At 40.7% G+C, this 56489-nt stretch carries 57 protein-coding genes and 1 rRNA gene; 35 read left to right on the top strand and 23 right to left on the bottom strand.

Annotated elements, in window-relative coordinates; translation table 11 throughout:
• The first annotated feature begins 33 nt into the window (after positions 1 to 33).
• A 5S ribosomal RNA gene (gene rrf, locus E0H82_RS12220) occupies positions 34 to 148 on the top strand.
• A 730-nt stretch (positions 149 to 878) separates the two neighbouring features.
• Here rrf and E0H82_RS12210 read toward each other — a convergent pair.
• Positions 879 to 2261 carry a dihydrolipoyl dehydrogenase gene (locus E0H82_RS12210; RefSeq protein ID WP_131265043.1) on the bottom strand — a complete coding sequence of 461 codons (1383 nt, stop codon included), beginning with the start codon at positions 2259 to 2261 and terminating at the stop codon, positions 879 to 881.
• A 151-nt stretch (positions 2262 to 2412) separates the two neighbouring features.
• Between E0H82_RS12210 and E0H82_RS12205 the strand changes: the two genes are divergently transcribed.
• Positions 2413 to 4443 (top strand): Ig-like domain-containing protein, encoded by a 2031-nt coding sequence (locus E0H82_RS12205; protein ID WP_131265042.1) that lies wholly within the window; start codon positions 2413 to 2415, stop codon positions 4441 to 4443.
• 154 nt (positions 4444 to 4597) lie between these two features.
• Here the strand turns inward: E0H82_RS12205 and E0H82_RS12200 are convergent, their stop codons facing one another.
• Both E0H82_RS12200 and E0H82_RS12195 read right to left on the bottom strand, forming a co-directional pair.
• Entirely contained in the window at positions 4598 to 5023 is a 426-nt protein-coding gene (locus tag E0H82_RS12200; RefSeq protein ID WP_131265041.1) for a beta-lactamase hydrolase domain-containing protein, read from the bottom strand.
• Positions 5016 to 5351 (bottom strand): TIGR01244 family sulfur transferase, encoded by a 336-nt coding sequence (locus E0H82_RS12195; protein WP_131265040.1) that lies wholly within the window; start codon positions 5349 to 5351, stop codon positions 5016 to 5018. Before E0H82_RS12195 ends, E0H82_RS12200 begins: the two co-directional genes overlap by 8 nt.
• Before the next feature lie 124 nt (positions 5352 to 5475).
• On the opposite strand from E0H82_RS12195, the gene E0H82_RS12190 reads away from it, so the two are divergent.
• From E0H82_RS12190 to E0H82_RS12180, 3 genes are all read left to right on the top strand, one after another.
• Positions 5476 to 6375 (top strand): alpha/beta hydrolase, encoded by a 900-nt coding sequence (locus E0H82_RS12190; protein WP_131265039.1) that lies wholly within the window; start codon positions 5476 to 5478, stop codon positions 6373 to 6375.
• The gene (gene trxC, locus E0H82_RS12185; RefSeq protein WP_131265038.1) at positions 6372 to 6797 is read left to right on the top strand and encodes a thioredoxin TrxC; all 426 of its coding nucleotides are present in this window, start codon (positions 6372 to 6374) and stop codon (positions 6795 to 6797) included. Before E0H82_RS12190 ends, trxC begins: the two co-directional genes overlap by 4 nt.
• Positions 6798 to 6885: 88 nt before the next feature.
• Positions 6886 to 7254 (top strand): acyl-CoA thioesterase, encoded by a 369-nt coding sequence (locus E0H82_RS12180; protein WP_413773110.1) that lies wholly within the window; start codon positions 6886 to 6888, stop codon positions 7252 to 7254.
• 48 nt (positions 7255 to 7302) lie between these two features.
• Here the strand turns inward: E0H82_RS12180 and E0H82_RS12175 are convergent, their stop codons facing one another.
• Both E0H82_RS12175 and E0H82_RS12170 read right to left on the bottom strand, forming a co-directional pair.
• Complete coding sequence (locus tag E0H82_RS12175) at positions 7303 to 7800, bottom strand: DUF4442 domain-containing protein (RefSeq protein ID WP_131265036.1); 498 nt, start codon at positions 7798 to 7800, stop codon at positions 7303 to 7305.
• A gap of 34 nt (positions 7801 to 7834) precedes the next feature.
• The gene (locus tag E0H82_RS12170; RefSeq protein WP_116760531.1) at positions 7835 to 8323 is read right to left on the bottom strand and encodes a YajQ family cyclic di-GMP-binding protein; all 489 of its coding nucleotides are present in this window, start codon (positions 8321 to 8323) and stop codon (positions 7835 to 7837) included.
• Positions 8324 to 8414: 91 nt separating this feature from the next.
• Here E0H82_RS12170 and E0H82_RS12165 point away from each other — a divergent pair, with 91 nt between their 5' ends.
• A complete protein-coding gene (locus E0H82_RS12165; protein ID WP_131265035.1) occupies positions 8415 to 8729 on the top strand; it encodes a rhodanese-like domain-containing protein in 315 nt (104 codons plus the stop codon).
• Between the two features lie 66 nt (positions 8730 to 8795).
• Here E0H82_RS12165 and mnmC read toward each other — a convergent pair whose 3' ends face one another.
• Genes mnmC through E0H82_RS12145 form a run of 4 tightly spaced genes read right to left on the bottom strand, consistent with a single transcriptional unit; the run spans position 8796 to position 12208 of the window.
• Positions 8796 to 10712 (bottom strand): FAD-dependent 5-carboxymethylaminomethyl-2-thiouridine(34) oxidoreductase MnmC, encoded by a 1917-nt coding sequence (gene mnmC, locus E0H82_RS12160; RefSeq protein ID WP_131265034.1) that lies wholly within the window; start codon positions 10710 to 10712, stop codon positions 8796 to 8798.
• Positions 10713 to 10745: 33 nt separating this feature from the next.
• Complete coding sequence (locus E0H82_RS12155; protein ID WP_131265033.1) at positions 10746 to 11258, bottom strand: hypothetical protein; 513 nt, start codon at positions 11256 to 11258, stop codon at positions 10746 to 10748.
• 5 nt (positions 11259 to 11263) lie between these two features.
• Complete coding sequence (locus E0H82_RS12150) at positions 11264 to 11566, bottom strand: YciI family protein (RefSeq protein ID WP_116760523.1); 303 nt, start codon at positions 11564 to 11566, stop codon at positions 11264 to 11266.
• Positions 11567 to 11593: 27 nt separating this feature from the next.
• Entirely contained in the window at positions 11594 to 12208 is a 615-nt protein-coding gene (locus E0H82_RS12145) for a septation protein IspZ (protein WP_131265032.1), read from the bottom strand.
• A gap of 45 nt (positions 12209 to 12253) precedes the next feature.
• On the opposite strand from E0H82_RS12145, the gene E0H82_RS12140 reads away from it, so the two are divergent.
• Positions 12254 to 13105, top strand: a complete 852-nt coding sequence (locus E0H82_RS12140) for a PHP domain-containing protein (RefSeq protein WP_131265031.1) — start codon at positions 12254 to 12256, stop codon at positions 13103 to 13105.
• A gap of 35 nt (positions 13106 to 13140) precedes the next feature.
• Here the strand turns inward: E0H82_RS12140 and E0H82_RS12135 are convergent, their stop codons facing one another.
• The 3 genes from E0H82_RS12135 to radC all read right to left on the bottom strand — a co-directional run bounded on the left by E0H82_RS12135 (position 13141) and on the right by radC (position 15523).
• Positions 13141 to 13764 (bottom strand): glutathione S-transferase family protein, encoded by a 624-nt coding sequence (locus tag E0H82_RS12135; protein ID WP_131265030.1) that lies wholly within the window; start codon positions 13762 to 13764, stop codon positions 13141 to 13143.
• A 79-nt stretch (positions 13765 to 13843) separates the two neighbouring features.
• Entirely contained in the window at positions 13844 to 14755 is a 912-nt protein-coding gene (locus E0H82_RS12130) for a bestrophin family protein (protein ID WP_016166241.1), read from the bottom strand.
• Positions 14756 to 14830: 75 nt separating this feature from the next.
• Positions 14831 to 15523: a RadC family protein gene (radC, locus tag E0H82_RS12125; RefSeq protein WP_131265029.1), complete on the bottom strand. Its 693-nt coding sequence runs from the start codon at positions 15521 to 15523 to the stop codon at positions 14831 to 14833.
• Between the two features lie 112 nt (positions 15524 to 15635).
• On the opposite strand from radC, the gene coaBC reads away from it, so the two are divergent.
• The 4 genes from coaBC (at position 15636) to E0H82_RS12105 (ending at position 19068) form a co-directional block, all read left to right on the top strand.
• Positions 15636 to 16898 carry a bifunctional phosphopantothenoylcysteine decarboxylase/phosphopantothenate--cysteine ligase CoaBC gene (gene coaBC / locus E0H82_RS12120; protein WP_131265028.1) on the top strand — a complete coding sequence of 421 codons (1263 nt, stop codon included), beginning with the start codon at positions 15636 to 15638 and terminating at the stop codon, positions 16896 to 16898.
• Between the two features lie 150 nt (positions 16899 to 17048).
• Positions 17049 to 17429, top strand: coding sequence for a cytochrome b562 (locus E0H82_RS12115; protein ID WP_131265027.1), 381 nt, complete (start codon positions 17049 to 17051; stop codon positions 17427 to 17429).
• A 169-nt stretch (positions 17430 to 17598) separates the two neighbouring features.
• A complete protein-coding gene (locus E0H82_RS12110; protein ID WP_131265026.1) occupies positions 17599 to 18453 on the top strand; it encodes a bifunctional transcriptional activator/DNA repair enzyme AdaA in 855 nt (284 codons plus the stop codon).
• Positions 18454 to 19068: an alpha-ketoglutarate-dependent dioxygenase AlkB family protein gene (locus tag E0H82_RS12105; RefSeq protein ID WP_131265025.1), complete on the top strand. Its 615-nt coding sequence runs from the start codon at positions 18454 to 18456 to the stop codon at positions 19066 to 19068.
• 66 nt (positions 19069 to 19134) lie between these two features.
• On the opposite strand, the gene secB is transcribed toward E0H82_RS12105, so the two are convergent.
• From secB to rsgA, 4 genes are all read right to left on the bottom strand, one after another.
• Positions 19135 to 19593 carry a protein-export chaperone SecB gene (gene secB / locus E0H82_RS12100; protein ID WP_116760505.1) on the bottom strand — a complete coding sequence of 153 codons (459 nt, stop codon included), beginning with the start codon at positions 19591 to 19593 and terminating at the stop codon, positions 19135 to 19137.
• A gap of 39 nt (positions 19594 to 19632) precedes the next feature.
• Complete coding sequence (grxC, locus tag E0H82_RS12095) at positions 19633 to 19887, bottom strand: glutaredoxin 3 (protein WP_016166234.1); 255 nt, start codon at positions 19885 to 19887, stop codon at positions 19633 to 19635.
• Between the two features lie 18 nt (positions 19888 to 19905).
• Positions 19906 to 20313 carry a rhodanese-like domain-containing protein gene (locus tag E0H82_RS12090; RefSeq protein ID WP_131265024.1) on the bottom strand — a complete coding sequence of 136 codons (408 nt, stop codon included), beginning with the start codon at positions 20311 to 20313 and terminating at the stop codon, positions 19906 to 19908.
• A 93-nt stretch (positions 20314 to 20406) separates the two neighbouring features.
• The gene (gene rsgA, locus E0H82_RS12085; RefSeq protein WP_131265023.1) at positions 20407 to 21465 is read right to left on the bottom strand and encodes a ribosome small subunit-dependent GTPase A; all 1059 of its coding nucleotides are present in this window, start codon (positions 21463 to 21465) and stop codon (positions 20407 to 20409) included.
• A gap of 124 nt (positions 21466 to 21589) precedes the next feature.
• On the opposite strand from rsgA, the gene orn reads away from it, so the two are divergent.
• The 3 genes from orn (at position 21590) to E0H82_RS12070 (ending at position 24021) form a co-directional block, all read left to right on the top strand.
• Positions 21590 to 22147: an oligoribonuclease gene (orn, locus tag E0H82_RS12080; RefSeq protein ID WP_116760500.1), complete on the top strand. Its 558-nt coding sequence runs from the start codon at positions 21590 to 21592 to the stop codon at positions 22145 to 22147.
• A 170-nt stretch (positions 22148 to 22317) separates the two neighbouring features.
• Positions 22318 to 23052, top strand: coding sequence for a Bax inhibitor-1/YccA family membrane protein (locus E0H82_RS12075; protein ID WP_131265022.1), 735 nt, complete (start codon positions 22318 to 22320; stop codon positions 23050 to 23052).
• 165 nt (positions 23053 to 23217) lie between these two features.
• Complete coding sequence (locus E0H82_RS12070; RefSeq protein WP_116760496.1) at positions 23218 to 24021, top strand: enoyl-ACP reductase FabI; 804 nt, start codon at positions 23218 to 23220, stop codon at positions 24019 to 24021.
• 66 nt (positions 24022 to 24087) lie between these two features.
• Here the strand turns inward: E0H82_RS12070 and E0H82_RS12065 are convergent, their stop codons facing one another.
• From E0H82_RS12065 to E0H82_RS16555, 7 genes are all read right to left on the bottom strand, one after another.
• Positions 24088 to 25494: an efflux transporter outer membrane subunit gene (locus E0H82_RS12065; RefSeq protein WP_131265021.1), complete on the bottom strand. Its 1407-nt coding sequence runs from the start codon at positions 25492 to 25494 to the stop codon at positions 24088 to 24090.
• A gap of 9 nt (positions 25495 to 25503) precedes the next feature.
• Entirely contained in the window at positions 25504 to 27495 is a 1992-nt protein-coding gene (locus E0H82_RS12060) for a MacB family efflux pump subunit (RefSeq protein ID WP_131265020.1), read from the bottom strand.
• Between the two features lie 2 nt (positions 27496 to 27497).
• Positions 27498 to 28838, bottom strand: a complete 1341-nt coding sequence (locus E0H82_RS12055) for a MacA family efflux pump subunit (protein ID WP_131265019.1) — start codon at positions 28836 to 28838, stop codon at positions 27498 to 27500.
• Positions 28839 to 29040: 202 nt separating this feature from the next.
• Positions 29041 to 30027: a DNA polymerase III subunit delta gene (gene holA, locus E0H82_RS12050; RefSeq protein WP_131265018.1), complete on the bottom strand. Its 987-nt coding sequence runs from the start codon at positions 30025 to 30027 to the stop codon at positions 29041 to 29043.
• 5 nt (positions 30028 to 30032) lie between these two features.
• Positions 30033 to 30557, bottom strand: a complete 525-nt coding sequence (gene lptE, locus E0H82_RS12045; protein ID WP_116760486.1) for an LPS assembly lipoprotein LptE — start codon at positions 30555 to 30557, stop codon at positions 30033 to 30035.
• Positions 30558 to 30795: 238 nt separating this feature from the next.
• Entirely contained in the window at positions 30796 to 33417 is a 2622-nt protein-coding gene (gene leuS / locus E0H82_RS12040) for a leucine--tRNA ligase (RefSeq protein ID WP_131265017.1), read from the bottom strand.
• 380 nt (positions 33418 to 33797) lie between these two features.
• A complete protein-coding gene (locus E0H82_RS16555) occupies positions 33798 to 34181 on the bottom strand; it encodes a DUF4124 domain-containing protein (protein WP_165492950.1) in 384 nt (127 codons plus the stop codon).
• Between the two features lie 626 nt (positions 34182 to 34807).
• On the opposite strand from E0H82_RS16555, the gene E0H82_RS12030 reads away from it, so the two are divergent.
• From E0H82_RS12030 to E0H82_RS11930, 21 genes are all read left to right on the top strand, one after another.
• Complete coding sequence (locus tag E0H82_RS12030; protein ID WP_131265016.1) at positions 34808 to 36535, top strand: acetolactate synthase 3 large subunit; 1728 nt, start codon at positions 34808 to 34810, stop codon at positions 36533 to 36535.
• Positions 36532 to 37023 (top strand): acetolactate synthase small subunit, encoded by a 492-nt coding sequence (gene ilvN / locus E0H82_RS12025; protein ID WP_116760478.1) that lies wholly within the window; start codon positions 36532 to 36534, stop codon positions 37021 to 37023. The genes E0H82_RS12030 and ilvN overlap by 4 nt, the downstream gene beginning before the upstream one ends.
• Positions 37024 to 37128: 105 nt before the next feature.
• Positions 37129 to 38145 (top strand): ketol-acid reductoisomerase, encoded by a 1017-nt coding sequence (ilvC, locus tag E0H82_RS12020; protein WP_004983494.1) that lies wholly within the window; start codon positions 37129 to 37131, stop codon positions 38143 to 38145.
• Between the two features lie 147 nt (positions 38146 to 38292).
• Complete coding sequence (locus E0H82_RS12015; RefSeq protein ID WP_228258656.1) at positions 38293 to 39126, top strand: DUF2971 domain-containing protein; 834 nt, start codon at positions 38293 to 38295, stop codon at positions 39124 to 39126.
• Positions 39127 to 39933: 807 nt separating this feature from the next.
• Positions 39934 to 40452 (top strand): hypothetical protein, encoded by a 519-nt coding sequence (locus E0H82_RS12010; protein ID WP_131265015.1) that lies wholly within the window; start codon positions 39934 to 39936, stop codon positions 40450 to 40452.
• Positions 40453 to 40521: 69 nt separating this feature from the next.
• The gene (locus tag E0H82_RS12005) at positions 40522 to 41223 is read left to right on the top strand and encodes a molecular chaperone (RefSeq protein ID WP_171458290.1); all 702 of its coding nucleotides are present in this window, start codon (positions 40522 to 40524) and stop codon (positions 41221 to 41223) included.
• Between the two features lie 18 nt (positions 41224 to 41241).
• The gene (locus E0H82_RS12000) at positions 41242 to 43554 is read left to right on the top strand and encodes a fimbria/pilus outer membrane usher protein (protein WP_131265013.1); all 2313 of its coding nucleotides are present in this window, start codon (positions 41242 to 41244) and stop codon (positions 43552 to 43554) included.
• A 12-nt stretch (positions 43555 to 43566) separates the two neighbouring features.
• A complete protein-coding gene (locus tag E0H82_RS11995) occupies positions 43567 to 43977 on the top strand; it encodes a hypothetical protein (RefSeq protein WP_131265012.1) in 411 nt (136 codons plus the stop codon).
• A gap of 152 nt (positions 43978 to 44129) precedes the next feature.
• On the top strand, positions 44130 to 45413 hold the full coding sequence (locus tag E0H82_RS11990; RefSeq protein ID WP_131265011.1) for a glycosyltransferase family 4 protein: 1284 nt from the start codon (positions 44130 to 44132) through the stop codon (positions 45411 to 45413).
• Between the two features lie 28 nt (positions 45414 to 45441).
• Complete coding sequence (locus tag E0H82_RS11985; protein ID WP_131265010.1) at positions 45442 to 45993, top strand: phosphatase PAP2 family protein; 552 nt, start codon at positions 45442 to 45444, stop codon at positions 45991 to 45993.
• A gap of 80 nt (positions 45994 to 46073) precedes the next feature.
• Complete coding sequence (gene iscX, locus E0H82_RS11980; protein ID WP_116760462.1) at positions 46074 to 46274, top strand: Fe-S cluster assembly protein IscX; 201 nt, start codon at positions 46074 to 46076, stop codon at positions 46272 to 46274.
• A gap of 126 nt (positions 46275 to 46400) precedes the next feature.
• On the top strand, positions 46401 to 46832 hold the full coding sequence (gene ndk, locus E0H82_RS11975) for a nucleoside-diphosphate kinase (protein WP_004983508.1): 432 nt from the start codon (positions 46401 to 46403) through the stop codon (positions 46830 to 46832).
• Between the two features lie 123 nt (positions 46833 to 46955).
• Positions 46956 to 48191, top strand: a complete 1236-nt coding sequence (gene rlmN, locus E0H82_RS11970) for a 23S rRNA (adenine(2503)-C(2))-methyltransferase RlmN (protein WP_131265009.1) — start codon at positions 46956 to 46958, stop codon at positions 48189 to 48191.
• A gap of 15 nt (positions 48192 to 48206) precedes the next feature.
• The gene (gene pilW, locus E0H82_RS11965) at positions 48207 to 49022 is read left to right on the top strand and encodes a type IV pilus biogenesis/stability protein PilW (protein ID WP_131265008.1); all 816 of its coding nucleotides are present in this window, start codon (positions 48207 to 48209) and stop codon (positions 49020 to 49022) included.
• Complete coding sequence (locus tag E0H82_RS11960) at positions 49013 to 49807, top strand: helix-turn-helix domain-containing protein (RefSeq protein ID WP_131265007.1); 795 nt, start codon at positions 49013 to 49015, stop codon at positions 49805 to 49807. Before pilW ends, E0H82_RS11960 begins: the two co-directional genes overlap by 10 nt.
• A gap of 20 nt (positions 49808 to 49827) precedes the next feature.
• Positions 49828 to 50943 (top strand): flavodoxin-dependent (E)-4-hydroxy-3-methylbut-2-enyl-diphosphate synthase, encoded by a 1116-nt coding sequence (ispG, locus tag E0H82_RS11955; protein ID WP_116760454.1) that lies wholly within the window; start codon positions 49828 to 49830, stop codon positions 50941 to 50943.
• A complete protein-coding gene (gene hisS / locus E0H82_RS11950) occupies positions 50940 to 52235 on the top strand; it encodes a histidine--tRNA ligase (protein WP_131265006.1) in 1296 nt (431 codons plus the stop codon). The genes ispG and hisS overlap by 4 nt, the downstream gene beginning before the upstream one ends.
• 33 nt (positions 52236 to 52268) lie before the next feature.
• Entirely contained in the window at positions 52269 to 52973 is a 705-nt protein-coding gene (locus tag E0H82_RS11945) for a YfgM family protein (protein ID WP_131265005.1), read from the top strand.
• Entirely contained in the window at positions 52973 to 54121 is a 1149-nt protein-coding gene (gene bamB, locus E0H82_RS11940; protein WP_131265004.1) for an outer membrane protein assembly factor BamB, read from the top strand. The genes E0H82_RS11945 and bamB overlap by 1 nt, the downstream gene beginning before the upstream one ends.
• A 165-nt stretch (positions 54122 to 54286) precedes the next feature.
• Positions 54287 to 55696 (top strand): ribosome biogenesis GTPase Der, encoded by a 1410-nt coding sequence (gene der, locus E0H82_RS11935; RefSeq protein ID WP_131265003.1) that lies wholly within the window; start codon positions 54287 to 54289, stop codon positions 55694 to 55696.
• Positions 55697 to 55801: 105 nt separating this feature from the next.
• Positions 55802 to 56446 (top strand): 4'-phosphopantetheinyl transferase family protein, encoded by a 645-nt coding sequence (locus E0H82_RS11930; RefSeq protein ID WP_228258655.1) that lies wholly within the window; start codon positions 55802 to 55804, stop codon positions 56444 to 56446.
• Positions 56447 to 56489 lie beyond the last annotated feature (43 nt).

Raw genomic sequence — 56489 nt, 5'->3', positions numbered from 1 at the left:
ATAAGACCATAACGAATAGTCATAAACAGTTGTGCTGGCGACAATAGCAAGAGTGAACCACCTGATCCCTTCCCGAACTCAGAAGTGAAACCTCTTAGCGCTGATGGTAGTGTGGGGTTACCCATGTGAGAGTAAGTCATCGCCAGCTCATTATTCAAACACCCCCTAACCAACGTTAGGGGGTGTTTCTTTATTACACATTATAAAATAAGAGTAAATTTATTTGCCCATTCTATAATAAAACTCTCCAATGATAAGAAATATAAGTTGAGGTCGATCCTGCTGAAGGCCTTATTGCATTAGTTTACTTAGAATTTTAATTTTTATACCTTTTATTGGTAAATTTGAGCAACTATTGCTTATGTATTAAGTTTATTCGTGGAAAAATTATTACACCAGTTATTAATATCAATGAGCTGGGTGCAATTATAAGAAAAGTGGAATCTTACTTAGAGTATATGGATGGTCCCACAATCGCTACTATCAACAATGGTTAATTCTCTTATTAAGGATTGGTGGTTTACATCCGAGTTTTACGAAATGATTTACAAGAAATCGCACAAGTTGAATTACTGAAAAGCAGAGAATAATACAAGAATTACCTTTAGCACGGGTTACACATTTGGGAAGACAAATTGAATATTTACAAACAACGCCATTTCCAAAATTTTCGATAGATTTTATGAATGATTTAATTCAGTTAGACCAAGCGAGCAATGAGTAAAAAGAGTTTCTTCGTCAGAAAATTATGTATGCATCACTAAATCATCAACTTACGGCTTCTCAGACCTTGGATTTATTGGCTGCACAACGGTGGATTGTTCATCTCATCGTACATACACAAAGAGTTGCAGTATTGTTACAATAAGATCAAGAGGCTATTGAATAGTATTTAATTGACGCCTAGCATGTTTAAGGGCAGTGCGTAATCCTTCTTCTAAGGTTGGATGATAAAATGGTTTGGCGAGGAGATGATCAAGTGTTAAATCTTCAGCAATCATCCAACAGAGTAAGTGCGCTAAATGTTCAGCGGAAGTCATGAGTAATTCTGCACCTAAAATTTTGCGACTTTCTGTATGAATATAGACTTCCAACGCACCATAATTTTTTCCTAAAACTTGTGCACGTCCTTGTTGGGCATAAGAAACATAGCCTGTTACAAAAGGAATTTTATTACTTTCCAGTTGCTTAAAACTTTGCCCGACAATTGCCATTTCTGGTTCACAGAATACAATACCGATTGGTGTTAGATTTCGGATATTTTTTATTTGTTTTAAATTCAAGCAATTTAAAATGGCACGGTGACCTTCATGTGCTGCTTCGTGCTGAATAGGGGTGTTGGTATGAGCATCACCAATGATAAAAATAGGATAGTGTGCAAGTTGTTTGGTTTCTGGATGGACAGGTAAGTTTTTAAGATCTATAAATTGAGCATCTATATTTTCTAATCTTAAGGTATTTAATAAAGTACGACGCCCTGTTGCGACCAATAAATAATCCGCTACTAAATTGTGTTCTTGCCCATGCTCCTGGTAGACAACCTGTACACCATCTTTTGAATTTCGAACTTGTGTGGGTAAAACTTCGAACTTAATGTCAATTTCTTGACTTAAAAGTTCCTGCGCCATTTTTTGTAGTAAAGGGCTGGTTAATGTTCCGACCTTCCGACTACGTGCAAATATCGTGGTTTTAACACCTAAGCGTTGTAATGCTTGAGCAATTTCAATCGCAATCACACCACTTCCAATCACAGCGATAGATTTTGGCAGTTGCTCCAGTTCAAAGATTTCATCAGAAGTGATGAGTTTAGATCCTAATTCTTTTTTCCATTCAAGATCAAAACTTGGCGTTGATCCTACAGCGAGAATAAAACTCCGAGCTTGATAGTGCTTTTGATTAATTTCAATTGTCGCAGCATCAATAAAGTGAGCTTGACCTGATATTTTATGGGCCGAATCCCAACGAGCGACATCTTTTAAAGCAGCTTGTGTAAATTGGTTTCTTAATTTTTGTACGTGTAACATGATTTTTTTAGAATCAAGGTTTAGATGAGTTGTTATGCCAACTTTATTTAATGATTGGGCATCGTGCAGTTGATTTGCTACAGAAATAAGCACTTTACTTGGCATACAACCAACGCGTGCACAGGTGGTATCCCACGGACCATGATTCACAATTAAAATATTTGATGTGTGTTTGATTGCTTCTTTGTAAGCAGCTTGTCCAGCTGTTCCCGCACCAATAATAATGATGTCGTACATAGTTTATGTTATTTGAATATTTACTTTTTCAGCTTAACATAGTTAAACATTTGGTCTGACTTTATTTACATAAAGCTACTTATATGTTTACATACGACAAATTAAAAATTTAATTACCACTTTATGAAGAAAGGTTATTCGGGGAATTTTGATGAATAATAAACAGATTGGTCTAAAACTGTCGACAGTTGCACTGGCAGTATTGTTGGCAAGTTGTGGTGGAGGGGGGAGTGATGGATATTTCCCAGATAACAGCTCGGGAGGAAATTCGAATGGTGGAATCGTAACTTCTACAACAGCAGAGTTATTATCAATTGGACAAAGTAAAAGTAGTCTAAATGCAGGTGGTGAGGATAAATTAACTTTAACTATTCGTACTTTAGATAAAAGCGGTGGTGTCATTGCAAATGCGAATGTTAAAGTTGAAATTAAAGATGCACAAACTTCTGGTGCAAGCCTAAGTAAATCTAGTAATCTCGTTAGTAATGAAGGTGGTATAACAACAATAGATGTAAGCTTAATTAATTCTACATTAAGCCAACGAATTAATAGAACAATTACGGTTATTGTTACTTCTGGGTCTGCAAAACAAGAAATTGAAATTCCAGTGACAGGTACGACTGTTTCGATTACTTCTGATGTTAATTTACTTGAAGTAGGAAATAGTGCCAATGTAACTCTCACAGCAGTAGATGCCGTAGGTAATCCTTTAGTTGGTGCAACAGCTAGTCTAATTGATAGTGTAGGTAATACGGTTGGATCGACCTTAGTTACTAATTCAGCTGGTAAAGCTGTATTCCAAGTACCATATAATATGGTATTAGCATTAGCCAATCATAAGTTAGAATTGACAGGTAAGATTACTGTTTCAGGCAGTAATCAGTCAATTAGTAATCTTTTAACTACAGATTCAGTCACTTTAATTGCGAATGTTTCTAATAATGTAATTCAACCTATTTCTAATACAGACCCTGTAGGTGTCGGTGAAAGTAAAACAATAACAGTACAAGTAAATGCTTCATCACAAGCGGAATTACTTGGTAAAACGGTGAATTTTGATACCACAAATGGAACAGTTACTCCAACTAAAGCTACTATTACAAATGTGCATCAAGAAAATGGCAAATGGGTGGGTAATGCGAGTACAAACTTAATTGGTACGATTTCATCTGTTGCAACAGTTTCAGCGCAATTCGGGTCTAATGTCGTTTATATTGCTCAGAAAATTAGTGCGGGTGCTCCAGCAATTATCACACTTCAATCTGAAGCGAGTGTTCTAGCCCCAAGAGCTAATACTAAGGTGATTGCACTAGTCAAAGATAAAAATGGTTCACCTGTGCCAGGAGTCGTTGTTAAATTTACTACAATTAAAGATACATCTTCTGATGGTAGTCTGTCACAACCAACTGCAGTAACGGATAGTACAGGTCGAGCAACTGTAATTTATACGGCGGGTTCAGCACAAACATTAGGCGGTGGAGTTGAAATTCAAGCCTCAAGTGCAAGTGCAACATCTCCTCAGCCTGTATATTCACCAAATTTATTATTAACTGTTTCAACTCAGTCCGCTTTCATTACTGTGGCGCAAAATCATAATGTCATTAAAGAGGCGAATGACAATACCAATTATTATAAAGAATTCACAGCATCTGTAGTAGATACGGCAGGAAATCCAATTGCTAATCAAGAAATTAGTATTTCTCTAGATTTGGTAAGTTTTTATAAAGGGCGTTTTAACTGGGTGCGTGATTATTCTTATGCACAAGGCAGTGATGGAATGTGGTCATGGTTGTCTTATTGGCGTTGGTCGCGCGATTACACTGTTTATGAAAATAGTGTAGCGAAAAGAGTAACGACATATATTGAATGTCCTTCAAATGAATTCCCAAATCCAATTGCGATTTTAGGTTCGGATAATAAAATTCTTGGGACTAATGCAACATTTAGAACGAATTCGGAAGGGAAATTTGATTTTAAAGTACGTTATGGACGTAATTATTCAAATTGGCTACGAGTTAATATTAATGCTTCCACAACGGTTTCTACTAAGGATAATTTAACAGCATTATCCTTCATGCCGCCTGTTGCTGATATTGATGTGGATGATGTTGATGGTAAATGGCGTCCAGATGACGTGAGTCCTTATGGTACAGACTATTCGACATGTACTAACTACAAATAAAATAGTTTTAAATAAAAAACAGCGCTTCAGCGCTGTTTTTTTTATTTGGGCGAAAATTTAAATTGATGTTCCAACACTCACCCCAACGGTAGGACGCACATTCATAGAACTACAAGCGGGTAGGGCTAAAGCACAGAGTACAACGATCAATAATTTATTCATGTAATAAGCCTTGCTTACGTGCTTCATTAAATAATTCGCTAGAGCGATAGCCACTCTTACAAATCATTAAAATAGGTTTAGGAAGTTCGTTATAGTACTTTGAAAATTCAATGATATCTGTTTGTGTAATTTTACCGTTTTCAATAGGTTGGTAAATGACACTTACATGAGATTGCTCCGCAATATTCCGTAACTGACTGACGGAAATATTGTTTCCCATTTCCTGATCAGGTCGATTTACAATTACAGACTTAAATCCCTGTTTTAACAGTAATTGAAACGTTTTGCCATCAAGTTGACCAGAGACAGTAAGATTTTCGCTCAGTGCTTGAGGTGTTTGAGTTTTCTGAGCGAAAAGAGATGTACTATTCATTAAACCGCTACACAAAATGCATGTAGCAAAGAGTTGCTTAATCATCCAGCAAATCCATTTGTTTTGCCAATTGATACAAGTTATTTGAACGATTGCCAGTACGGCAAAACATTAAAACTGGTTTTGGGAGTTCATTAAAATGATTGGCAAAAGTACGTACATCAAGCTCGGTAATTTGACCTGCTACTACGGGTTGATAGACGTAGTCGAGTCCTGCAGCACGCGCTGCTTCTTCAATTTGAGCACTGGTGGGTTGCTCTGGTCCGCCTTCCATGTCTGGGCGGTTGTTGATAATAGACTTAAATTCTTTTTCAACAACTTGTTCTATATGCTCAGGGCCAATTTGACCTGCGAAGCCTACATTTTCGCTCATTGTGTCACTCCATCATCCAATTAAACAATATATGCTTTATGATAGCATTAAGCAGATTCGACAGTTGAATCTGTTGAAATTTTTATAAATGATTACAACCATAAAATAACGTACTGGAGCGCGTATGCACGCTTATACGGTCGAGCCTTTATATGTCAAAAGTGGTCAGGAAGTCCTTGCAGCAGATTTTTATCGGCCCAAAACGGAACACAGACCTGCTGTTATATTGATGGCACATGGCTTGGCAGGCTTACGCCAGTTTAAACTGGTGCAATATGCAAAACAATTTGCACAAGCAGGCTATGCGGTGGTGTTGTTTGATTATCGCTATTGGGGTGGCAGTACGGGCCGACCGCGTGAATTGGTCTCCATCAGTTCTCAGTTAGAAGACTGGCGAACGATGATTGCACATCTTCAGGAACGAAAGTCGATTGATTCACGACGGATTATTTTGTGGGGAACGGCACTTAGTGGAGGCTATGTTTTGAGTTTGGCCAGCGAATTGAAAAATATTCAAGCGGTGATGGTTCAAGTTCCGATGGTTGATGGCAGTGAACTTGCCAAACTTTATCCTCTTCCTCAATTATCCAAAGCATTAAAAATGTCCAGTCAGGATTATATGGGGGCGAAGGTAGGGATGAGTGCTAAAACCTTGCCTGTCGTGAGCCCTGCTGATCTCAGCTTTATGCCGACAGAAGATAGTTATTTAGGTTATTTGTCTATCATTCATCCTGACTACTTCTGGAGTGGTGAAATTCCAGCTCGAGTCTTTTTTAAGTTGATCCGTTATCGACCAATTCAGGAAGTCCGTAAAATCAATATTCCTGTGTTATTTATTGCGGCTAAAGAAGACAGTTTATTTCCAATCGCTTCCAGTCGTGAAGCAGCCACTAATATTGCCCCATTTGTGCAATATTATGAATGGGAGATGAAACATTTCGATATTTATCACCATCCATGGTTTGAAAAAGCCATTTCGACCCAATTAGAATTCTTACATCAACATATTGGAGTCAGCTCATGATTATTGTATGCCCATCCTGTTTGGCGAAGAATCGCGTGCCTGAAGAAAAAATTGAAGCACAGCCTAGCTGTGGCCAGTGTCACCAACCTTTGATTCCACTAGCTCCCATTGATTTAAATGAACAAAATTTTAGTCAGTTCATCACGCACAGTGATTTACCTATTTTGATTGATTTATGGGCAGAGTGGTGCGGACCATGTAAAATGATGGCTCCTCATTTCGCAGCCGTGGCAAAACAGAACCCTCGCGTGATTTTTGCCAAGATTAATACTGAAGAATCCCCTCGTTTAAGTAGCGCTTTTCATGTACGGAGTATTCCAACCCTCGTGTTGATGAATAAAACCAATGAAATTGCTAGAATAAGCGGTGCACTTAGATCGAGTGAACTACAACAGTGGCTGGATCAATATTCAAATGTCTAATGCCTAGTCAAAGCACAATAGGCTTGGAGAGAACGTGTCAGATATTCATGTGAAACCAGAAGGGACTTTATCCCTTCAAACCATTGCGATGCCAGCAGATACCAACTGGAGTGGCGATGTATTTGGTGGTTGGATTGTGTCACAAATGGACTTGGCGGGAGCAATCCACGCAGAACGTTTTAGTAAAGGGCGCTGTGCGACCATTTCAATTAATCAAATGACTTTTCTGGTGCCAGTAAAAGTTGGCGATGTGATTAGTTGTTATACCAAAATTTTAAAAGTCGGCAATACTTCAATTCAAATGCAAATTGAAGTCTGGGACAGCCATGACAGTTCTCGTGAAGCGAAACGTGTTACAGAAGGTGTATTCACTTTTGTGGCTGTGGATGTAAAAGGCAATAAACGTCAAATTCCTGAAGAAGTGAAGCAGAAATTTATGGAAGCCCAATCGGCTTAAGCTTGAATAAAAAAACCAGCACATTGCTGGTTTTTTTATGCCTCTATTTTAAGCCGACTTGCGCTTAGGTAACCAAGCCCACAGCATTTGGCATTGAATGGGTTCATTGCCTGCATCATCAATGACCGTTACTGGAATCAGTAATTCACCTTTTTCCTGTTCAGCAATCAACTTCTGCTGTTCTGGGCTTAAGCTTGCGGTGGCAGTAAGCCCGCCTTGAGCGACTTTTAAATAATCGACATGTAGGGTTTTAATCAGCAAAATTCGATGATCTGGCACATGCAGGCCTGTTAAAAAACCTGTGGCAGTTTCTGCCAACAACGCCATGGCTGCTGCATGTACGCCTTTAATGTGGTTTTGCATATTGCGTTGATTTTCTATACGCACCACCACATGGTGTTGATCGACTTCCAGATAACGAATATTGGCTGTGCCCACCATCGGCACAATACGACCAAAAGCTTTGCTCCAAAGGGTACTTCGAATCCCTTGCGGGAATTTCGACGTAGCTTTGACCAGTTTGGATAAACGATTACTTTGTGTCATATCATACCTTTAGAGCTTAGGGGATGGCCTCACATTAGTCTTTAAAATTATTAAATTGCAATGGAAGTCCAAATTGTTGTTCACGCAAGAAATTCATGACTTGCTGTAAAGTGTCGCGCTTTTTATCAGTCACGCGAATTTTGTCGCCTTGAATTGAAGATTGCGCTTTAATACCGCTTTCTTTAATGGCTTTATTAATTTTTTTTGCAGTATCAGAGTCAAGGCCATCTTTCAGTTTGATCACTTGAATCACATTTTTACCCGAAGCGGTGGCCTTTTGTGGATCTAGAGCCTGTACATCGACTTTGCGTTTATAAAAATGGTTTTCCAGCATGTTATAAACTTGCTCACATTGGAAATCACTTTCGGTACTAATTTTAATTTCTTTAGACTTTTCATTCAGTTCAATAGAAACATCTTGTCCGCGGAAGTCAAAACGCGTCGCAATTTCTTTTTGCGTGTTCTGAACTGCATGATTTACTTCAAAAATCTCTAATTCTGAAACAATATCGAAAGATGGCATGGAATAGACCTTTACAAAGGGAAAGAATATCTGAGATGCTAGGGATGTTTTCTTCATTTGCCAAGTGTTGTTTACATCAAAGGAGTGCACAATGATCCGTAAACAAGAAATTACAACATTTGAGTTCCCAGACGATGCCATCATCTGGGATGTCCGTGATGCAAGTGCTTATGCTGAAGCCCACGTTAAAGGTGCGGTAAATCAGCCAATTACAGGCTTGTCAGCAGATTGTTTGACTCAGGTGTCTGCGGATCAGACCATTTACATTTTATGTGGTGGCGGAAGTAAGGCGCCACGTGCGGCTGAACTTCTTGATGGTTTAGATGATTCACGTGAGTATGTTGTGCTAATGGGAGGTACCCGAGCGGCACGTGATGCGGGCTTACCTTTAGAACAAGGAACCTGATGCAAAAAAGCGCCTTATGGCGCTTTTTTATGGCATAAAGAAAACAACAGAGCATCATGCATCGGCTTACTGAGCTTGAGATGGCACTGCATTCGTAGCTTGATAATAAGCTTTCTTCACTTTCTGCTTTTTTACAAAACGTTTGATATCTAATTTGCGGATCAGGCTACTAGGAACTGGACTGGTTTCAGATAAAATCTGCGCGACCAGTAATTCACTACAGAATGGTGCAAATAAAAAGCCTTTAGAACCGAATCCCGCCAAGCTATAAATTTCTTTGGTTTGATCCAAGCGACCCAGTACAGGGAAATAGTCATTGGTCTGTGCGCGGACCGAAGCGCGACCTTGCCAAGTTGAGGTTGGAGGCAAGGAGTGTGCATAATTTGGAAACACACTGTGGATAAGATTGAAGTTATGCACATGGTCTTCTGCGAGAACTTCACAATCATCCCGATTAGGATAAAAGGATGCCCCCAGAATTAAATGCTCAGCATCAAGCTGCATACAATAGCCACCATAGCTATAGGCTTGATCGCTAGCAAGGACTTGAGTTTGATTTTTAACCCAACTGACTTGACCACGAATTGGTTTGAGGAGGGGGAAATTTTCAAAAAAAGCTTGGCTATCGCGCGCGCAGCACACAATGACATGATCAAAATCACCCAAACACTGATCTTGAGTATTCATGATTTCTACAGTTTGTTTTGAAATAAAGCTCTTGATCGTGGCTTGCTGAAACTGAATGAAGGGGTGCTGTAAAATTTGATCGCGTAGTGCATGTGGAGAAACTACTCCTGCTTGCAGCAGATTTAAACTCGAAAACTCTGTTGCAATGGCACTGTCCTGTGCTGCTGAGGTGTTCAGCACTTGTTCTGGATATTCAGCGGCTAAGCTCAATAAATCTTCCGCATTTTTTAATGCCATCTGATTGACTTGAATAGGGCGATATGCCTGAAATTGGGCATAGTGGCGCAGTGCGTGTTGCCATGCCAAGGTCATCAAGTGTTCATGGCTTTGCTCAATCGGGCACAATTTAGGATTGAGTAAAGCTAAGGGATTCCCAGAACCGCCAGCCAGTGGTTCACTTTGATCATACAGGGTGACTTGATGTCCACGTTGAGCAAAGGCCCAAGCACAGCTTAAACCTGCAATGCCAGCACCGATAATGGCGATATGACGTTGCTTTGGGTACATCACGTCAACAGGATTGTGCGCTGTTGCATGAACTATGTCATTTTCTGATGTAGATTCTGGTTTTAACCAACAGGCTTTGAGCATTTCCCGTTTATGGCCAAAACCGCGTGGACGACTAATTTGGATACCATGCTGTTTTAGTCCACGTTTTAATACACCTGCAACGCTGAATGAGGCAAAAGTTGTTCCGAAGTCGGATAGTCGAACAATATGATTCAACACCTGTTCCTGCCACATATCTGGATTACAGGATGGAGCGAAACCATCAAGGAACCACGCGTTGACGGGATGAAGTTTTTCCATTTGTGGGAAAACATCATGTGCATCGCCAAGCCAGAGATCAAGGCTAAAGCGTTCTTCAGGAAAACTCAGGCGATGACAACCGGCAATCGGTAAAGGATATTGTTGAATCAATTGATCGGCCAACGGCTTGAGTTCGGGCCAAGCATTTAAGGCTCGAATCAAATCGGCTTTGGTCAGTGGAAATTTTTCCACACTAATCGCATGTAAATGGCTATGGTTGTTGGGGCGACATTGTTGCCACATTTGCCACAGCGCCAAAATATTTAATCCCGTGCCAAAGCCTGTTTCCCCAACAGAAAAATATTGGTAGTCGCTTAGGTTTGCCAAACGGAGATTGAGATCGTTACCATGTAAAAACACATGACGTGTTTCCAATAAACCGTTGTCTTTAGAAAAATAAACATCGCCAAATTGTTTAGAAACAGGCACCTCGATGCCATCGACGAGATGCCAATCGAGATCGGCCGTTTGTATTGCATGTGACAAAAGCAGCAACCTATATGATTTAAGCGTAGAAAATTACCATTGGCGGCGACGTTTAGATTGTGCATAACTGGCAATTAAGAAACCCAATAGTACGCCAACTGCTAGTGTGACAGCGCCATAAATAAACATTTGGGCACTACGTTCACTTTGTAGCACTTGAACTTGCACACCTAAACTATCATTTTTTAATTGTAATTCTTGGTTTTGTGCCAACGCTTCTAAATTGGCTTTTTCCAATTGTTGTAGGCGTACGGATTGGTCTTTGACCAAAGCTTTGATTTTTAAATCTTGTAAGGCTTTATTTTTGGCAAGTTGTTCCGCCGTAAGGGGTTGAACCTCTTGCGGTTGTCCATTTGGATTCACCGTTGCTACTGCCGGAATCACGCGTGGTTTATCCGCAGAAAGGGTATGTGGCGCTGTCGGTGCTGTTGCAGTAGGGGCAGCAGGGGCTACAGCTGGAGCTGGAGATGTTGTTGCAGGTTCTACCGCCCAAGCCGTAGAACACAATAAAGAAAGACCCAGTAAACTAGGAACAACAGCGCGCATGAACTTTATCCTTTAGGAAACGCTTTGTTAAAAGGTTTAACTTCAATTTGAGCATAGACGCCTTCTTTCAAGAAAGGCTCATCTTGTAGCCAAACATCGAGTGCTTCACGGCTGTCAAAATCAACAATGATGGTACTGCCATAAAAACCTGCTTGTGGATTACTCGGGTCTTTAGGCATCGCACCTGCGACGATTAAACGACCTTCAGCATCTAATTGCTCTAAACGTGCGAGGTGCTGAGGGCGTACCGCAAGGCGTTTTTCTACTGTACCGTCTTGATCGGTACAAGTCACAACAAATAATGGCATGATGATTCTCTGCGCGCGAAACGAATATTAATCTTCGGAAGACTTAAAATGTTTACGTAATACAATAAACTGAATAATGATAAAGGAAAACATCACCAGCATGTCACCAAAAGCGGTAAATTCGCCCCAATATTTTCCATTCATAAATAAGAAAGCAAAAAAGACATGTAAGCCAGACATGACCGCAAACATGACCGCCCAAGCATAATTGAGTCTTTTCCAGCCCAATTCACCCAAATTAAAAATGGGTGCAAATAAGCGTTTGATGAGCGGACTACGGTCTTTACTAAAATACGGGGACAACAGGAAAGCACCTGCGAAGACCATATTTAACAGGGCTGCCTTGAGACGAATATAGAAGTCATCGCTGAGCATGAGGGTAATGCCACCAAAAATGACCGTCATAAACAACACAATCCACTGTTGTTTGTCTAAACGGAATTTTTGCATGATGAACAATGCACCATAAACCACCAGCATGGAAAGAATTAAGCCAGTTGTTGCCACTAAGATATTATTATTGTCTACACCGCCGGCAGAACCGATCAATTGCAATAAAGGATGCTCGGTATCTTTCGGATCTACAGTCTTATATAAATAAAAGAAAATAATGAGTGGCACAAAGTCTAAAAGTGCTTTCATGTTAGAGTATCTGAATCTGTTTAAATAAATGGCATAGTATAAGTGATGCTTGGCGTAGATTTACATACACATAGTAATATTTCTGATGGAACTTTGTCACCAGAGCAACTGATCCATGCCGCACATGAAAAAGGCATTCATACGCTGGCTTTGACCGATCACGATACGATGGATGGTTTGGCATTGGCAGAACCAACTGCACATGCTTATGGTATGAAGTTAATCTCTGGGGTAGAAATTTCCAGTCAATGGTCACGTCCAGCCACCCAGAAAAGTTATAGCGTACATATTGTTGCACTGAATATGCAGCATCCTGAGCCTTTATTGGCAGTCTTAGAACAACAGAAACAGATTCGAGCTGAACGTGGTGTGCAGATTTGTAGTTTGCTGACGCCTTTAATTGGTCAGGATATTTATGCAGATGTACTGGCCAAAGTCGAGGGTGAAGCAGATCGCGTCACGCGTAGCCACATTGCGAAAACCTTGGTGGAAAAGGGAATTGTAAGCCGTGTGCAGCAAGCTTTTGATAAATATATCAAGGAAGGCAAAAAGGCCTATGTGAAATTTGATGGCTTGGGTTTGCAACAAACGATTCAGGCAATTCATGCCAGCCGTGGCTTTGCGGTTTTGGCTCATCCCACCCGATATGATTTGTCTGCGACCAATGTCCGTTATTTAATTGAGTTGTTTGCACAGTCCGGTGGGGATGCCGTGGAATTACCACCACAAATTGACCCACCTGCGACCCGTCACATGGTGGATCGTATAATTGCGGAACAGGGTTTAAAAGTATCCGTAGGCAGTGATTTTCATGGTGAAAATATGCCATGGGTTAAACTGGGGAATATTCCTGTGATGAAAGCAGAACAAGTCGGAATTTGGGAACAGTTTCAGTAACCCCGATGTTTTAATTCACAAGCAAACATGCTGAATTAGTTTTGACCGTTATTGCCCCATTTTAGATAAGCTTCTCGTTGACTTAAACGGTCATAGTAGTTTTTGATATGTGGAGTATCTGGTTTATCAAAAGGTGTTAAATACCAGCGCTGTACAGAAAGTCCAATCGGAATGTCTGCCAATGAAAAATGCTCACCTGCTACATAAGCCTGCGTGTTTGCGAGTTGGTTTTCTAAAATCAGCATCATGCTGTTCCATGCTTGAATACTTTTTTCAACTTCCTTCAAGTCTTGGTGCTCGGGGGAGTTCCGAATAATGTGCATCAGGGCATAGACCCAACTGTTATTGAGCTCAATCCCTTGCCAGTCAATCCATTGATCAATAAGCGCACGTGTTTTCGGCTGTATCGGATAAAGTGCTGTGCCAGCATAAGCATTGGCTAAATAACGAATAATAGAATTAGACTGCCAAAGAATTAGCTCTTCATCAATCAGTACAGGAATAGTGGCGTTCGGGTTTAATTGTAAAAATTCTTGTTCTTTCGGGGAGCGAAAGCCACGACCCCAATCTTCACGCTGATAAGCTACATCTAGCTCATCACATAACCAGAGTACTTTTCTGACATTGATAGAATCTGTTCGCCCTAAAAGTTTAATCACAGCCTGACTCCTTATCCTGATTTTTAAATATTTGTTTAATCTAATCTTTCTTGTTCTACAACGTTTTGAATTGTTAGCTTTATAAGAGATTATTATCCTGTGCTTGAATGGGTGGTGGAGTTGGCTTACCCAAGGTACCGAGTAATTCAATTTCAATGGTACGTACCATTGCATCTAAGGGTAAATCATTACTTTGAGTACCAAATGGTTCTTCAATTTCTGAACTTAAGGCATCTAAACCCAAAAAGGTATAAGCCAAGATCCCGACCAATAAAGGGGTAGCCAGTCCTAAAGTTGCACCCAAACTAAATGGCAGCATGAAACAGAAGAAGTACACGGTACGGTTTAGCAATACAGAATAAGCAAAAGGTAATGGCGTGGTAGCAATCCGATCACAGCCTGTTTGTACCAAACTCATTTCCGCCACATGTTCATTCATTTGTGCATAAATAATGTCGGAGATTTCACCTTCTTTTAAGGCTTGCATCAGTTCCCATTGAATTAGACTGAGGGTGTATTGCGGAGCATTGACCTGTTGATACAGTTGTGCCAATGCTTGCGGGCTTAAACCTGTAGTTTCAGTAAGCTCGGTTGGGTTTTCGGTTTGATGACGTAGTCGGTCACGCAATACATTGGCAAAGACAATCACATGTTGAATGACTCGCTCACGCCGTGCCTGCGTAAGAATACGACAGTTACGGTCAAAGTGGCGTGCATTGGCAATCAACATGCCCCAAAGTTTACGCGCTTCCCACCAACGATCATAACAAGCGGTATTTTTAAACCCAAGGAAAATAGACAGTACAACGCCAATTAAGGTGAAGCCAACCAAGGGTAGTTCAGGAAAGTGAAAATATCCCATGTGGGATACACCACCCACGATGGTAGAAATGAGCATAACCACGCCTAAGGGTGGTAAAACTTTCGGAAGGATTGTACCGCGCCATGAAAATAATAGTTTAAAGACGTCGGGTTGTTCTCGCACAATCATGTGGTGGTTTTCATCATTTATTTTGGGTTGATCTTCATCTGTCGTTTAGGTTTTGTCAATATTGCTTGAAAAGCTTTAAGTGGACTTGATCAAGCCCTGCTCAGCAAACGAAAAACTGCCTGTCGCAGCGATGACACAATGATCCAACAATTGTATTTCAAGCAGTTTACAGGCCTGTGTAATTTGTTGGGTTAAGGCAATATCTGCCGCCGAAGGCAGGGCATATCCCAAAGGGTGATTATGTGCGATCACAATGGAGCTGGCTTGTTGTTGCAGGGCATAACGCAGTAATTGATTCAAAGAGACGGTACAACTATTCAGTGAGCCAAAGAAGAGTTTTTTAAAATGCAGTTTACGTAGCTGACTGTCTAGGCACAGAACGGCAAATACTTCCTGTGTTTCTCCCAAGAGTTCGAAGCGTAGATAGTCCAGTAATTGCGAAGAGTTTTCAATTTCTAAACGATGTTGTTGTAATTGTTGAGCCACATAACGTCGTCCCAGTTCTTTCACAGCCATCAGTTGTGAATATTTAGTGGCACCAATCCCATGAAATTGACTGAGTTGGGGGAGTTCAGCATTCAAAATAGGCGCTAGCCCACCAAAGTGACGAATCAGCAGTCGGGCTAATTCAACGGCTGAATGTTGTTTGGAGCCAGAGCGCAGAAAAATGGCCAATAATTCGGCATCTGAAAGGCTACTCGCCCCTTGTTGTAATAAGCGTTCACGTGGACGCTCTTGTTCGGGCCAATGTTTGATCGATAGATTCATTTTTGTTGAGCTTTTTCATGTTTATTATCAAGTTTTACCCCAGTCAATCACTTGGGTATGCGGATATTTAATGCTATTGTGAGCGCCACTGCAACAGAAAGGTATACTGTTTGTGAGCTTTGATTTAAGTGTAATTCCAAATAAAAACATCATTTTGGCTGTTACAGGCGGAATTGCAGCCTATAAAAGCGCCATCCTCGTTCGTCGACTTAAAGATCAGGGATTTAATGTCCGTGTGGTGATGACACATGGTGCACAGGCCTTTATTACGCCACTGACCTTTCAGGCATTGTCTGGCAATCCCGTGCATACTGAATTACTCGATCCAGAAGCCGAAGCAGGTATGGGACATATCGAATTAGCGCGTTGGGCAGACTTATTGTTGGTGGCACCAGCCAGCTGCGACACCTTAGCTAAGTTTGCCGCAGGTTTGGCAGATGATTTACTCAGTACTTTATATCTTGCGACCAAAGCACCAGTCTGGGTTGCGCCTGCTATGAATCAACAAATGTGGGCAGCCAAAGCCACGCAGCGTAATTTAAATACGCTGATTGAAGATGGCGTGCATGTCATTATGCCAGAAGCGGGTTCACAAGCATGTGGTGATGTGGGTTTGGGTCGTATGCCTGAGCCAGAAGATTTGGCTTATCAAGTCACGCAATACTTCCATAAAGCACAACGTGCAATTGCCGAAAAATTTGGTCTATTGGCGAGTAAACATGTAGTGATTACTGCGGGTCCAACCCGTGAAGCAATAGACCCTGTGCGTTATATTTCTAATCACAGTACTGGCAAAATGGGCTTTTCGTTGGCAGCTGCCTGTTATGCGGCTGGGGCGAAAGTGACTTTAATTGCAGGCCCTGTCAGTTTAGATACTCCAAATGGGGTACGCCGTGTGAACGTATCCTCTGCAATTCAAATGTTGAATACCAGCATGCAAATGTTGGAAGAAGGCTGTGATATTTTCATTGCCACAGCAGCAGTCGCTGATTATCGCGTTGCTGAAGTCGCTGAACATAAAATTAAAAAATCGGGTGATGAGCTGAATGTCGCTTTAGTCAAGAACCCAGATATTGTGGCAACTATTGCACAGCAACAAAAGCGCCCGTTTATGGTGGGTTTTGCCGCAGAAACACGTAATGTGGAAGAATATGCAGCAGGCAAGTTAGTTGCAAAAAAACTGGATATGATTGCTTGTAATGATGTGTCACGTACAGATATTGGTTTTGCATCGGATGAAAATGCCATGACGGTATTTTTTGCCAATCAATACCGTATGGATAAACGTGATTTAGAAAAAGCCTCAAAACAAGAGATTGCACAACAGTTGGTAGAAGCCATGCACGATGCTTTACAGCATCATAAAGCCAAATAGACCTGTGAAATTTTTATCAAAATGCAACGAATCCGTTGCATTTTTTATGTATGCTACATCAGTAGAATAAAGCAGAGTGTTTAAATAAACATTTTGTATATTTGACCCTGATAAATAAACCATAGCCACAGTTTTTGATAGGACATCATCATGATTAAAAAAACTTTAGCCACCGTTGTAATGTTGTCATCTTTGTTATTAAGCAATACCGTAATGGCGGCAGGTTTAGACGATGATATGAAAACCCTTGGGAAAAATTATAAAGCCTTCAACCAAGCCTCAACCCCACAAGCGGCAACCAGTGCCTTGAACAATATGCGTGGTGCCGCAGTACATGCCAAGCAATATAAATTGACTGCACATATGGCTGAAAAAGCACCAAGTTCGACGGCTTTGTTTGACCAGATTATTGTAGAAATTGACAAAACCAAAGCACTGGCACAAGCAGGCAAATTAGACGAAGCGAAAAAGCAAGGTAAAAAAATTGGTGAGTTACGTGATCAAGGGCATAAGACTTATATGCACCACTGATGTTGATTTAGAATCAGCACGTCTATTCGCTGCTAAAACTGTACCTTCATCGGTACAGTTTTTTTATGTCTGATACATTAAGGTCGTTATTAGAATTGAGCATGATTCGGATTTTCAGCTACAGCAAGAATTGCTAAAGTGAAAAAGAAATCTGCAAGGATGAATAAGTATGTCCTCACAACAGCACTATCAGCGTGTGGCACAAGCCATTGAATATATTCAGCGACATTTTCAGCACCAGCCGACGCTGGAGGATGTGGCGGCACATGTACATTTAAGTCCTGCATATTTTCAGCGCCTATTCAGCGAATGGGCTGGCACCAGTCCTAAGAAATTTCTGCAATATATCAGTGTGGAACATGCCAAGTCGATTTTAACCTCAACAGCATCGCATTCACTTTTAGATGCGACCTATGACACAGGATTATCCAGTGGCAGTCGCTTGCATGATTTATTTATTCAAATTGAAGGGATGACCCCCGCTGAATATAAACAGGGTGGAGCTGGGTTAAAGATTTTTTATAGCTTCGCTGAAACATTATTTGGCCGTGTTTTGGTGGCTTCCACAGATAAAGGGATTTGTGCGCTGTCTTTTGTTGAACAGGAAGAGCAAGCCCTCAATGAATTAAAAACCAAGTTTCCTCATGCTGAATATATTGAGCAGAGGGATGAAATGCAGCAACGCGCTATGGCTGTGTTGACGGTGCAACCCAACTCAATACAGCACATAAAACTGCATTTAAAAGGTTCAGCATTTCAATTAAAAGTCTGGGAAAGTTTGCTCAAAATTTCTGTAGGTCAACTGGCGAGTTACCGTGATGTGGCATTACAGATAGATCAACCTAAAGCTGCACGTGCAGTAGGGAGTGCGGTGGCGCATAATCCTGTAGCTTTCTTAATTCCGTGCCATCGGGTTATTCAAGCGTCAGGCGTGCTCGGCAATTATCATTGGGGAGCAACCCGCAAGACAGCGATGATCGGTTGGGAAAGTGCCCAAATTCATGCCCATTCAGAAGAGCTTTAAATGTCACTATTTCCCGTCGAGTTTGATTCTGAACAGAATTTATTGCCTTATCAGGGCTGTGTGTATTACTACGGTCAAATTATGGATAGTGTTTTGGCAGATCATTATTTTCAGCGACTATTAGAAAGCATTGCTTGGCAAAATGATCTAGCGGTGATTTTTGGCAAGATGCTTGTGACCAAGCGTAAAGTGGCTTGGTATGCCGATCAGGCTTTTTCTTATACCTACTCCAAAACCACCAAACAAGCATTGCCGTGGACGCCTGAACTATTGACATTAAAAGCGTTGGTCGAAGCTAAAACGGGTGAGAAATTTAATGCCTGTTTACTGAATTTATATCATTCAGGGGAAGAAGGGATGGCGTGGCATAGTGATGCCGAACGAGAACTGAAACAGTATGCTGCAATTGCTTCTTTAAGTTTGGGGGCAGAGCGAAAATTTGCTTTTAAGCATAAGCAGACCCAAGAAAAAGTGGAGTTGGTACTGGCACATGGCAGTTTACTGGTCATGAAAGATGAAACCCAAAGCTACTGGCTACATCGGTTGCCCCCAAGCAAAAAAGTGTATGGAATGAGAGTGAATTTGACCTTCAGATACATGAATGCAGCGCAATAAAAAAGGCTGAATAGATTATATTCAGCCTTTTTTGAATTCATGATTTTGCAATGCAAAGATCAGGAATTATGCTTGACCTTCAGCCATAGCTGTTTGAGCGCGTTGCATATTTGCTTCGAACTCAGCATCAAAGTTAATTGGCGTTAACAGCAATTGAGGGAAGCTGCCTTTGGTAACCATATCGTTCACGGCTTCACGCAAGAATGGGAACAAAATGTTCGGGCAGTATGCACCTAAAATATATGGAAGACGCTCTTCTTCAACTGCATCAATCAGGAAGATCCCTGCTTGAGTCACATCAACGATAAATGCCGTCTCACCTGCATTATTTGCTTGAACAACAACTTTTAAAGACACTTCGAAATGAGTTGGATCAATCTTTTCTGCAGAAGAAGAAAGGTTGATATTGAGTTCTGGCTGCCATTCTTTTGTGAAAACTTGTGCGCCAGGAACTTCGAAAGAAATGTCTTTAGTATAAATACGTTCGAGTGCCAATTGTGGTTGAACTTGTTGTTCTTCGCTCATTATTAAATCCTTAATATAAATTTGAACTATGCTTTATGGTTAAGCCAATAATCCGTCAAGTTTACCATCACGCTCTAAAGCATAAAGCTGGTCAAACCCGCCAATAAATTGGTCACCAATAAAAATTTGTGGAACAGTACGGTGGTTCGTGCGTTGCATGAGTTCTACACGTACTTCAGGCGCTTCATTGGATAAATTAATTTCTTTATATTCAACGCCTTTACGCTCAAGAAGTTGTTTCGCACGAACGCAGTAAGGACATACAGTTGTAGAATAAATCGTTACTTCAGCCATTAGAGTCTCCTTAAGCCATTATTTTGCTTTTACCAAAGGTAAGCCTTGCGCTTTCCAGTTGCTAATACCACCGTCTAAACGATAGCTATCCACATGACCAACTTGTTGCAAAGCTGTACCTGCGACTTGACCAAGGTTGCAAATAAACACCAATGGACGTTCCGCAGATTTTAACTCTTCGACATGGCTTGCAATTTGGCTGTAGGGAATGTTACGGCTGCCACTGATGTGACCTTCACGGAAGTCTTTTGCATCACGTAAATCAATCAACATGGCATTTTTTGCTTTCACTAAAATACCTAAAGACTGTGGAGAGATTTTGCGACCGTTGCGCTGACCTTCTAAAACGAAGAACAACACCACTAATGCCCCAAGTGTTCCAAATAAAAAGGGGTGATTCCCCATAAATTCCAACCAACGTTCCACAAATCACCTAATTACAATTCGAAATTGCCTAGAGTATAGCTCATAAATATGGTGATCAAAATCACCGCTTCAAGGGGAAGACAAACAGAAAGTCTAATTTTTTTGCTGTGCTTCAGCAATTTCATCCATTAAACGTAAAAAACTGTCTAAACGACGGGGTAAAATTTCACCATTACTGGCAGCTACACGCAGTGCACACTGTTTTTCATGTTTATGGGTACAGTTGCGGAACTGACAGTAGCCCAACTGATTTTGAATTTCAGGGAAGCCTTGTTGCACTTTTTCAGTGGTCAGATGCCATAAACCAAATTCACGAATGCCTGGCGAGTCGATCAGTGATGCACTTTGTCCAAAAGGAATTAAACGCGTTGAGGTGGTGGTGTGCTGACCTAAAGCCGAGTTTTCAGAAATAATATTGGTCTTTTGCGCGGCATTTGGAACCATGGTATTAATTAATGAACTTTTACCCACCCCAGACTGTCCAACAAAAGCCACCGTTTCACCTTCAAGGCGCTGTGCTAAAGCACTGAGATCACCTGTAGATTGGCATTGCATCACTTCATAACCCAAAGCTTCATATTCCTTGAGCATATCTAGAATAGGATCATTTTCTTTGAGTAAGTCGGTTTTATTCAGGACTAATAAGGCTGGAATGTCGGCATCGGCACATGCCACCAAATAACGATCAATTAATGTGGGTGCAGGTTCTGGTAAAGGTGAAAACACAATCACAATCAAACTGATATTGGCCGCGACAGGCTTCACTTTATGATAACGGTCAGGACGGGTCAGTAAGGAACGACGCGGATGGATGGCGGTAATAATACCTAAACCCGTATTCGGATCGGCTTGCCATTTAACTCGATCGCCCGTCACCAGTAATTCAAGATTGGTCCGTGTATGACAACGCCAAATACTGCCCAATTCAATCGGTTTCCAAAACGGTTCAGGTTCACCATCTTGTACATGTGGTTTTTCAGGATGCATGTCTGGCACCGACAGGGCTTGCACCTCAAGCTGACGTCCGTAGTGTTGAACCACTAACCCTTCCAGATCATTTGACGTGTCAATTTCTTCTTGACGTGTTTGCTGCTGTTTCTGAATACGACGCTGCTGCTGTTCAGTTAAGCGACGTTTACGAATTAAAGCCATTCATATCCTAAAAAACCATGAATTCAAGATGGCAAAAATAGCATGAAGCGGGGGATGAATTACAGCATTCAGGGTATTAATTTGCTACTATAAATGTTTTTACAGCCAATAAGATTGCACATTTATGAGCAGCACGCCTGATACTCGCCTCATCTGGATTGACCTTGAAATGACAGGTCTAGATACCGATAACGACCAAATTATTGAAGTTGCAACGATTGTGACCGATGATCATTTGAATATTTTGGCGGAAGGTCCAGTATTGGCTGTGCATCAATCGGATTTAATCCTGAATGCCATGGATGAGTGGAATACCCGTCAACATGGTCAATCAGGTCTGATTGAGCGCGTGCGTCGTAGTAAATTGACAGCACGAGATGCTGAGCAGCAAACCATTGAGTTCTTAAAAAAATGGGTCAATCCAAAGAGCTCGCCAATGTGTGGTAACTCGATTTGTCAGGATCGCCGTTTTTTACATCGTTTAATGCCTGAAATGGAACAATACTTCCATTACCGTAACTTGGATGTATCTTCAGTGAAAGAATTGGCGAAACGCTGGCGTCCAGAAATTATGAGCGGGTTGAAGAAAAATGCCTCGCATTTGGCCATGGATGATATTCGTGATTCGATTGCAGAATTGAAATATTACCGTGAATACTTCTTTATCATGAATAAAGACTAAATCGATATTGGCTGAAAATGGGGTGTTAAACCCCATTTTTATTTTAGTCTGTCATATTTTTAGGTTATATTTTCTACATCAAGCTAGAGGGTGTACGGCTTTAAGTTGATCTAAAGCAAAGTACAAATTTTTGTTTTTATTCATTTTAAATTATAAAAAAGAGTTTAAATATGCAAAGTAATAATCCAATACTTAATCGCGTCGAAGTTTACGCGGATTACAGCCAGCCGATGACCGTTCAAGGTGCGATTCAAAAGTCTGTATTGTTGACTTTAATTGCCGCGGTACTGGGTTTAGGTATTTTCTTCTACAGTTTTATGACCTTAAATATTTCTATTGCCTATAGCGCCGCAATTGTAGGTGCGATTGGTGGATTTATTTTGGCACTTATCACTACTTTTAAACCAGATACCGCGAAAATTCTCGCCATTCCTTATGCGTTTTTTGAAGGTGCCTTTTTAGGGGGGATTTCGGTTATTTTCCAATTGAAATTCCCAGGCGTACCGTTGCAGGCATTATTGGCAACTTTTGTGACGACCTTGGTGATGTTTACTTTGTATCGTTTACAAATTGTGCGTGCCACAGAAAAATTTAAATCGGTTGTACTTTCTGCCAGCATTGCCATTGCAATTGTGTTTGTGGTGCAACTCATCATGCGTTTAGCCTTTGGTTCAAGTGTGCCGTATATCTTTGAAAGTAACTGGTTAGGCATTGGTTTTGCTGCTTTTGTGGCGGTGATTGCATCTTTAAATCTCATTCTCGATTTTGATTTGATTGAAAGCAGTGCAGCACAACATGCACCAAAGTCTATGGAATGGTTATCTGCGATTGCATTATTGGCGACTTTAGTCTGGATGTATTACTCATTCATGCGCTTATTGAGCTTGATCCAAGGGGATGATTGATTGATGTTTTTTAACATTTCTTCAGCGTAATCCATATTCACCCTGCTTTTTGCAGGGTGAATTGTTATGAATCTGTGATTTGCTGAAAAAAAGGCGCATTTTGCAATTTTGTTCTGATGCCAGACTTGGCATTATTCATCCTAAATTATTTTAAGTGAGATTCACATGTCACAAGGACTACTAGCAGGAAAACGCTTTCTGATTGCAGGTATTGCAAGTAAGTTGTCGATCGCATTTGGTATTGCTCAAGCATTGCATCGTGAAGGTGCAGAATTGGCATTTACTTATCCGAATGAGAAACTTAAAAAGCGTGTTGATGAATTTGCGGCGCAATTTGGCTCAACATTGGTGTTTCCTTGTGATGTTGCTGTGGATGCAGAAATTGACCAAGCGTTCGTTGAATTGGCGAAACACTGGGATGGTCTAGATGGCGTAGTTCACTCTATCGGTTTTGCACCTGCACATACTTTAGATGGCGACTTTACCGATGTTACGGACCGTGAAGGTTTCCGTGTTGCACATGACATCAGTGCATATAGCTTTATTGCAATGGCGCGAGCAGCAAAACCATTGCTATTGGCACGTCAAGGTTGTTTATTGACTCTGACTTACCAAGGTTCTGAGCGTGTTATGCCGAACTACAACGTGATGGGTATGGCAAAAGCATCTTTAGAAGCGGGCGTACGCTACTTGGCGTCTAGCTTGGGTGCTGAAGGTATTCGCGTTAACGCAATTTCAGCGGGTCCAATCCGTACTTTAGCGGCTTCAGGCATTAAATCATTCCGTAAGATGTTAGATGCGAATGAAAAAATTTCACCACTTAAACGCAATGTAACCATTGAAGATGTGGGTAATGCAGCGTTATTCCTTTGCTCACCTTGGGCAAACGGGATTACTGGTGAAATCATGTATGTTGATGCAGGTTTCAACACTGTGGGAATGAGCCCTGATTTGATGGGCGATGACTGATCATTCGCTTGATCTCAAAAAACGGCACTTGAAGTGCCGTTTTTTAATGTCTTTTGTTTTTAATCCTTAATCAGGCAATTGCTGAATGGGGCTACCCCCCAAGGCTTGCATCAACGTGACGTAGGCGTTGTATTGACTTTGTTTGGTGTTAACCAAAGTCAAACGAGCACTACGCGTGGTTTCTTGTTGATCCAGTAAATTCTTTAAGGCCACCGCACCATAACGATAACGCACATCGGTTAAGCGTTCGGCTTTTTCTGCCAGTTCTAAATTACGCTGTTGTAGCTTGACCTGCTGATCTAACTCACTGCGTGCAGACAAGGCATTTTCAACATCGCCAAAAGCCTGATATAAGCTCTGACGATATTGCACAATGGCTTTTTCATAGTCCAATTGGCTAATCGCGATATCTTTTTTCATATCGTTATATTGCAAAAACGGCAGACTTAAACTTGCCCCTAAAGTCAGGGCCGGATTACGCAAAAGTTGCGTTAAAGAGGTACTACTGCTGCCTAAACTTCCAGTTAGGCTGATGGAAGGATAATAGCTCGCTGTGGTGGCATCTTTAGTGGCAAGGCTTTCCCGTAGGCGTAACTCAGCGGCTTTTAAATCTGGACGACGTGACAGGATATCTGCGGGTAAGCCCGCAGCAATAGTAGGTAATACCAATTGCGGTAAACGCTGTGGTTCTTGAATATTCAACTGTTGGATAGGCATATGTAGCAGGATAGCTAGCGCAGTTCGTGTTTCGACTAAGTTTTGCTGAATTTGACTCAGGCTGGCTTTTTGGCTTTGTACTGATTGCTCGGCTTGAGTCAGTTCTAAGCCAGAAACAGAACCTGCTTGATACTGTGCTTTGACTAAATCATACAGCTTTTGCGACGTCGCAAGGCTTTGCTGTGCGGTGCTGAGACTTTCATGATAATAAGCCAATTGCCAATACAGTTTGGCTGTGGTGCCAACCAAGCTTTGTGCTGTGGCTTGCAAATCCTGTTCAGTCGCCAGTGCTTCCCATTTTTTAGCTTCGGTTTGACGTGCCAATTTACCAAATAAATCTAATTCATAACTGAGTCCAACTTTGGTAGAGAGTCCGCTTGATGCATCACTTCCATCATTAAGATCAAAACTATGTCCCGTAGATAGTGTAGAGCTAACACGCGGTTTTTGCTGATTTGCAGTTAAATCTGCTTGTAAGCGTGCTTGTTTTAAGGTGATACCCGCAACAGCTAAGTCGGTATTTTTTGCTAAGACTTCATCAATCAATTGATTCAGTTGCGTATCACCAAATAAGGTCCACCATTGATCGGCATAGATGGCTTGCTGTCGTTGTTGTGCAGCCGTCTGACCATATTGAAATTGGGCAGGCGTTTGTACACTGGGGGCTTGATAAGGTGTTTTAACCACAGCCGCACAACCCACTAAGGTACTACCGAGTAGCATTGCTGTACACAGACGTGTAAATGAAAACTGCATAATTTGTCCTTATTCTCTAGCAAGTGCTGCAACAGGGTCGAGTTTGGCTGCATTTTTCGCAGGTAAAAATCCAAATACCACACCAATTAACGTCGAGCAGACAAATGCTGCAATAATTGAAGTTGTTGAGTAAGCAATGCCAAAATTTCCGCCGGCAAATTTCTGAATGATTTGACCTAAGCCAAGGGAAAGTAATACCCCCAAGACCCCGCCAATTAAGCAGACTAAAATCGCTTCAATTAAAAACTGTTGTAAAATATCACTTTGCCGAGCACCCACCGCCATACGTACGCCAATCTCTTGCGTCCGTTCGGTGACCGAGACCAACATAATATTCATGACGCCAATTCCGCCAACCACCAATGAAATCACGGCAATTGCAGAGACCAACAAGGTCATGGTACTGGTAGTTTTTTCAATGGTTTGACGAATACTGTCACTGTTCATGGTAAAGATATCTTGTTGACCATGGCGCAAGGTCAATAAGTTCACAATTGCATTTTCAGCCGCACTGGTAGAGTATTGATCATTGATTTGCACAATGATATTACGCACATTCGTCTGACCCAGCATACGGCTCATGACCGTGGTGTAAGGCATATATACGTTCAGGGTGTCATCGGAACCCATGGCACTGGTTTGGGGTTCCACGACACCAATAATCCGCCCAGGTACACTGCCGAGTAAGATCACTTGTCCAATCGGATTGCTGCCATCATTAAAAAATTGCTTTTGGGTATTGGTGTCAATCACGACATCTTGGGTACGGTCACGCACACTGCGTTGATCAAAGGTTTGCCCATTTTTGAAAGTAAGACCTTTAACGGTGAAGTAATCACCCCCAACCCCGTTAATGGTGGCATTGGCTTCGTTTTGTTGATAGCGAATAGTTTTCGATGAACTCACCATTGGACTGACTGCACTGACATAGGGTTGGGTGGCAAGCGCTTCGGCATCACTGGGCACCAAGGTTTTAAAATTGGCCGTTTTGGAATTGTCACCAAAACCACGCCCTTGAAACACGGTAATCGTGTTTGTTCCTAAGCTGCTAATATTACTAAGGATCTGTTTTTGAGAGCCATTGCCTAATGCCACCACGGTGACAACCGAGGCAATCCCGATAATAATCCCGAGCATGGTCAAAAAGGTTCGCATACGATGCGCATTCATGGACAAGATGGCCATATGGAAGGCTTCACCTAGGCGATCAAGTAGGGAGCGCCACGCAGAAACACTTTTATTTTTTTCTTGCTGTGCTGAAAGTGCAGTTTCAGCATCGGGATCATGATGTAATTCAGTATCATGTTCAGGCTGATTGACACGATCAGCAATAATTTGCCCATCACTGATTTCAATAATGCGGCTGGCATTTTTAGCCACTTGCATGTCATGTGTGACCAGAATAATGGTATGTCCAGCAGCATTTAATTCACGCAGAATTCGCATGACTTCAACACCGCTATGTGAGTCCAAAGCACCCGTCGGTTCATCGGCAAGAATTACATCGCCACCATTCATCAGCGCGCGTGCAATAGACACCCGCTGTTGCTGTCCCCCCGAGAGCTGACTCGGACGGTTCTGGGTTTTATTGCCCAGTCCAAGTTCTGTGAGTAGAGCAGTTGCCCGTTGTTTACGTGCATAGGGTGTAATGCCCGCATAAATGGCAGGAACTTCAACATTGCCTTCAGCGGTTAAATCACCCAGTAAGTGGTAACGCTGGAAAATGAATCCGAAATACTCTCGGCGTAATTCAGCCAGTTGGTCGGGTTCGAGTTGCCCAGTTTCTCTACCTTTGACCAGATAGCTGCCAGATGTAGGACGATCTAGACAACCGAGAATATTCATTAAGGTGGATTTACCCGAACCTGATTGACCGACAATCGCAACCAGCTCACCTTCGTAAATGGTGAGATCAATCCCTTTGAGAATTTGAACAGTACTTTCACCAGCTGGGAATTCTCGTACCAAATTGCTGACTTCAAGCAAAGCTTTTTTTGTCATGCTTACATTCCCATTGGTGGACCATTGCGACGTTTATTGCCGCTGTTGGCTGAGGCCGCTGAGGTATCAGAACTGTCTGCAATGACCACTTGATCATTTTCTTTTAGACCTGCCAAAACTTGTGCATTCACACGGTTATTAATCCCGATCAGTACTTGTTTGGGTTGGGCTGAACCATCGGCTTGTAATACACGGACGACACTTAAGCTTGCTTTACCTTGTTTAATCAGTTGTTGTTGGGCAGCGGTTAAATTCAGACGTTCAAGCTTAGGAGCTTGTGTACGGTCTGAGTCAGATTTGCTTACCGCTACGGATGCGGATTGTGCCTTGGCAGCACTATTTTGCTTATTTTTTACAGGGCGATTAGAGATTGCTGAAGAAGGAAGTAATAGTGCATTCTGTGCAGAATCGAGCACGATATAGACTTGTGCAGTCATATCAATACGCAGTTTGCCATCACTATTCGGGACATCAAATAAAGCATTGTAATAGATTGCGGTACTTGATGAACTTGAAGTACTGGTACTGCTGTCACTACTAATCGAGTCGGGTGCAGGTTCAATCTGGCGTAGGGTAGCATAACGTTTACTGTCATCACCCAAAGTCGTGAAGTAAACCTGTTGACCTTTTTCGACTTTCATAATGTCGGCTTCACTGACCTGCGCTTTAATGGTCATATTTTGTAATTTGGCAATTTTGACTATGGTGGGTGCACTTTGATTGGCGTTTACGGTTTGACCTTCTTCGGTCACAATCGCAACCACTGTGCCATCAGTTGGTGCCAGAATACGGGTATAACCGATGTTGGTTTGCGCTGTAGATTTGGTGACTTTTGCCGATTCAATCTGTGCATCAATGGCTTTAATTTGTGCTTGTGCAGTTTTAAAGCTTGCTTCCGCAGACTCAAGTTCCGCTTTAGAGGTTGCGTCTTGAGCAAACATTTGTTGTTGACGCTTATATGCCAATTGTGCCTCATTAAGGTTGGCTTCTTGTTGTAAGCGTTGAGCTTCTAAATTTTTGATGTTCGCTTCAGCCGTTTTAAAGCTATTTTCTTGTGTGGTGGAATCAATTTGTGCGATCAGTTGACCTTGTTTGACTTCATCGCCTAACTGCACATACATTTTTTGTACTTGACCTGACACCTGTGCACCGACACTGACCAGTTTGGTGGCATCTAAAGTTCCTGTTGCCAATACAGTATTTTCAAGATCACCACGTGTCACGCTTTCGGTAATATATTGTGGTTGTTCTTGTTTGGGTTTGAAATAGCTCCAAGCCAAATAAGCGACTAAAGCAACACAGAGTAGTGCGATAATAATTCTAAAAGATTTTATTTTTGGCATAGGAGTCAGGGAGTAAAAAATAATCCTGCCTAGTATAAAAGTGAAATGCGGATAAATCGTGGATTTTTTATCTATTTGTAAATGATAACTATTCTTTTATAATGTTTAAATCAGAATTAAATGACATTTCATTAGTATTATGCACAACCCCCCAATTTACTGAGGCTATTTCGACAGCTCGGCATATTAAAAATAGCAAGGGTTAGTGAAAGAGCTGACGTCCGCAAAGCAGCGCAATCGCTTGTAGAATCAGTTGTTCAGGGTTTTCCTGACTTAAACCTTTAATTGATGCATCTATTCTTAATAAAAGTGTGGGCCACGTGAGGAACTGTTTCGGATTAAGGCGGCGTAAAGCTTGTTGGTAAAGGCTGACTTTGGTTTTCCATATTCCGAGTTGCAAAGCATTTTGCGGTTGCTCAAAAAGCTGCATTAAAAGGCGCATTTCTTTGCTAATGCTCCACAGCAATAAACTCATCGGTTCGCCCGAAGCCAGCAGATATTGGTAAATTTTCACGGCTTGAGCAAAGTTACCTTCGAGTAAGGCATCACTTAAATCAAAGGTGCTATACCGTGATTGGTCTTGTAAACAGGCAAAAAGTTGTTCTATACCAATTTGTGCTAAATCAGGAAAAGTATCCCGTACCCGCATTAAGCTATTCTTTGCTGCCAGTAAATTATGCTCGTGATGCTGTTCAAGCCATTGCCATGCATTGTTGGCCAATTCAATTCCGAGTTTTTCTGCTTCAACCGCCAAAATCCGTTGTCGATCTTGTGGGTAATGGGCAGTTAAGTTGACATTTACTCCATTGGCATCAATTACTTTAAAGAAGCCAGATTTTAAACTGCTGCTGTCTTGCTTAGGCATCACAATCAACAATAAATTCTGTTCATTGTGTTGCAGATATTGGGTCAGTAATTTAATGCCATTGGCATCGGGTTTGATGTTGCCATGCACCTCAATTGCGAGCTGCGTCGAGAATAAAGACAAACTGTTCAATGCATTGAAAACTGTTTTCCAATCACTCACATTGGATATGTCATAGCGTTGACGTTCAATATTCTGTTCGTGCCAGCTTTTACGAAAGGCATCAAGTAGATTCTGTTCGAGCAGCGGTTCTTGACCATGCAGCACCCATGCACCACGTGCCTCAGAAATGCGTTTAAGGGCCTGCAAATAGTCGAGTTTCATAACGATTAAGGTTGTGTTGTTGTGGTAGTAACTTTAGGTAAACGGTTTGATGAAATTTGGCGCACAATTTGTTGTGCGACATCATCCACAAGCACATCTTTTAAGAATTTTTCTTCTTGGTCATCGGTGTTGACCGTTGCTAAATTATATTGGTAGCTACGTGATGCAGTCACGGTACGCATTTCAGTCACAGGATTGCCTTGAGCATCTTCAATACGGAAGGTGACATTCAAGCGCAGTAAGGTTTCAATCAGTTTTCCGCGTAGCTCTTGGCGAACAGGCGTATAACTATACACATGTAAACGGTAAGCATTGGGGCTGTTACTGAGTTGAACATTGGCAGCACCTAAATAAATAGATAATTTTTCTTCTAATTCTTCCGTGTCTTTAGGCAAAGATAAACTCATCTGTGCATATGCCACTGGATTCGCAGAAGGTTGGGTTCCTTTCAAATGAAAACCACAGCCGATTAAACCTGCACCTAGACCGCAAGTTAAAATAAGAGTTGCGAAACGTTTGCCTAAATGCATGTGTTTTCCTCTGTAAATGCTGACTCAGCAGGGTAATACAAATTGATTGGACTGATCTGATTTTAGTAGCGAAGCCCGTTAAATTAAAACGGGCTTTGTTTGGGTTTTTGTTCAGAAATCCCTCCCGACCTCCCTTTGAAAAAGGAGGAGTTTGCCCTCTTTAATAAAGAGGGGGCAGGGGAGATTTTCTAATAAAATCCCTCCAAACCTCCCTTTATAAAAGGGAGGCTTTAAGGCTTTAAACCACCAAATTTACTAACTTATTTGGCACAACAATTTCTTTCTTGGTTGGTCCAGTTAAGAATTGTTGTACTTCTGGTAAGGCTTTCGCCAGTGCCAATAATTCATCTTTTGATGTATCAACAGACACTTCTAATTTGCCACGTAATTTACCATTGATTTGTACCACAATCGTTTGAGTATTACGCGTTAATGCAGATTCATCGACAACAGGGAATAAGCATTGCGTCAATTCAATGCCAAACTGAGTCAATAAAGTTTGACTTAAATGTGGGGCAAATGGTGCCAGTAAAGTCAACAAGGTGATGATGGCTTCACGTGCTACCGCAACATCGTTATCATCTTTCGCTTCGAACTTGTTGCTGGCATTGAGTAATTCCATCAATGCTGCAATTGCCGTATTAAACGCATGGCGACGTTCGATGTCATCACCCACTTTTTGAATGGTTTCATGCGTTTTACGACGTAAGTCTTGCGCGTCTTTCGACAGAGTTGCTGTATCAATTGTAGTGGCGTGATGACCTTTTTCAAGGAAACCAGTTGTCAAACGCCAAACACGTTTCAAGAAACGGTTTGCACCTTCCACACCTGCATCAGACCATTCTAAAGATTGATCTGGTGGAGCAGCAAACATCATGAAGACACGTGCTGTATCTGCGCCGTATTGATCAATAATCGCTTGTGGGTCAATCCCGTTGTTTTTCGACTTAGACATTTTTTCTTGTCCACCGATGACAACTTCCTGACCATCACCTGAATATTTTGCCGAAAGAATACGACCTTTTTCATCTCGCTCTAATTCGATGTCGGCAGGGTTGAACCAAGTTTTCTTGCCATTTTCTGCTTCACGATAGAACGTATCTGCCAAAACCATGCCTTGAGTGAGCAAGTTGGTAAATGGCTCATTACCTTGAACAACACCTTCATCACGCATCAATTTATGGAAGAAACGTGCATAAAGTAAATGCAGAATAGCGTGTTCTACACCACCAATATATTGATTGACTGGTAACCAAGATTGCGCTGCTTCTGGTTTTACCATACCACCAGTAAAGTCTGGAGATGCGTAACGTGCATAGTACCAAGAAGATTCTACAAAGGTATCTAAAGTATCGGTTTCACGACGTGCTTCGCCACCACAGCATGGACAAGTGGTTTGGTAAAACTCTGGCATTTTGTTTAATGGGTTACCAGAACCATCTGGAACCACATCAGTTGGTAAAATTACTGGTAATTGATCTTCTGGTACGGTGACTTGACCACACTTGTCACAGTTGATCATTGGAATTGGACAACCCCAGTAACGTTGACGAGAAACACCCCAGTCACGTAAACGGAATTGAACTTTTGAATTCGCTAAAGCTTGTGGTTCTAATTTTACAAGGAAAGCATCAAAAGCGGCTTGGAATTCTAAACCATCGAACTCGCCAGAATTCACCAATTTACCATCTTTCGAGCCGTACCATTCTTGCCATTCAGTTGCAGAGTAGTCAGCATCATCAGCACCTTTGGCATCAATCACTTGCTTAATTGGCAAGTTGAATTTATTGGCAAATTCAAAATCACGTTCGTCGTGTGCAGGAACCGCCATCACAGCGCCAGAACCGTAAGACATTAATACGTAGTTTGCGATCCAGACAGGAAGCTCTTCGCCAGTTACAGGGTGTTTTACAAACAAGCCTGTTGCCATGCCTTTCTTTTCAGCAGTGGCTAAATCAGCTTCTGCCACTGAACCCATACGACATTCTTCAATAAATGCAGCCAATTCAGGATTATTTTCCGCCGCTTTCAGTGCCATAGGGTGTTCTGCTGCCACAGCAACATAAGTCACACCCATAAGCGTGTCAGCACGTGTTGTATAAACAGTTAAGCCGTCAGCATAGATTTCAGTGTTCGCAGAAGGGAAAGTAATTTCCATACCTGTAGAACGACCAATCCAGTTACGTTGCATGGTCAAGACTTGTTGTGGCCAACCATCTTTTAAGGTATCTAAATCATCTAATAATTCTTGTGCATAGTCGGTGATGCGGAAGTAGTACATTGGAATATCACGTTTTTCAACCAATGCACCTGAACGCCAACCACGACCATTTTCAACTTGTTCATTGGCTAACACCGTCTGGTCTACTGGGTCCCAGTTCACGGTTGAAAGCTTACGATAGATTAGGCCTTTCTTATAAAGCTGAACAAATAACCATTGTTCCCAGTGGTAGTATTCTGGTGTGCAGGTCGCAAATTCGCGATCCCAGTCGACAGATAAGCCCAATTTTTTTAATTGGTCACGCATATACGCGATGTTTTCAAAAGTCCATTTTGCAGGTGCAACTTGGTGTGCAATCGCCGCATTTTCAGCAGGTAAGCCAAACGCATCCCAACCCATTGGTTGTAAGACAGTTTCGCCCTTTAAGCGATGGAAACGGCTAATGACATCGCCAATGGTATAGTTACGCACATGACCCATATGCAGCTTGCCACTTGGGTAAGGGAACATCGACAGAATGTAACGATGAGGACCTTCGACAGTGTCGGCAACTTTAAAGACTTTACGATTTTCCCAGTCTTGTTGGACAGAGGGTTCAATCGCACTAGCTTGATATTCAGGGTCAATATGAGTAGTCATAAACGTATTTAGGAACAACGGTTAAAAGTTTGCTGCACAGCATAGCGCAAAACTGGGTGCAATGTCAGTTTTTAGATGGGGTTTTATCTTGCAATATGCACAACCAAAATTTCTCAAATAGCTATTTAATAGGATGAGTTTTTTGAATTGGCTAATTTCTCTTTCTTTTGTGAATAGGCTAATTGAATGTAGGTCTTTAACCTTGTTTGGGTGTGGACACCGAATATATCGCTGTATAGAGATGTTTGTTTTTCCTTGCCGTATTCATGCATTATTTTTTGTACGTATACGGCAATCATTCTATTGAATCAATGCTTGAGCGAATCAGATGATAAGCCATCATCTGATTCGCTCATTTTAAAGTTCAGAAAAGAAGATAATTAGTCGTTTTTTAAATGGGTTCTTTTACTCGGTTCAGGCGTCATCGGTGGGGGAGTAGGAGCAGCAGTTGCAGAGGGAATAGGTGGTGTGGTGACGGCTGGCGGATTGGCTTTTTCGTCTACGGCTTGTTGAGCTGTTTCAGCTGCTTCTTTTGCTATTGGCACAGCTGTATTTGTGGATTGAGAGGATGGCGAATTTGCCCAGCCATAAGTTTGAATTTTCCCTTTTTTTTGTGCACTTTTCGGTGGAGGTGTGGCGGTGTAATGCGTTGAGCCATTCGCATCGACCCATTTGTAATAATCTTTAGCCCAAAGTGATGCACTAGAAGATAACAAGGCACAAGTGAGTGCTACACTGCTGATCAAATGAAATGGAAGTGACATAAGATTTTGTCCTGTTTTATTTCTCTATGAAGATGTTTTGTCTGTAAAGTTGTCGTAAAAGTAAATTTATAGATTCCAGAACAGAAGATGACGTGTGCAAAATAGTATAGGTTGATTTTCCAGATGAACAAGCAATTCTAGTGTTTAAATGTTTAAAAATATATACATTTAATCTCGAAAAATTATAGAGATAGATGGAGTATAGTGGAAATTCTACATAATTTATTCAATGCTTGATTGAGTGCACAAAAAATCACATTTTGTTTAAAAAACAAACGGTCTGTAAATAATCAAAAAAAAGCTGATTTTTCAACTTGACAATAATGGATTAAACAAGAAAAATGCTGTCTTTAGTTTTATGTGCCTTCTCTCGATCACCCTTCGAAGAAGTGTTACGTCATGCAATGGGCGTCATCTCTAGCCGAGATGGTGAACAAAGCAAATAAAAATATGTTTATCCCAACATGTTTTAGATCCCATATTGCTCAAACAGCAAACGGATCGGATTTTTTTCCTATTGCCATGAAAACTATGAAATATGTGTGCTATAACAGTGCAGACAATTAATGAATGAACACTGCTGATGTCTCCCATCAAGCGGTGATAAAAGATTAGGGTGAATCACGTTGGAACTTTTATCTGGTGGTGAAATGCTTGTTCGCGCATTAGCGGACGAAGGCGTTGAACATGTTTTTGGATACCCAGGCGGCGCAGTTTTACACATTTACGATGCGCTTTTTCAACAAGACAAAATTAATCATTATCTCGTACGCCATGAGCAAGCTGCTGGTCATATGGCAGATGCCTATTCGCGCGTTACGGGTAAAACGGGTGTAGTACTGGTCACTTCTGGTCCAGGCGCAACCAATACCGTTACTCCAATTGCAACCGCTTATATGGACTCAATCCCAATGGTGATTTTGTCTGGTCAGGTGGCTTCGCATTTAATTGGGGAAGATGCATTCCAAGAAACAGACATGGTCGGTATTTCACGTCCAATCGTGAAACACAGTTTCCAAGTGCGTCATGCGAGTGAAATTCCTGCAATTATCAAAAAAGCATTCTATATTGCAGCTTCTGGTCGTCCGGGCCCAGTTGTTGTCGATATTCCGAAAGATGCAACCAACCCAGCAGAAAAGTTTGCCTACGAATACCCAGAAAAAGTGAAGATGCGTTCTTATCAACCACCGCATCGTGGTCACTCAGGTCAAATTCGTAAAGCGATTGATGAACTGATTAATGCGAAACGTCCTATCATTTATACAGGTGGTGGTGTCGTTCAAGGTAATGCATCAGCTTTATTAACTGAATTGGCACATTTACTGGGCTATCCAGTGACCAATACTTTAATGGGCTTAGGTGCTTTTCCAGGCAATGATGAGCAGTTCATCGGTATGTTGGGCATGCATGGTACCTATGAAGCCAATATGACCATGCACAATGCGGATGTGATTTTGTGTGTTGGTGCGCGCTTTGATGACCGCGTAACCAATAATCCTGCAAAATTCTGTCCAAATGCCAAAGTGATTCATATTGATATCGACCCAGCGACGATTTCAAAAACCATTATTGCACATATTCCAATTGTGGGTGCAGTCGAGCCTGTTCTTCAGGAAATGTTGGCACAGTTGAAACAAATGAATGTGTCTAAGCCAAATCCTGAAGTGATTGCAGCTTGGTGGTCGCAAATCAATGAATGGCGCAAAGTACATGGTTTGAATTATGACAAACCAACTGATGGTTCAATGAAGCCACAGCAAGTGGTTGAAGCATTGGATAAAATTACCAATAGCCAAGCAATTATTACGTCGGATGTCGGTCAGCATCAGATGTTCGGTGCGCTTTACTATAAATACACACGTCCACGTCAATGGATTAATTCGGGTGGTTTAGGGACTATGGGTGTGGGCTTGCCTTATGCAATGGCAGCCAAATTAGCCTTCCCAGATCAGCAAGTGGTGTGTATTACGGGCGAAGCATCGATTCAGATGTGTATTCAAGAACTTTCTACCTGTAAGCAATATGGCTTAAATGTAAAAATTCTCTGCTTGAATAACCGTGCTTTGGGTATGGTAAAACAGTGGCAAGATATGAACTATGAAGGACGTCATTCAAGTTCTTATGTAGAGTCGCTGCCTGATTTTTCTAAGTTGATGGAAGCATATGGTCACGTTGGTATCCAAATTGACCATGCTGATGAGTTAGAGTCGAAGCTTGCTGAAGCAATGGCGATTAACGATAAATGCGTATTTATTAATGTCATGGTTGATCGTACCGAGCATGTTTATCCAATGCTTATTGCGGGTCAATCGATGAAAGATATGTGGTTAGGTAAAGGGGAGCGCACATCATGAGACATATTATCTCTGTCCTTGTAGAAAACGAAGCTGGTGCGCTTTCTCGTTTGGTGGGTTTATTTTCTCAACGTAATTATAACATTGAGACCTTAAACGTTGCACCAACTGAAGACCCAACCTTATCTCGTTTGACATTAACGACTTATGGTGATGACCATAAAATTGAACAAATCACCAAACAACTCAATAAATTGGTTGAAGTGGTGAAAGTGGTTGATTTGTCTGAAGGTGCACACATTGAGCGCGAATTGATGTTGATAAAAGTCAAATCACTCGGTTCGGCGCGTGCTGAAATTAAACGAACTGCGGACATTTTCCGGGCGCAAATTGTTGATGTCACCCCAACGACCTATACCATCCAAATCGCGGGTACGACCGAAAAAATTGATGGTTTTATTGATGCTCTAGCAGAGAATACCATTCTTGAAGTTGTACGCTCTGGTGTTTCAGGCATCGCGCGCGGCGAAAAAGTTTTAACCATTTAATTATTTAACACGATTCAACCTCCTTTTGAGAAAAGAGGGGGATTTCATCAAAAACAAATCTCTTGATGGAATTACAGAATATCAAGCATTTTAGCGGAGACAGCAATGCAAATTTTTTACGATAAAGACTGCGACTTATCTATCATCCAATCTAAGAAAGTAGCGATCATTGGTTACGGTTCACAAGGTCACGCGCATGCGCTTAACCTTAAAGATTCTGGTGTAGACGTAACTGTTGGTTTACGTGCGGGTTCTACTTCTTGGAAAAAAGCTGAAAATTCGGGTCTTAAAGTTGCTGAAGTTCCTGCTGCTGTAGCACAAGCTGACGTAGTCATGATCTTGACTCCAGATGAGTTCCAATCACAACTTTACCGTGACGTGATTGAACCAAACATTAAAGAAGGCGCGACGTTAGCATTTGCTCACGGTTTCTCTGTTCTTTATAACCAAGTAGTTCCACGTGCTGACCTTGACGTAATCATGGTTGCACCAAAAGCACCAGGTCATACTGTACGTTCTGAATACCAACGTGGTTCAGGTGTTCCTGACTTAATCGCGATTCATCAAGATGCGTCTGGTAATGCCCGTAACCTAGCACTTTCTTATGCTTCAGGCGTAGGTGGTGGTCGTACAGGTATCATCGAAACTTCTTTCCGTGAAGAAACTGAAACTGACTTATTCGGTGAGCAAGCAGTTCTTTGTGGTGGTGCGGTTGAACTTGTGAAAATGGGCTTCGAAACTTTGGTTGAAGCGGGTTATGCGCCTGAAATGGCTTACTTCGAATGCTTGCATGAACTTAAGTTAATCGTTGATTTGATGTTTGAAGGCGGTATCGCGGACATGAACTACTCAGTGTCTAACAACGCTGAATATGGTGAATACGTAACTGGCGTTGAAGTGATCAACGAACAGTCTCGTGAAGCGATGCGTAATGCACTTAAACGCATTCAATCAGGTGAATATGCGAAAATGTTCATCAACGAAGGTGCGTTGAACTACCCATCAATGACTGCTCGTCGTCGTCAAAACGCAGCGCATGGTATTGAAGTAACAGGTGGTAAGTTACGTGCGATGATGCCTTGGATTCAAGCAAACAAGATCGTAGATAAAGAAAAGAACTAAGGTTCGGTACTTTACACAAAGAGGAAAGCAATGCTTTCCTCTTTTTTTATGCCTTAAATTCAGGATGTAGATAAAAATAATAATAAGTTTATGATTTATATAGGATAAAATCCTGCTTTGGCAGGTTCTTTTATTTGAGTAAGAACAATGATTTTATATAAATATGTCAGTTTTGAAGCAGGTTTAAAGATTCTTGAAACTGGTGCTTTAGGCTTTTCTGATTTAGAGGATTTTAATGATCCATTCGAGGCGACTGCATTAGGTCTAACAGAAAGTGATATTTCTCAAACTGTTCGTTTTAGAGCATGCCGTAATCGCCTATCAAGAAAATATGTCGTTCTTTCGCTTACTCGTGCACCATTAAATCCGCTGATGTGGTCACATTATGGAGATAGTTATAAGGGAATGGTGATTGGTATAGATACAATCAAAGCAGGTTTTGAAAATGCTGAACAATATATTATTCCAGCGCATCGAGGAGAGATCATTTATGTAAATACAGCACCTAAATCTACAAATGAGATTAGTCATGAGGGTTTAATGGCAATAGGTGACTCATCAATTATGAATTGGCAAAAATACGAAAGGTTTTTAAAGCATGCATTTTTATATAAGTCTTTATGTTGGGCTTATGAGGAAGAGGTACGTATCGTTAAAAATATCAGCAGTGCAAATTTTACATATCACTATTCGAGTAAAAAAGAACAAATAATAGATGGTCAGGCTTGGAAGAGAGTGCAATTACAAACAAGACCAATCTATTTACATGAAATACCCAAAGAGGCTTTTGTTGAAGTTTATATAGGTGAAAATTGCTATAGGGATCAACGAAAGAAACAGCAGAATAAAACACAAAGACCTGTTGACTCAGTGAATAGTATTGACGTATTAAAAGCACATTGTCGATCCAGTAAGGCTGTTTTACATCGTGTTGATGTGGATATTGAAAGTTGGTCGCTGAGAAAGCATGAAATAATATGATGGATAAGTGGAGCTAATAATTCTCTTGATATTACTGCACGCTGAATGTTAAGACCCTGCATAAATAGGGTTTATTTTTCACAAGCAAAAGTTGTTCATTTGCGTTTTGTGCTGAATTAAATTCGTTCTTATGATTTGAATGAGGGGAATTATAAAAGTGTATAAATTATGAAAATTACATGTAATAGGTAAACGGATTGCATGCTTAAGGATATTTAAGGTTTATTTAATTTTTTTTGAAGAATATTAAGCTTATTATGTGTTCATAAATAGTTAAAGAATAAGAATTTGATTTATATGAGTAATTAAATAATTAGTGATTTTTTTAATGTCTGTAAATATTAGAATTTGTGTAACTTGTCTTTTTTTTGGTATATTTTGATTGTTAATTATATTTTTTAAAAAAAAGTGTGATTAATTTCAATAAATAGATTATTTAGTAATTTTATAGGAAGTTATTGTAATATTAAGTAAATTGTAAAATTATATAAAAATTTTATTAATCAATTGCTTATTTCTTGTTATCAGAATAGTAAGTTTTATATTTAATAATTAATAAGAAAAGTTAATATCACCATTTTTTTATATTTAACTGAAAAACAGCATTGTTGGTCGATATTAAAAATCAGACATAAAATAATAAAAATCACGTGATTTAACACTGTATAAGTTGCTCCTTTTGAAATTGAATATGATAACTATGCGCTTACGAAAAAGGCTCAAGAATAACAGATGACCATTTGTAAGTTGCTGTTTTTAAATAATATATAACCTTTTTGAAGAAAAAATGAACTGGGAGATAGGGCCATGAAATTACAAGTACAGGCTGCTTTGGCAGCATTAATTTTAGGTATGTGTTCGACAGTGGTTTTAGCAGATGGTGAGGAGGGTGCAAAAGGTGATGATGGTGGATATCATCACCCAGGTCGTGACGGATGTGGGACCAAATGTGATGGTAAAATCGATATTGAATTATTTGTTGAAAAACACTGTGATTTAGATATTGATAAATCAAAAATCGTAATGCAAAAAAATCTTATTGGTGGAAAATGGAGTGGACAATCTGGTTTCGATGTCCGTGCAAATGCGCCATACAGCCTAAACATCACTAAACCAACTACTTTAGATAATGAAATAGATGCTTCGCAAAAAATTCCAGTGAATGTTGATACTAAACTTGGTTTATTCAATTACACTGGGGCAGTACTTCCTTATACCTCATCAACTAGAACATTTACAGTAAAAGCAGAAACTGTAAGTGCCGTGTCTGACATGGCACATTGGGGTACCTATAAAGGAACTTATAAAGTAGCTGTTGCATTCTAAATAAAAATAGGAAATAGTGGTGTATGTGCATAACATGCACCACTATAATAATTTTAAAAGGGAATAAATATGAGAAAAATAATTTTATTCTTAATTTTAAGTAGTTTAAGTAATTTTTTATTTGCGGGAATTAAGTTTACACCAGTACAACTTTATTTAGGTGATAAAAATAAGCAGCAGAGAAGTACCACTGTAATTGTGGAAAGTTCTGATTTTGATCGTTCTAAAATTTTTGAATTGTCTGCGGTGAAATGGAGTCAAAATGAAAAAGGAGAGGATGTCCTTGTAGAAGAAAAAAATATATTATTTAACCCTAAAATTTTTGAATTAAAACCTGAAAGTAAACAAATTGTCCGTGTTGGTTTTAGTCAATCATTTACAGCTGATGAGCTAGATCGTGAAAAAACTTGGCGTATTATTTTTAATGAAGTTACACCAGTAGCGGATGATGAGGCGATAAATTTTCAGTTTAACTTTTCATTGCCATTATTTGTGGGTAAACAAGATAAAACTAACCTTGATGTAAAACTTAAGACGATAAATAATAATATGATGGTGGATATTAAAAATATTGCAAAATCACATGTACAAATTACAGATATTCGATTGGTAGATAGTCGGAATAATGAATTATTACAAAAAAGTTTTAATCGATATTTGCTTATTGGACAGAAATATACATTTGATTTGGGTGAATTGTCTAAAAAACCAAATGATAAAATAAAAGTGAAAATTAAAACTGATAAAGATGGAGATTTATTGGAATATTAAATCTTCGAGGGTGATTCTATGAAATGTTTTAGAGTTGTTCTGGTTTTTTTTAGTGCAGTCGGAATTGCACAAGCCAATGTTAATGTATTAGCAGAAACGAATGCAGGGGCACTCATTGTAAATGTTTGGTTGAATGGTGTAGATCGAAATATTGAAACAGTGCTATTGGTTACTAAGGACGGAGAATATATAGAGTGTAAAACATTAAGTGAATTAGGTGTTAATCCTTCCAAATTTGAAAAGAACCATGGTCAAGATGGTTTTTGTTTAATGCGCGGTTCAGATATAAAATTTCAAAAAGATGATGCACTACAGGCAGTTAAAATTGACTTGCCTGCTTCTTATTTTAACGATAATAATTATGAGAATTTAGTTGTTACCCCAGCGCGGGCAAATTTTGGGGGGTTCATTAATTATGATTTCTTTTATTCCAAAGATGACTTTTCGAATGATTTTAATGCCTATTCAGAAATTGGGGTATTTAAAGATTACTGGTTATTCAATAATGCAATTTTATATAAAGATTCACCAGATGTAGGGGAAAAGCAATTTTTACGTGTCAGTTCATTATTTGAACTTGAGTTTCCTGAAAAATATTTAAAATTAAGAATAGGGGATAATACGAGTGTCTATAATTCGTTAACCAATTCATTCCGATATGGTGGGATAAGTTTCGGTACAAACTATACAGATCGTCCAGATTTTGTATATTGGAATATGCCAACTTTACAAGGAAGCGCTGCATTACCATCAACCGTGGATTTATATATTAATGGCGTAAACTTATATAAACAGTCGATAACTCCAGGTAATTATTCTTTACAAAGTGGAGCAACGATTGACCAAGCAGGTGAAGCGCGGGTTGTTGTACAAGATATTCTGGGAAATCAGACCGTACAGAGTTTTCCTATCTATATTAGTAGTCAATTATTGCGTGTGGGTTTGAATGAATATGATGTTTCTTTAGGTAAGCTAAGATATAACTACGATGAGGATGATAGTGATTATCGTGATTTCTTTTCAAAAGTATTTTTCCGTCGAGGGGTTGCTGCAAGTACAACTTTGGGGTTTGATGCAACTTACTCAAAAGATGTGAGTAATATAAGCTTTATGTGGACTCAAGGTGTAAGTAAGTTTGCTTTACTTGATACTGCATATGCAGTGAGTGATTATAATGGAGATATTGGGCATGCAGCTTCTGCTTCAGTTAGCAGAAATTTTGGAACATGGTCTTTTGGTTTAAACACTCATTATTATACTGAAAAGTTTCAACAGTTAGGTTTTGATGAATATGATTTTAATACAAAAATATCTAATCTTGCTTATATAAACTTCTCAAATCTAAGATTTGTTGATGGTTTTAATTTAAGTTATGTTGACAATAAAAATTATAAAGTGGATGGTTTTGAGTCTGTTGATAGTAAAATTGTAAATGTGGGTGTTCAGAAATTATTAACTAAAAATTTATATACAAGTTTAAATTATTTTAAAAATTTTGAAGATGGTGATGATAGTTTTAACATAGTTCTTAGTTATAATTGGAATACTCGAGGGAATGTTGATTTAGAACATAGTACAGATAATGGTGAAACCGTACTAAGTTATTCTAAAAATAGTTTATTGCAAAATGGTCTTGATTATTCAGTCGCTGTTTCTAATATTGATAGTGAATTTAACTCTCATGGTTATGGGTTGTATAAAACTAATATTGGTGATTTTAGAGCATCTTATGATGAATATACAAATAATAAAGTAACTCAAGCTCAATATCGTGGAGCAATAGTTCTTTTGGGTAATAAGCTGTCAGCAACAAAATATGTGGATAATGCTTTTGCCTTGGTTAATGTTGATGGTATGAAAGATGTAGATGTTTTAAGATCATTGTCTGTTGTTGGTAAGACGAATGATAAAGGGTATTTATTTGTACACGATATTATTCCTTACATAAATTACGATATTTCTTATGATCAAGATCAGCTGCCTTTGGATTATACATTTGATCAGCCAATACAAAAATTAAGTGCATTAAATCAAAGAGGTTATATTCTAGATTTCAAAGTTGCAAAAACCAAGAAATTTGTAGTTAATTTAAAAGATTCAAATAATAAGAATTTTCCTGTTGGGACAGTTGTAAAAATTAATGGTAATGAGGATGAAAGTTACTTTATTGATAGTAATGGTTTAGTTTATTTGTATCTTTCAAAACCAGTGAAATATGATCTAAAACTAGCGATGCAGGAGGGAAAAACTTGTAATACATCTTTCAGTATTTCGCAGACTCAAATTGATAATAGCAATGATGCACAAGTCATCAATTTAGTTTGTAAGTAATAGGAGGTTGGTATGAAACCAATTTTTTTAGCTTGCTTAATTTCTATGAGTTGTAGTGCGGTTTATGCGGCAGGATGTTCGGTCAGCGGTTTTTCTGCCCCTGAAATGAAATTAGCCAACTACTATCATAGTCAGACAGCCACATCTTTTAACGTTTCTTGTGATCGCAGTTATTCGATTTCATTCCGAAGTCAGAACTTATTAAATGCCAGTGGTTCAAGTTATGTGTCGAACGGGCCATATAAAGTCAAAACTCAAATGAATATTCGCGGTGCAAGTGAAAATTTATGGGGGGTTCAAATGAGACAAAAAGCTGGAGCCAATCAAAAGTATATAATTTCAGCTCAACTCGAAGAGAATCCTTTATATAGCGTTCCTGCAGGAGTTTATCGTGACCGAATCTATGTCAATGTGGATTTTTAATTTCGTTGTAAAGCCGTTAGGTTTTGTAAATGATCAACAAAAGGGAGGTAAATGTTATCTCCCTTTTGTATTTCACGGGAATGTCAAACAACAATCATCAAACTGTAAACAAAGTCATCTAAGCTAGAAGAAAATCAAGCAATAGGTGTTATATGTCTTACATATCCACTGTGGGCCTGCTAAAACAACAAGATTTTCCAGACAGCTTTAAGTTTTATTTCAAATTACAAAAAAACAAAAACAGCGTAGAAGAAATAAGTGTTTTAAAAGATCTGGTTCGTCCACGGTTAAAAATTGCAATCGTCACAGAAACATGGCCTCCAGAAGTCAATGGAGTAGCGTTATCTCTGATGCAGCTTTGTAAAGGGTTGCAAAAGCAGGGGCATAAAATATTGCTGATTCGTCCAAATCAAACTGTGCAAAGCATAGAGTTTTCCCCAAATAAAGAATGTTTGGTTACAGCCCAAAGTATTCCTAAATACCCAAGCTTGCAATTCGGTTGGCCGCAGTTTTTGAAGGTTGCTAATGCGCTGGATGAGTTCATGCCGAATGTGGTGCATGTGGTGACTGAAGGACCATTGGGGCTTACAGCCTTGCACGCTGCAAAAAGTCGAGATATTCCAGTATCGAGTGGTTTTCACTCGCCTTTTCAGGATTTTAGTCGCTTCTTTGATTTGGCATTTTTAATAAAACCGATACAGCATTATTTACGTTGGTTTCATAACAATACCCAACTGACTTGTGTCCCGAGCAAAGATACCGAGAAGGCATTAAAGCAATTTGGTATTAAATGTCCGTTGGTGGTAGTGGGGCGGGGTGTAGACACGCAGCAATTTTCTCCCGCACATCACTCTGATGCATATCGGTGCATTTGGGGGGCAGACTGTCATACCACAGTGATGCTTTATGTGGGACGATTGTCACCCGAGAAAGAAATTGATGTGCTGATTCGTAACTATATATGTATGTTACAGCGTGGCGAAAAACATTATAAATTGGTGATTACGGGTGATGGGCCTGACCGTCAACGCTTAGAAGCTTTAGGCGAATCACATGGCGTGATTTTTACGGGAAGTTTAACTGGTAAGAATCTTGCAAGTGTTTATGCAAGTGCAGATGTCTTTGTATTTGCTAGTCAAGTAGAAACCTTTGGTAACGTTGTTTTAGAAGCAATGGCGAGTGGTTTACCTGTCGTGGCATATAATTATGCATGTGCTCATATGCATATTGAACAGGGTAAAACAGGATGGCTGAGTCCATTAAATGATGTCAATGCATTTTCGAAACACATGCTGAATTTACCAAGGCGACAACAACTGAAGAGTATGGGGCAAAGTGCCCGTCTGAACGTAATGGAAATGGGGTGGCATCATCCCGTGACTCAACTAGAACAAGCCCTATATCAGGTGGCAAAGGAAACCCGAATGATCGCGTAAGCAAAACAAAAGCTTGAGGAGAGGAATTATGAATTTTAAGAATGCAAAAATAAAAATACTCGATCTCGACTTAAAAGGTTGTTTATATCTGAACCATTTTTCCCATTCAGAGCGAGTGGCACTTTTTTTTAAACTGATTAGCCGATTAGGTGATGGTTTTTTCTGGTACATCATGTTGATGAGCCTTTGGATGTTGCAAGGTTTGTCTTATAGCTTGCAAATGCTGTATTTGATTTTGGGTTCTTTACTGGGCACGGCTATTTATAAAGTTCTCAAAACTAAAACAGTGCGCCCACGACCTTATCAGGTGCATCAAGTGATTCGTCTTTGTGAGCGCCCTTTAGATCATTTTAGTTTTCCCTCTGGACATACTTTGCACGCAGTGATGGCGAGTGTGGTGATTGGTTATGTTCAGCCCATCTTATTGGTCTTAATGTTGCCCTTTACGGTGTTGGTGGCCTTGTCCCGTATGGTGCTAGGCTTGCATTATCCTAGTGATGTAGCGGTTGGCGCTATAATAGGTGCGAGTGTTGCCGCAGTGATTATTGCATGTGCACCGATGTTTAGCATGGTCTTGTAGATTGAATCGTACTGAGCCGTTTTTCAGACATGATGAAATTTGTTAAAGTAGCCAATTCATAGCATAAATTAGGAACAGTCATGGGTTTACGTTGGACCGATACCATGGATATCGCGATTGAATTATATGAAGCACATCCAGATGTGGACCCACAATGGATTCGTTTTACCGACTTACACGCGTGGGTGTGTGCTTTGCCTGACTTTAGTGATGATCCAACTAAGTCGACTGAAGGTTTGCTTGAAGCAATTCAAATGGCGTGGATTGACGAAGCCAGCTAATCCAGTGCTTTTCTAGCAGCACATCGAAAAAATCCAGTTTTTTTACATTACAAAAGCTGATAACGGCACATTATTCGGTATAATGCGGCAAAATTTTCACGTCTAATTTGACTTAAGGAGCCAATCATGGCTATTGAACGTACTTTATCTATCGTAAAACCAGACGCAGTTGCTAAAAACCACATCGGTGACATCTTTGCTCGTTTTGAAAAAGCTGGTCTTCAAATCGTTGCAACTAAAATGAAACACTTGACTCAAACTGAAGCTGAAGGTTTCTACGCAGAACACAAAGAACGTGGTTTCTTTGCTGACTTAGTTGCGTTCATGACTTCTGGTCCAGTAGTTGTTTCAGTTCTTGAAGGCGAAAATGCAGTTCTTGCTCACCGCGAAATCCTTGGCGCAACTAACCCTAAAGAAGCTGCTCCAGGCACAATCCGCGCTGACTTCGCTGTAAGCATCGACGAAAATGCTGCTCACGGTTCTGACTCTGTAGCATCTGCTGATCGTGAAGTTAACTACTTCTTCGCTCAAACTGAGATTGCTCCGCGTACTCGTTAATTCGCAGTATTCGAACCAGATAAGTGTTATACTGCTTATCTGGTTTTTTTATTCCCTTAAATTTTATTTGCTTGAATATTGAGCAATCTCTTTCTATCTTCGACATGGTTTAGGTAATTACACATGAGTACTGAAGTGGTCGTTTCATCTGCAACGTCTGATGAATCGCAACAATCTTTGTCCACTCCAACACAGCAACCTTCTGTGGAAAAAGTGAATTTACTGGGCATGTCACGTCTTGAACTGGAACAATTCTTTGAAGCTATGGGCGAAAAGAAATTCCGTGCAGGACAGGTGATGAAATGGATCCATCAATATTTCGTGACTGATTTTGCTGAAATGACTAACATTTCTGGCAAGTTACGTGAAAAATTAGAGCGCGTATGTGAAATTAAAGCGCCAGAAGTCGTACACCGTAACTATTCTAAAGATGGCACACGTAAATGGGTGTTCCGTGTTGGTGATGGTGAAGGTTCATTGGTTGAAACTGTTCTCATTCCAGCCGAAGATAAAACAGGCGCACGTAAAACCTTGTGTATTTCCTCACAAGTGGGTTGTGCCCTAGATTGCTCATTCTGTTCTACGGGTAAACAAGGTTTCCAACGTGATTTAACACCTGCGGAAATTATTGGTCAATTGTGGATGGCAAACTACTCCTATATGGAAGAAGTACCTGTTGCTGAGCGTGAACGTACCGTGACCAATGTGGTCATGATGGGAATGGGTGAACCATTACTCAATTATGATGCGGTCTTAAGCGCTATGCGGTTAATGCTGGACGATTTTGCTTATGGGATGTCGAAACGTCGTGTGACGCTTTCAACGTCAGGTGTGGTTCCAAAAATTGACCAGTTGGCACAAGATATTGATGTGGCATTGGCTATTTCATTACATGCCCCAAATGATGAATTACGGAATGAATTAGTACCAATCAATAAGAAATATCCGTTGGATCAATTGATTGCAGCATGTCAGCGCTATTTGGCGAAAGATGGTAATGAAAGTGCACGCCGTCATGTCACCATTGAATATGTGATGTTGGATGGGGTGAATGATCAACCCGAACACGCACAACAGCTGTTGAAATTGTTAAAGAATTTACCAAGTAAAATTAATTTAATTCCTTTTAATCCGTTTCCGCATGCACCATATGGGCGCTCAAGTCGTAACCGTATTATTTCTTTCCAAAAAACTTTGTCTGATGCAGGATTTGTGTGTACGATTCGTCAGACACGTGGTGATGATATTGACGCTGCATGTGGACAGTTGGTTGGTCAAGTGGCTGACCGCACACGTCGTGCAGAGCAGTGGAAGAAAAAAGTGGCTGAGCGGAATGAGATTTTGCGCTCAAACGGATAATAAAGGGGCTATTAATTGAGTAAACCCACCTACAAATTTGCATGTATTACAATGTTTTGTCTTTCAGCGTCATTGGTGGGTTGTATTACGACAACGACGTCGTCAGCACCAGGGTTTAAAAAAGACCCTGAGAAAGCAGTAGAAGTACGAACTCAATTGGCAGCGGAATATATTCGTAAGGGTGACTTAGATGCGGCAAAACGCGCACTTGATCAAGCATTAGAAATGGAACCACGTGATTCCACGGCGAATATGATGATGGGCGTGTTGTTACAGCAAGAAGGTAGCCCTGCCAATATGGAAAAAGCGGAGACACATTTTAAACGTGCAATTTCCGCAGATCCTAAAAATGCGCAAGCTCGTAACAACTATGGTACGTATTTATACGTCGTAGAGCGTTATAATGAGGCGATTGAACAATTAGCAATTGCTGGTTCAACCTTAGGTTATGATCAGCGATTCAAGGCGTTGGAAAATTTAGGACGTATTTACTTAAAGTTGGGTGATACAGCGAATGCTGAAAAATCATTCAAGCAAGCATTGCAAGTGAATTCGAATTCTTATGTTTCAATGTTAGAGTTGTCGGAAATATTTTATTTAAGACAACAAATTCCTGCTGCGACACAGTTATATGAACAGTTTGTTCGTCTGGTTGGGCAGAAAAATCAGAGTGCGCGTGCATTATGGATTGGTATTCGTATTGCGCGAGCCAATGGCGATCAGATGGGAATGCAAGTGTTAGTCAATCAACTGCGTGCATTGTTCCCAGATAGCCAAGAATACACACGTTATTTGCAATTACAGTACAGTACTGAGGCCGTATGGAAGTAAATCCTAATTCACCGCAATCGAATGGTTCAAGCGTAGTACCTAATGCATTAGGAAATGTCCAGCGTCCTGGAGAATACTTACGCCAGAAACGTATTGCTCAAAAACGTGAATTAAGTCAAGTTGCTGCAGATTTAAAAATTCCTGTAAAAACATTAACTGCATTAGAGCAAGATGAATATAAATCTTTGCCAGAAGCAACCTTTATTAAAGGTTACTATCGCACTTATGCAAAATATTTAAATGTTGATGCAACCTCACTGATTCAACGTTTTGATGAAATCTATGCCAATGATACAGGTATGGTGCCTAATCATGCCTTGGATAATTCGCCAATCAAGATTATGGGCAAATTGCCAGGTTCAAACAGTGAGCGCAACCGTAAGTGGTTAAAGCGATCTGTCATTATCATCATCATCTTAGTGATCTTGGCTGCAATTGTTGGCACGATTCAAAACTGGGGCTCATCTAGTACGAATTCAGAAAGCAGTGCGGCAGATGCCAATAAATCTGAAGTTGAAGTCTTATCAGTGGGCGGTGCGACCGCAGTTTCTGGTGATCAATTGGTCTTGAATTTTAACCGTCCGACCTCAGTTCATATTGTGGATTCGACGGGTAAAGTTTTAGCCACAGGTCGTCAAGCCAATACGTTAACCTTAAGTGGTGAAGCACCATTCCAAATTCGTTTGGATGATGCGGCCGCAGTGTCATTAAGTTTGAACAATGAGCAGATTTCATTGTCACCATATACAGTAAATGGGAAAGCAGAATTCCGTTTATCTCGTTAATGGTGCCAGAGTAAATAATCATGATTGTAAACCCGATTCAACGCCGTACTACCCGCAAAATTCGTGTGGGTTCTGTTTACGTCGGAGGTGATGCTCCGATCAGTATTCAAAGTATGACCAATACTGAAACGTGTGATGTCGAAGCAACTGTCGCTCAGATTCAGCGTTGTGCAGATGCTGGTGCTGACATTATGCGTGTTTCTGTACCGTCGATGGAAGCAGCCGAGGCCTTTGGTGAAATTCGTAAACGCGTACAAGTCCCTTTAGTGGCAGATATTCACTTCGATTATAAAATCGCATTGAAAGTGGCTGATATGGGTGCGGATTGTTTGCGTATTAATCCGGGTAATATTGGTTCGGAAGCAAAAATTCGTGAAGTAGTTGCTGCGGCGCGCCATCATGATATTTCTATGCGTATCGGAGTAAATGCGGGTTCTTTGGAAAAAGACATTCAAAAGAAATATGGTGAACCGACAGGTCAGGCTTTGCTTGAATCGGCAATGCGTCATATTGATATTTTAGACCGTCTGAATTTCCATGAGTTTAAGGTTTCTGTGAAAGCATCGAATGTGTTTTTGACCATGGATGCTTACCGTTTGCTATCTCAACAAATTGATAATCCATTACATTTAGGTGTTACCGAAGCCGGTATTTATCGTACAGGTTCAGTAAAATCGGCCATTGCATTGGGTGGATTGCTGATGGAAGGCATTGGTGACACCATGCGTATTTCATTGGCAGCAGAACCCGAAGAAGAAGTTAAAATTGGTTTTGATATTTTAAAATCACTCAGCCTTCGTTCAAATGGCATTAACTTTATTGCTTGCCCAAGCTGCTCACGCCAAGAATTTAACGTGATTTCAGTGATGCAAGCCTTAGAAGAGCGTTTGGAAGACATTCGTACCCCAATGGACGTATCGGTCATTGGTTGTAAAGTGAATGGACCAGGCGAAGCCAAAGAGGCTGATATTGGCGTGGTGGGGGCAAGTCCACGTTCGCTTGTGTATCGTAATGGCGAGAAAAGCCATCTGATTGATACCAACCAGTTAGTTGATGAAATCGAAACAATGGTTCGTCAACGTGTTCTAGAGCTTGAAGAAGCTAAATCTAAAGAGATCATTCGTAGTTCATCATGAGTTCAATTGTCGCAATCAAAGGTTTTAATGACACTCTTCCAACGCAAACACCTGCATGGAGACGTCTAGAGCAACATTTAGCATCGTTAATGGATGCCTATGGTTATCAACAAATCCGTTTGCCTATTGTTGAACAAACCAATTTGTTCAAACGTTCGATTGGTGATGCAACGGATATCGTTGAAAAAGAAATGTACACCTTCTTGGACAAAGGTAATCCACCTGAGTCTTTGACGCTGCGTCCTGAAGGAACGGCAGGCTGTGTACGTGCCATGCTTGAGCATAATTTGCTCCGTGGCGCGACCCCGCGCGTGTGGTATATCGGACCAATGTTCCGTTATGAAAAACCACAAAAAGGGCGTTATCGTCAGTTCCACCAGTTTGGTGTGGAAACCTTTGGTGTAGCGACTCCAGATATGGATGCTGAGCTGATTTTAATGACGGCACGTCTATGGAAACGCATGGGGGTGGCGGATAAAGTTCAACTTGAATTGAATACTCTCGGAGAGTCTGATGAGCGTGCCGCTTATCGTGCAGCTTTGGTTGAGTTTTTGGAATCGCATAAAAATGATTTAGATGAAGATTCACAGCGCCGTTTGATCACCAATCCGTTGCGTATCCTTGATTCTAAAGATGCAAAAACCCAAGCTATTTTAGAAAATGCACCGAAGTTGCATGACTTTATGGGTGAAGAAACTTTACAGCACTTTGCAACTTTGCAGCAGTATTTAACCGATGCAGGCGTTGAGTTTGTGATTAATCAGAAACTGGTTCGTGGTTTAGATTATTACAACAAAACGGTATTTGAATGGACCACCACTCATTTAGGTTCACAAGGTACCGTGTGTGCAGGTGGTCGCTATGACGGTTTGGTTGGACAGTTAAAAGGAAAGGCTGACCAGTCTGTACCTGCGGTTGGTTTTGCTATGGGGATGGAGCGTTTATTACTGTTGCTTGAGCAAGTTGAAGAAGTGGCTCCAATTCGTGATTGCGAGATTTTCTTGGTGGCAGATCCTGCTTCTCAAGGTAAGGCATTGGTATTGGCAGAACAATTCCGTAATCAGTTAGACGCTACGCAAAGCTCATTGCGTTTAAAAGTTGGCTCACAAGGTTCAATGAAAAGCCAAATGAAAAAGGCAGATCAGTCAGGTGCTCTGTATGCCTTGATTTTGGGTGAGCGCGAGTGGGAAGCACAGCAGCTATTGGTCAAAACTTTGGCGACAGCAGAACAGTGTGAAGTCGCAATGGCTGATGTCGTACCATTCTTCATCGAAAAATTTTCTTCAAAATAAGAGTCAAATAACATTTAGGAAAAGGGTAATCAAATGAGCGCATCATTGAGTGAAGAAGAACAACTTGAGGGTTTAAAGTCTTTCACTAAGAAATATGGTTCGGCCATTATTAGTGGGATTTTAATTGCGTTGATTGCCTTTTTCGGTTGGGAATATTGGCAAAAGAAAAACCTTGCAGAATCACAAATGCAAACTGCAAAAGTCCAGCAATTGATGGATGATGCGCGTAATGTGCAAGGAAATCCGAATGCGATGACTGAGTTGACTGAAGCTGCGGATAAAATTGTGAAAGATGATCCTGATTCAGCACAGGCAATTCAGACTCAATTTGTGATGGCGAAGTTGGCTTATGATCATGGTGACTATGCAGGTGCAGAGAAAGCCTTGAAAAAGGTGGAAAACTCTAAAGTCAAAGATGATGGTTTAACGCAAATCGTGAAACTACGTTTGGCTTATGCACAGTTGGCGCAAAATAAATATGATGATGCACTCAAATCTTTAGCTCTGGTTACTGATCCTGCATTCAAAGCAACGGCTGACGAAGTGCGTGGTGATGTATATGTCGCTAAGAATGATGTGGAAAATGCAAAAAAAGCGTATCAAAGTGCATGGGATACGTTAATTGAGCGTAAACAAGAGCGTCAAATTTTACAAATTAAACTCGAAAGTGTTGGCGTTTTAGTAGATGATCCTGAAATCGAACGCCCAATTTTAGAAACACAAGTGGATGAGTCTTAATGGATAGAAAATATAAAATACCGTTTGCACTAACAATTTTGACGCTGGCTTTAGTCGGTTGTTCGAGTAACAAAATTAAAGTTGAAGATGTCAAACCAAGTCCATTACCTAAGCTTGAACAATCGAAAAGTTTAGCACCTGTTTTTTCTGAAAGTGTTTCTTCGACTTCAGAGGCAGATCCACTACGTTTACAATTGGATATCGATAATGGGGTAATTTTTGTTGCCAGCCCCAAAGGTGAAGTCACAGCATATCGTGGCAAAGATAAGGTTTGGAGTAAAAAAGTCTCTAAACAAGGTCTAAGCTCAGGTGTAGAAGCCAAAAATGGTCTAGTGATTGTTGGAAACCATAAAGGTCAATTGTTTGCATTAGACCAAGCAACAGGTGAACAAAAGTGGACCGCACAGTTAACAGGTGCAATTTTGGCGCCATCTTTGGTGCAATCTGGTCGTGTGGTGACCGTCAGCAATGATGGTACAGTTTACGCGCATGATTTAGAGTCTGGGCAGCAAGTCTGGAGTTATGATTTACCAAGCGTACAATTTAGCTTACGTGGTACTTCAACGCCTGTAGCATTGGATGCACGTACTGTATTGGTGTCGTCTGCAAATGCTTATGTCTATGCGTTAGATGTGCTTAGTGGTGTACCTCGTATGCAGCGCCGTGTGTCGGTCAGTGATGGTCGCTCTGACATTCAGCGTTTAAATGATGTTGATGGTGACCCAGTGGTGGTCGGTCAACTTCTCGTGACCACCAGTTTTCAGGGGCAAGTGACTGCAACCGACTTAGCTTCACAACAAGTGATTTGGAGTGAAGATGCCAGCAGTACCAAACGTCCAGAAGTTGCAGACAATAAAGTCTTTGTTGCTCAAGCGAATGGCAAGCTAGTCGCCTATGATCTGGCGACAGGTCAGCAATTGTGGCAAAATGAGCAACTTTTAAACCGAGAGCTGAGTAATCCAGTGCTCTTTGGTCAAGACTTGGTTGTTGGCGATTTAGATGGTGTATTACATCTAATTGATCCGAATTCAGGTCAGTTAATTGGTCGCGCCAAAACCAGTGGTGCTGTCCGTACATTGCGTGTAATTGAAGGTCAACTCACAGTCGCGACACGCAAGGGTACATTTAGCGTTTGGCAGAATCGTTAATTTTCGTCTGCCTTATGTTAAACTAAGCCAAATCCGTATTTTTAAACACGGGGTATTTGAGAAATTTCAATGCCCCGTGTTTTATTTAGTATTATTCTTAAATATCTTCCATTTTTCTGATGTTCAGACCAGTCTCACTGGCTGATCTTGAATAAAGGTTAAACTATGAAACCCGTAATTGCGCTCATTGGTCGTCCGAACGTCGGAAAATCAACTCTATTTAACCAGATAACTAAAAGTCGTGATGCTTTGGTGGCTGACTTTGCGGGTCTGACACGCGACCGTAAATATGGTGATGCTGTTTATCAAAATAAATCTTTCATTGTGGTCGATACAGGTGGTATTGGCGAAAATGAAGGTGGTATTGACTCCTACATGGCAGAGCAGTCTAAAACTGCGATTCATGAAGCGGATATCATTGTATTTGTGGTAGATGCGCGTGCAGGTCTATTGGCTTCTGATGAACAAATTGCACGTGAACTCCGTACCTTAGGTAAAAAAGTTTACCTTGTCGCAAATAAGGTGGATGGTGTACACGCGGAAGCCGCGCTTGTCGAGTTCTATAAGCTTGGTATGGGTGAGCCACTGCAAGTTGCGGCAAGTCATGGTCGTGGCGTACAGCAAATGCTGGAAGATGTGTTGCAGGATGTGCCTGAAGACGAGAATCCAGAAGAACACGACAAAAACACTGGCCTGCGTCTCGCCATTATTGGTCGTCCGAACGTAGGTAAATCAACGCTAGTCAACCGTTTGTTGGGTGAAGAGCGCGTGGTGGCATTTGACCAGCCAGGTACAACCCGTGACTCTATTTATATCCCTTTCGAGCGTGATGGTCGTCAATATACGCTGATTGATACTGCGGGTGTACGTCGTAAAGGTAAGGTCGATGAAATGATCGAGAAATTCTCGATTGTAAAAACCTTACAAGCCATGAAAGATGCACATGTGGTTGTTGTGGTGGTGGATGCTCGTGAAGGTATTGTAGAGCAAGACTTACACTTGATTGGTTATGCCTTAGAAGCAGGGCGTGCCATGGTAATTGCGATCAACAAATGGGACAACATGTCTGAGTATGATCGTAAGCAATGTAAGCTAGATGTTGAACGTCGTTTTGATTTTATTCCTTGGGCAAAAATCCACTTAATTTCTGCGCTGCATGGTACGGGTGTAGGGGAAATGTACCCATCAATCCACCGTGCTTATGAATCTTCACATTTGAAAGTTTCACCAGCCAAAATCACGCAAATCTTGAGTGATGCTGTGGATGCACATCAACCACCAATGGTGGGTGGTCGCCGTATTAAAATGCGTTATGCACATATGGGCGGGCAAAATCCACCAACGATTGTGATTCATGGTAACAAAGTTGATAAAACACCAGCAGATTACCGTCGTTACTTGGAAAATGTGTTCCGTCGTGTGTATAAACTGGAAGGTACGCCTGTGCGTATTGAGTTTAAAACCTCTGAAAACCCATTTGAAGGGCGTAAGTCACAAGTGGATGAACGTACTGCTGCACGTAAACGTCGTTATGTTCAGAAGTTCAAAAAAGCTGAGAAAAAATTTAAACGCTAATTTTCAGTTCATTTAAAAGATAAAAAAGCCCAAAGACGACTTTGGGCTTTTTCTTTTGTATTCGGTTTCTTTTAGAATGAGGCTGTACATAAAGAGGAGATATGCGTGACGAAATTGATTCATATAGATGTCAGCCGCTTAGAGCAGATGATTCAGTTGCCTGCGGATTTAGACCGTAAAGCCAAAGTACAGCAACAAAAACAGGCGATCTATCAATTTCGGAATCAGTTGCTCTCGCAGCACATGCAACGTGAGATTCAAAACGCAGATCTTTCTAAGACTGAATATGGCAAGCCATATTTAGAACAATTTCCACAAGTCACATTTAATCATAGCCATAGCCATAAACACTACGCTTTAGCCTATAGCGATACGGTTAAACAGGTCGGTATAGATATTGAGGATTTGGACCGAAAGGTTCGATTTGAAGCCTTGGCACAACATGCATTTCATCCTGATGAGCTTAAGCATTGGGCTGAAATGGAATATTCAGAAGAATTTTGGTTTAGGGTTTGGACCACTAAAGAAGCGGTACTAAAAGCTTCGGGCTTGGGGATTCGGCTGAGTTTGAATGAGTTGAATACACAGGTACATCCAATCCAGCATGGCGGGATGTGTCAGCACGCGATGTTAGGAAGCTTTGCTTATCAGAACTATCATTTAGGTCAAACGATGCTGACAGTGGCTTGGCAGGCAGAACTCTCGTGTCATGGCTTTCAGTGGCCACAAATTCAATTGATTCAACATTAAAAAAGCCCATCCGAGGATGAGCTTTAATGTGAGCCTGTTGTTT

This window comes from Acinetobacter sp. ANC 4910 (genome assembly GCF_004331035.1).
Lineage (GTDB): Bacteria > Pseudomonadota > Gammaproteobacteria > Pseudomonadales > Moraxellaceae > Acinetobacter.
This window is presented reverse-complemented; position numbering and strand designations above follow the sequence as displayed.

Bases quoted from the DNA above. Each gene is read 5' to 3' on its own strand.
- E0H82_RS12210 (WP_131265043.1), bottom strand. From the start codon at position 2,261: ATGTACGACATCATTATTATTGGTGCGGGAACAGCTGGACAAGCTGCT.
- E0H82_RS12205 (WP_131265042.1), top strand. From the start codon at position 2,413: ATGAATAATAAACAGATTGGTCTAAAACTGTCGACAGTTGCACTGGCA.
- E0H82_RS12200 (WP_131265041.1), bottom strand. From the start codon at position 5,023: ATGATTAAGCAACTCTTTGCTACATGCATTTTGTGTAGCGGTTTAATG.
- E0H82_RS12195 (WP_131265040.1), bottom strand. From the start codon at position 5,351: ATGAGCGAAAATGTAGGCTTCGCAGGTCAAATTGGCCCTGAGCATATA.
- E0H82_RS12190 (WP_131265039.1), top strand. From the start codon at position 5,476: ATGCACGCTTATACGGTCGAGCCTTTATATGTCAAAAGTGGTCAGGAA.
- trxC (WP_131265038.1), top strand. From the start codon at position 6,372: ATGATTATTGTATGCCCATCCTGTTTGGCGAAGAATCGCGTGCCTGAA.
- E0H82_RS12180 (WP_413773110.1), top strand. From the start codon at position 6,886: ATGCCAGCAGATACCAACTGGAGTGGCGATGTATTTGGTGGTTGGATT.
- E0H82_RS12175 (WP_131265036.1), bottom strand. From the start codon at position 7,800: ATGACACAAAGTAATCGTTTATCCAAACTGGTCAAAGCTACGTCGAAA.
- E0H82_RS12170 (WP_116760531.1), bottom strand. From the start codon at position 8,323: ATGCCATCTTTCGATATTGTTTCAGAATTAGAGATTTTTGAAGTAAAT.
- E0H82_RS12165 (WP_131265035.1), top strand. From the start codon at position 8,415: ATGATCCGTAAACAAGAAATTACAACATTTGAGTTCCCAGACGATGCC.
- E0H82_RS12155 (WP_131265033.1), bottom strand. From the start codon at position 11,258: ATGCGCGCTGTTGTTCCTAGTTTACTGGGTCTTTCTTTATTGTGTTCT.
- E0H82_RS12150 (WP_116760523.1), bottom strand. From the start codon at position 11,566: ATGCCATTATTTGTTGTGACTTGTACCGATCAAGACGGTACAGTAGAA.
- E0H82_RS12145 (WP_131265032.1), bottom strand. From the start codon at position 12,208: ATGAAAGCACTTTTAGACTTTGTGCCACTCATTATTTTCTTTTATTTA.
- E0H82_RS12140 (WP_131265031.1), top strand. From the start codon at position 12,254: ATGCTTGGCGTAGATTTACATACACATAGTAATATTTCTGATGGAACT.
- E0H82_RS12130 (WP_016166241.1), bottom strand. From the start codon at position 14,755: ATGATTGTGCGAGAACAACCCGACGTCTTTAAACTATTATTTTCATGG.
- radC (WP_131265029.1), bottom strand. From the start codon at position 15,523: ATGAATCTATCGATCAAACATTGGCCCGAACAAGAGCGTCCACGTGAA.
- E0H82_RS12115 (WP_131265027.1), top strand. From the start codon at position 17,049: ATGATTAAAAAAACTTTAGCCACCGTTGTAATGTTGTCATCTTTGTTA.
- E0H82_RS12110 (WP_131265026.1), top strand. From the start codon at position 17,599: ATGTCCTCACAACAGCACTATCAGCGTGTGGCACAAGCCATTGAATAT.
- E0H82_RS12105 (WP_131265025.1), top strand. From the start codon at position 18,454: ATGTCACTATTTCCCGTCGAGTTTGATTCTGAACAGAATTTATTGCCT.
- secB (WP_116760505.1), bottom strand. From the start codon at position 19,593: ATGAGCGAAGAACAACAAGTTCAACCACAATTGGCACTCGAACGTATT.
- grxC (WP_016166234.1), bottom strand. From the start codon at position 19,887: ATGGCTGAAGTAACGATTTATTCTACAACTGTATGTCCTTACTGCGTT.
- rsgA (WP_131265023.1), bottom strand. From the start codon at position 21,465: ATGGCTTTAATTCGTAAACGTCGCTTAACTGAACAGCAGCAGCGTCGT.
- orn (WP_116760500.1), top strand. From the start codon at position 21,590: ATGAGCAGCACGCCTGATACTCGCCTCATCTGGATTGACCTTGAAATG.
- E0H82_RS12075 (WP_131265022.1), top strand. From the start codon at position 22,318: ATGCAAAGTAATAATCCAATACTTAATCGCGTCGAAGTTTACGCGGAT.
- E0H82_RS12070 (WP_116760496.1), top strand. From the start codon at position 23,218: ATGTCACAAGGACTACTAGCAGGAAAACGCTTTCTGATTGCAGGTATT.
- E0H82_RS12065 (WP_131265021.1), bottom strand. From the start codon at position 25,494: ATGCAGTTTTCATTTACACGTCTGTGTACAGCAATGCTACTCGGTAGT.
- E0H82_RS12060 (WP_131265020.1), bottom strand. From the start codon at position 27,495: ATGACAAAAAAAGCTTTGCTTGAAGTCAGCAATTTGGTACGAGAATTC.
- E0H82_RS12055 (WP_131265019.1), bottom strand. From the start codon at position 28,838: ATGCCAAAAATAAAATCTTTTAGAATTATTATCGCACTACTCTGTGTT.
- holA (WP_131265018.1), bottom strand. From the start codon at position 30,027: ATGAAACTCGACTATTTGCAGGCCCTTAAACGCATTTCTGAGGCACGT.
- lptE (WP_116760486.1), bottom strand. From the start codon at position 30,557: ATGCATTTAGGCAAACGTTTCGCAACTCTTATTTTAACTTGCGGTCTA.
- leuS (WP_131265017.1), bottom strand. From the start codon at position 33,417: ATGACTACTCATATTGACCCTGAATATCAAGCTAGTGCGATTGAACCC.
- E0H82_RS16555 (WP_165492950.1), bottom strand. From the start codon at position 34,181: ATGTCACTTCCATTTCATTTGATCAGCAGTGTAGCACTCACTTGTGCC.
- ilvN (WP_116760478.1), top strand. From the start codon at position 36,532: ATGAGACATATTATCTCTGTCCTTGTAGAAAACGAAGCTGGTGCGCTT.
- ilvC (WP_004983494.1), top strand. From the start codon at position 37,129: ATGCAAATTTTTTACGATAAAGACTGCGACTTATCTATCATCCAATCT.
- E0H82_RS12015 (WP_228258656.1), top strand. From the start codon at position 38,293: ATGATTTTATATAAATATGTCAGTTTTGAAGCAGGTTTAAAGATTCTT.
- E0H82_RS12010 (WP_131265015.1), top strand. From the start codon at position 39,934: ATGAAATTACAAGTACAGGCTGCTTTGGCAGCATTAATTTTAGGTATG.
- E0H82_RS12005 (WP_171458290.1), top strand. From the start codon at position 40,522: ATGAGAAAAATAATTTTATTCTTAATTTTAAGTAGTTTAAGTAATTTT.
- E0H82_RS12000 (WP_131265013.1), top strand. From the start codon at position 41,242: ATGAAATGTTTTAGAGTTGTTCTGGTTTTTTTTAGTGCAGTCGGAATT.
- E0H82_RS11995 (WP_131265012.1), top strand. From the start codon at position 43,567: ATGAAACCAATTTTTTTAGCTTGCTTAATTTCTATGAGTTGTAGTGCG.
- E0H82_RS11990 (WP_131265011.1), top strand. From the start codon at position 44,130: ATGTCTTACATATCCACTGTGGGCCTGCTAAAACAACAAGATTTTCCA.
- E0H82_RS11985 (WP_131265010.1), top strand. From the start codon at position 45,442: ATGAATTTTAAGAATGCAAAAATAAAAATACTCGATCTCGACTTAAAA.
- iscX (WP_116760462.1), top strand. From the start codon at position 46,074: ATGGGTTTACGTTGGACCGATACCATGGATATCGCGATTGAATTATAT.
- ndk (WP_004983508.1), top strand. From the start codon at position 46,401: ATGGCTATTGAACGTACTTTATCTATCGTAAAACCAGACGCAGTTGCT.
- rlmN (WP_131265009.1), top strand. From the start codon at position 46,956: ATGAGTACTGAAGTGGTCGTTTCATCTGCAACGTCTGATGAATCGCAA.
- E0H82_RS11960 (WP_131265007.1), top strand. From the start codon at position 49,013: ATGGAAGTAAATCCTAATTCACCGCAATCGAATGGTTCAAGCGTAGTA.
- ispG (WP_116760454.1), top strand. From the start codon at position 49,828: ATGATTGTAAACCCGATTCAACGCCGTACTACCCGCAAAATTCGTGTG.
- hisS (WP_131265006.1), top strand. From the start codon at position 50,940: ATGAGTTCAATTGTCGCAATCAAAGGTTTTAATGACACTCTTCCAACG.
- E0H82_RS11945 (WP_131265005.1), top strand. From the start codon at position 52,269: ATGAGCGCATCATTGAGTGAAGAAGAACAACTTGAGGGTTTAAAGTCT.
- bamB (WP_131265004.1), top strand. From the start codon at position 52,973: ATGGATAGAAAATATAAAATACCGTTTGCACTAACAATTTTGACGCTG.
- der (WP_131265003.1), top strand. From the start codon at position 54,287: ATGAAACCCGTAATTGCGCTCATTGGTCGTCCGAACGTCGGAAAATCA.